The sequence below is a fragment of the Tannerella forsythia genome (assembly GCF_003860135.1).
GTDB lineage: Bacteria > Bacteroidota > Bacteroidia > Bacteroidales > Tannerellaceae > Tannerella > Tannerella forsythia_A.
This window is the reverse complement of sequence record NZ_RQYN01000002.1, coordinates 57672-115342: the sequence shown is the minus strand read 5'-3', so window position 1 is coordinate 115342 and position 57671 is coordinate 57672. Positions and strand designations below refer to the sequence as shown.

Annotated in this window: 47 protein-coding genes and 1 tRNA gene (2 of these 48 cut by a window edge); 17 read left to right on the top strand and 31 right to left on the bottom strand. The window is 49.4% G+C overall.

Annotated elements, in window-relative coordinates:
* Nucleotides 1-149, top strand: the 3' end of a protein-coding gene (gene der, locus EII41_RS01160; protein WP_124789090.1) for a ribosome biogenesis GTPase Der. 1165 nt of this gene lie to the left of the window's left edge; only the last 149 of its 1314 coding nucleotides appear in the window; its start codon lies beyond the left edge, outside the window; its stop codon occupies nt 147-149.
* A 2-nt stretch (nt 150-151) separates the two neighbouring features.
* Here der and EII41_RS01155 read toward each other — a convergent pair whose 3' ends face one another.
* Nucleotides 152-1915: a DUF4091 domain-containing protein gene (locus EII41_RS01155; RefSeq protein WP_124789089.1), complete on the bottom strand. Its 1764-nt coding sequence runs from the start codon at nt 1913-1915 to the stop codon at nt 152-154.
* Nucleotides 1916-2072: 157 nt separating this feature from the next.
* Between EII41_RS01155 and tyrS the strand changes: the two genes are divergently transcribed.
* Together tyrS and EII41_RS01145 are read left to right on the top strand one after the other, a co-directional pair.
* Nucleotides 2073-3365, top strand: a complete 1293-nt coding sequence (gene tyrS / locus EII41_RS01150) for a tyrosine--tRNA ligase (protein ID WP_124789088.1) — start codon at nt 2073-2075, stop codon at nt 3363-3365.
* 72 nt (nt 3366-3437) lie between these two features.
* Nucleotides 3438-3508: transfer RNA gene (locus EII41_RS01145), tRNA-Gln, on the top strand.
* A gap of 127 nt (nt 3509-3635) precedes the next feature.
* On the opposite strand, the gene EII41_RS01140 is transcribed toward EII41_RS01145, so the two are convergent.
* On the bottom strand, nt 3636-3959 hold the full coding sequence (locus EII41_RS01140; protein WP_124750240.1) for a hypothetical protein: 324 nt from the start codon (nt 3957-3959) through the stop codon (nt 3636-3638).
* A gap of 856 nt (nt 3960-4815) precedes the next feature.
* On the opposite strand from EII41_RS01140, the gene EII41_RS01135 reads away from it, so the two are divergent.
* On the top strand, nt 4816-5721 hold the full coding sequence (locus EII41_RS01135; RefSeq protein WP_260425424.1) for a TIGR01777 family oxidoreductase: 906 nt from the start codon (nt 4816-4818) through the stop codon (nt 5719-5721).
* Nucleotides 5722-5765: 44 nt separating this feature from the next.
* On the opposite strand, the gene cobU is transcribed toward EII41_RS01135, so the two are convergent.
* Both cobU and EII41_RS01125 read right to left on the bottom strand, forming a co-directional pair.
* A complete protein-coding gene (gene cobU, locus EII41_RS01130) occupies nt 5766-6275 on the bottom strand; it encodes a bifunctional adenosylcobinamide kinase/adenosylcobinamide-phosphate guanylyltransferase (protein ID WP_124750242.1) in 510 nt (169 codons plus the stop codon).
* Nucleotides 6276-6299: 24 nt separating this feature from the next.
* Nucleotides 6300-7421 (bottom strand): TlpA family protein disulfide reductase, encoded by a 1122-nt coding sequence (locus EII41_RS01125; RefSeq protein ID WP_124789086.1) that lies wholly within the window; start codon nt 7419-7421, stop codon nt 6300-6302.
* Between the two features lie 235 nt (nt 7422-7656).
* On the opposite strand from EII41_RS01125, the gene EII41_RS01120 reads away from it, so the two are divergent.
* Nucleotides 7657-8292: a viroplasmin family protein gene (locus EII41_RS01120; protein ID WP_185711790.1), complete on the top strand. Its 636-nt coding sequence runs from the start codon at nt 7657-7659 to the stop codon at nt 8290-8292.
* Here EII41_RS01120 and EII41_RS01115 read toward each other — a convergent pair whose 3' ends face one another.
* The 7 genes from EII41_RS01115 to pyrE form a co-directional block, all read right to left on the bottom strand.
* A complete protein-coding gene (locus tag EII41_RS01115) occupies nt 8293-9354 on the bottom strand; it encodes a CDP-glycerol glycerophosphotransferase family protein (RefSeq protein ID WP_124789126.1) in 1062 nt (353 codons plus the stop codon).
* Between the two features lie 17 nt (nt 9355-9371).
* Entirely contained in the window at nt 9372-10115 is a 744-nt protein-coding gene (locus EII41_RS01110) for an NTP transferase domain-containing protein (protein ID WP_124789084.1), read from the bottom strand.
* Nucleotides 10112-11158 (bottom strand): pyridoxal phosphate-dependent aminotransferase, encoded by a 1047-nt coding sequence (locus tag EII41_RS01105; RefSeq protein ID WP_124789083.1) that lies wholly within the window; start codon nt 11156-11158, stop codon nt 10112-10114. The genes EII41_RS01110 and EII41_RS01105 overlap by 4 nt, the downstream gene beginning before the upstream one ends.
* Nucleotides 11159-11319: 161 nt before the next feature.
* Nucleotides 11320-11787, bottom strand: a complete 468-nt coding sequence (locus tag EII41_RS01100; RefSeq protein ID WP_124789082.1) for a Rieske 2Fe-2S domain-containing protein — start codon at nt 11785-11787, stop codon at nt 11320-11322.
* Complete coding sequence (argH, locus tag EII41_RS01095) at nt 11784-13121, bottom strand: argininosuccinate lyase (RefSeq protein ID WP_124789081.1); 1338 nt, start codon at nt 13119-13121, stop codon at nt 11784-11786. Before argH ends, EII41_RS01100 begins: the two co-directional genes overlap by 4 nt.
* 5 nt (nt 13122-13126) lie before the next feature.
* Entirely contained in the window at nt 13127-13561 is a 435-nt protein-coding gene (locus EII41_RS01090) for an SRPBCC family protein (protein WP_124789080.1), read from the bottom strand.
* Between the two features lie 18 nt (nt 13562-13579).
* Complete coding sequence (gene pyrE / locus EII41_RS01085) at nt 13580-14218, bottom strand: orotate phosphoribosyltransferase (RefSeq protein WP_124750250.1); 639 nt, start codon at nt 14216-14218, stop codon at nt 13580-13582.
* Nucleotides 14219-14556: 338 nt separating this feature from the next.
* Here pyrE and EII41_RS01080 point away from each other — a divergent pair, with 338 nt between their 5' ends.
* The 4 genes from EII41_RS01080 to EII41_RS01065 all read left to right on the top strand — a co-directional run bounded on the left by EII41_RS01080 (nt 14557) and on the right by EII41_RS01065 (nt 25288).
* Nucleotides 14557-20151, top strand: coding sequence for an alpha-2-macroglobulin family protein (locus EII41_RS01080; RefSeq protein ID WP_185711789.1), 5595 nt, complete (start codon nt 14557-14559; stop codon nt 20149-20151).
* Nucleotides 20148-22460, top strand: a complete 2313-nt coding sequence (gene pbpC, locus EII41_RS01075) for a penicillin-binding protein 1C (protein WP_124789079.1) — start codon at nt 20148-20150, stop codon at nt 22458-22460. The genes EII41_RS01080 and pbpC overlap by 4 nt, the downstream gene beginning before the upstream one ends.
* A gap of 190 nt (nt 22461-22650) precedes the next feature.
* Nucleotides 22651-24504, top strand: a complete 1854-nt coding sequence (locus tag EII41_RS01070; RefSeq protein ID WP_124789078.1) for a glycoside hydrolase family 13 protein — start codon at nt 22651-22653, stop codon at nt 24502-24504.
* 169 nt (nt 24505-24673) lie between these two features.
* Nucleotides 24674-25288: a hypothetical protein gene (locus EII41_RS01065; protein ID WP_221620686.1), complete on the top strand. Its 615-nt coding sequence runs from the start codon at nt 24674-24676 to the stop codon at nt 25286-25288.
* 150 nt (nt 25289-25438) lie between these two features.
* Here EII41_RS01065 and EII41_RS01060 read toward each other — a convergent pair whose 3' ends face one another.
* From EII41_RS01060 to EII41_RS01045, 4 genes are all read right to left on the bottom strand, one after another.
* A complete protein-coding gene (locus tag EII41_RS01060; RefSeq protein WP_124789077.1) occupies nt 25439-26185 on the bottom strand; it encodes a DUF6261 family protein in 747 nt (248 codons plus the stop codon).
* A 958-nt stretch (nt 26186-27143) separates the two neighbouring features.
* Complete coding sequence (locus EII41_RS01055; RefSeq protein ID WP_124789076.1) at nt 27144-28604, bottom strand: catalase; 1461 nt, start codon at nt 28602-28604, stop codon at nt 27144-27146.
* A 23-nt stretch (nt 28605-28627) separates the two neighbouring features.
* On the bottom strand, nt 28628-29056 hold the full coding sequence (locus EII41_RS01050; protein ID WP_124789075.1) for a flavodoxin family protein: 429 nt from the start codon (nt 29054-29056) through the stop codon (nt 28628-28630).
* 84 nt (nt 29057-29140) lie between these two features.
* Nucleotides 29141-29377: a hypothetical protein gene (locus EII41_RS01045; protein WP_124789074.1), complete on the bottom strand. Its 237-nt coding sequence runs from the start codon at nt 29375-29377 to the stop codon at nt 29141-29143.
* Nucleotides 29378-29443: 66 nt separating this feature from the next.
* Here EII41_RS01045 and EII41_RS01040 point away from each other — a divergent pair, with 66 nt between their 5' ends.
* The 6 genes from EII41_RS01040 to EII41_RS01015 all read left to right on the top strand — a co-directional run bounded on the left by EII41_RS01040 (nt 29444) and on the right by EII41_RS01015 (nt 36170).
* Nucleotides 29444-30109, top strand: a complete 666-nt coding sequence (locus tag EII41_RS01040; protein WP_124789073.1) for an ion transporter — start codon at nt 29444-29446, stop codon at nt 30107-30109.
* A 341-nt stretch (nt 30110-30450) separates the two neighbouring features.
* A complete protein-coding gene (locus tag EII41_RS01035; RefSeq protein ID WP_317615862.1) occupies nt 30451-31119 on the top strand; it encodes an ABC transporter ATP-binding protein in 669 nt (222 codons plus the stop codon).
* Complete coding sequence (locus EII41_RS01030; protein ID WP_124789071.1) at nt 31113-32390, top strand: ABC transporter permease; 1278 nt, start codon at nt 31113-31115, stop codon at nt 32388-32390. Before EII41_RS01035 ends, EII41_RS01030 begins: the two co-directional genes overlap by 7 nt.
* A gap of 14 nt (nt 32391-32404) precedes the next feature.
* Nucleotides 32405-33661 carry an ABC transporter permease gene (locus EII41_RS01025; RefSeq protein ID WP_124789123.1) on the top strand — a complete coding sequence of 419 codons (1257 nt, stop codon included), beginning with the start codon at nt 32405-32407 and terminating at the stop codon, nt 33659-33661.
* 20 nt (nt 33662-33681) lie between these two features.
* Nucleotides 33682-34800 (top strand): efflux RND transporter periplasmic adaptor subunit, encoded by a 1119-nt coding sequence (locus tag EII41_RS01020; protein WP_124789070.1) that lies wholly within the window; start codon nt 33682-33684, stop codon nt 34798-34800.
* 47 nt (nt 34801-34847) lie between these two features.
* On the top strand, nt 34848-36170 hold the full coding sequence (locus EII41_RS01015; protein ID WP_411292569.1) for a TolC family protein: 1323 nt from the start codon (nt 34848-34850) through the stop codon (nt 36168-36170).
* A gap of 16 nt (nt 36171-36186) precedes the next feature.
* Here the strand turns inward: EII41_RS01015 and EII41_RS01010 are convergent, their stop codons facing one another.
* The 14 genes from EII41_RS01010 to rsmH are packed head-to-tail and all read right to left on the bottom strand — an operon-like array spanning nt 36187 to nt 52919.
* On the bottom strand, nt 36187-37620 hold the full coding sequence (locus EII41_RS01010; protein ID WP_124789068.1) for a carbon starvation protein A: 1434 nt from the start codon (nt 37618-37620) through the stop codon (nt 36187-36189).
* Complete coding sequence (locus EII41_RS01005; RefSeq protein ID WP_124789067.1) at nt 37617-38066, bottom strand: GatB/YqeY domain-containing protein; 450 nt, start codon at nt 38064-38066, stop codon at nt 37617-37619. Before EII41_RS01005 ends, EII41_RS01010 begins: the two co-directional genes overlap by 4 nt.
* A 33-nt stretch (nt 38067-38099) precedes the next feature.
* Nucleotides 38100-39461 carry a cell division protein FtsZ gene (gene ftsZ, locus EII41_RS01000; protein WP_124789066.1) on the bottom strand — a complete coding sequence of 454 codons (1362 nt, stop codon included), beginning with the start codon at nt 39459-39461 and terminating at the stop codon, nt 38100-38102.
* A 24-nt stretch (nt 39462-39485) separates the two neighbouring features.
* A complete protein-coding gene (gene ftsA, locus EII41_RS00995; protein ID WP_124789065.1) occupies nt 39486-40814 on the bottom strand; it encodes a cell division protein FtsA in 1329 nt (442 codons plus the stop codon).
* 4 nt (nt 40815-40818) lie between these two features.
* On the bottom strand, nt 40819-41547 hold the full coding sequence (locus EII41_RS00990) for a cell division protein FtsQ/DivIB (RefSeq protein WP_124789064.1): 729 nt from the start codon (nt 41545-41547) through the stop codon (nt 40819-40821).
* Entirely contained in the window at nt 41544-42923 is a 1380-nt protein-coding gene (gene murC, locus EII41_RS00985; RefSeq protein ID WP_124789063.1) for a UDP-N-acetylmuramate--L-alanine ligase, read from the bottom strand. The genes EII41_RS00990 and murC overlap by 4 nt, the downstream gene beginning before the upstream one ends.
* Nucleotides 42920-44035 carry an undecaprenyldiphospho-muramoylpentapeptide beta-N-acetylglucosaminyltransferase gene (gene murG, locus EII41_RS00980; RefSeq protein ID WP_124789062.1) on the bottom strand — a complete coding sequence of 372 codons (1116 nt, stop codon included), beginning with the start codon at nt 44033-44035 and terminating at the stop codon, nt 42920-42922. The genes murC and murG overlap by 4 nt, the downstream gene beginning before the upstream one ends.
* Nucleotides 44022-45329, bottom strand: a complete 1308-nt coding sequence (locus EII41_RS00975) for an FtsW/RodA/SpoVE family cell cycle protein (protein ID WP_124789061.1) — start codon at nt 45327-45329, stop codon at nt 44022-44024. The genes murG and EII41_RS00975 overlap by 14 nt, the downstream gene beginning before the upstream one ends.
* Nucleotides 45330-45342: 13 nt before the next feature.
* Nucleotides 45343-46680: a UDP-N-acetylmuramoyl-L-alanine--D-glutamate ligase gene (gene murD / locus EII41_RS00970; protein ID WP_124789060.1), complete on the bottom strand. Its 1338-nt coding sequence runs from the start codon at nt 46678-46680 to the stop codon at nt 45343-45345.
* Between the two features lie 2 nt (nt 46681-46682).
* On the bottom strand, nt 46683-47948 hold the full coding sequence (gene mraY / locus EII41_RS00965) for a phospho-N-acetylmuramoyl-pentapeptide-transferase (protein WP_124789059.1): 1266 nt from the start codon (nt 47946-47948) through the stop codon (nt 46683-46685).
* A 7-nt stretch (nt 47949-47955) separates the two neighbouring features.
* Complete coding sequence (locus EII41_RS00960; protein WP_124789058.1) at nt 47956-49419, bottom strand: UDP-N-acetylmuramoyl-L-alanyl-D-glutamate--2,6-diaminopimelate ligase; 1464 nt, start codon at nt 49417-49419, stop codon at nt 47956-47958.
* A gap of 12 nt (nt 49420-49431) precedes the next feature.
* Complete coding sequence (locus tag EII41_RS00955) at nt 49432-51642, bottom strand: penicillin-binding protein (protein WP_124789057.1); 2211 nt, start codon at nt 51640-51642, stop codon at nt 49432-49434.
* A 10-nt stretch (nt 51643-51652) separates the two neighbouring features.
* Nucleotides 51653-52000 carry an FtsL-like putative cell division protein gene (locus EII41_RS00950; protein ID WP_124750288.1) on the bottom strand — a complete coding sequence of 116 codons (348 nt, stop codon included), beginning with the start codon at nt 51998-52000 and terminating at the stop codon, nt 51653-51655.
* Between the two features lies 1 nt (nt 52001).
* Nucleotides 52002-52919, bottom strand: coding sequence for a 16S rRNA (cytosine(1402)-N(4))-methyltransferase RsmH (gene rsmH, locus EII41_RS00945; protein WP_124789056.1), 918 nt, complete (start codon nt 52917-52919; stop codon nt 52002-52004).
* A gap of 361 nt (nt 52920-53280) precedes the next feature.
* Between rsmH and EII41_RS00940 the strand changes: the two genes are divergently transcribed.
* Both EII41_RS00940 and EII41_RS00935 read left to right on the top strand, forming a co-directional pair.
* On the top strand, nt 53281-54108 hold the full coding sequence (locus EII41_RS00940; protein WP_124789055.1) for a 1-acyl-sn-glycerol-3-phosphate acyltransferase: 828 nt from the start codon (nt 53281-53283) through the stop codon (nt 54106-54108).
* A gap of 4 nt (nt 54109-54112) precedes the next feature.
* Entirely contained in the window at nt 54113-55087 is a 975-nt protein-coding gene (locus tag EII41_RS00935) for a GNAT family N-acetyltransferase (RefSeq protein WP_124789054.1), read from the top strand.
* A 276-nt stretch (nt 55088-55363) separates the two neighbouring features.
* Here the strand turns inward: EII41_RS00935 and rpiB are convergent, their stop codons facing one another.
* On the bottom strand, nt 55364-55807 hold the full coding sequence (gene rpiB / locus EII41_RS00930) for a ribose 5-phosphate isomerase B (RefSeq protein ID WP_124750292.1): 444 nt from the start codon (nt 55805-55807) through the stop codon (nt 55364-55366).
* 9 nt (nt 55808-55816) lie between these two features.
* Nucleotides 55817-57671, bottom strand: the 3' portion of a protein-coding gene (locus EII41_RS00925) for a transketolase family protein (protein WP_124789053.1). It continues 179 nt past the right edge of the window; the window shows 1855 of its 2034 coding nt (coding positions 180-2034); its start codon lies off the right edge, out of view; its stop codon occupies nt 55817-55819.

The window sequence follows — 57671 nt, the reverse complement described above, 5'->3', positions numbered from 1 at the left end:
TGCCGGCAGGCAGTGTTCCGTCGTTTGCGTTTTTCTGCAATCTGCCGCAGTGGGTAAAAGAGCCTTACAAGCGTTTTCTCGAAAATAAATTACGCGAGCACTGGGATTTTCTCGGTACACCGATTCAGGTATTTATCCGAGAGAAATAAGCTTAGAATCTGTTCAGCGCTTCTCGGGCATTTTTTAATCGAGTGGCCGGATCGGGGCGTAACATGCCTTCGGACGAGAACTCCGACACGATACGATTCAGCTTCCGTAGTTTTCCGTTGGCTTTCTTGCGTGTAAACTCCTCGCGCAAAAGACGTATCTTTTCCGCGTCCTGAATACCTTCGATCAGCCGTTCCATGCGGATGCTGCTACGTGCTCCCGGATAGATCAGGTAGCAATCGCCTGCGGCCCATGAGCGGAAGCGCGAATCGCGCAACGGATCGGCTGTCCAGCTGTTATAGGCCCAGCGCAGGTAGCCGTCGTAGTTTCCGGCCATGACATGCCATCCGATCCATGTCGCTTCGTAGGGTGGAGAAAACGTGAACGTATTCGGACGGGCTTCGGCACAGCAGGTGTAGACGGTGCTCACCTTACCGGCCTTTTGCCGTGCGGCTTTGACTTCGTCAGGGAAGGTGTGCGTATAGGCCAGACAAAGATCGTGCAACTCATGCTCTATTTCGCTGTGGTAATTGCCGGCCAAAGAGATTTTGTAGTCCGGATCTGCCTTGCGGATCACCTTGATGGCTTCCTGCATCGCGTCGAGGCCACGTTCGTCCATGGCGATGGTGGTCTTTTCGAACCATCCTTTGGCACGCAGGTGAGCGGCGAAATCTTTCAAAAAGGCACCCCAATATTCGTTGTAAGCCGGTTCGCCCGGTTTGGCTTCGATAAACAGGATCCGTCCGGTAGCCTGATCGAAGTAATCGAAACGGAGCGCCCACGGTATCATGGTGTAGCAATTGATCTGGCGGTCGATGCCGATTTCGTTCATCATAAATTCCACCCATTTGTCGAAAACCGTATAGTCGTACGACCATGTGCCGTCGATTCTTTTTGTCTTAGCGATCATACTGTCGAAGGCATCTTCCGTCTGTCCGTTCCAAGGCTTGTGCATGATGGAGGCCGTAATGACTTTCTGTCCGGCGTCGGCCAACAATTTCATGGCCGGGCGCATGGCATCGAAGTGTGCCTGACTCCAGAGAGGAACCTGATAATAGCGTGCTACGGCATAGGGATTCTGCCACAGATCGAGATGGAACGCCCAGTCTTTGGCCGAGGGAAGCGTACGGTCGAGTACGTTGATTTCGAACGGCAGTTCTTGTGCCGTCATATCGTCGGCGGAGACAGTCAATGTGCCTTTGTAGACGCCCGGACGTGCGTCCGAAGGAATGCTGATCGTAAGCCAGATGGGCTGTGTCGTGCAGGCATCGATGCTAAGACGTGCGGCTGGGTCGAGCACATCGGCCACGAGCGAGGAATCCCACTCGGCTTTGTTGGGACGTTGGCCGCATCCGCCTTTTCCGTCTTTGTTCAACTCGTCGGTCATCACATAACGGACGAAAGCCGATTGTACGGCTTCGGCGGGAATCACCGAGCTGCCGTTGCGTAATTCGCTTACTTCCAATCCGACGTTGTCGTGAAAGTTTCTCGTCCATAAAACGGCTTGCGCGTTGACACGTTCGCCTTTCCATGCCGTAGCTTTCCAGATCGGAAGATGTGAGATGGCAGGGACGTCGTGTTTCGTGTAACGTATATCCGTACTTCCCCAACGCAATGGAGGCGTGGCAGGCACTTTCGACCAATGGCCCTCATCGACGGGGGGACGGAGATCGGTCAGTTCGTTGTATTCGCTCAACGGATAAGGCGTTTGTGCGGAACAAAGCGCTCCGGATAGACAAAGCGCTACAAGAAGGAATGTTTGTTTCATCGTTATTTATCATGAAAAGATTAATATTCGGTAAAGATAGAAAGAGTTTTGTGGGCGACCAAGTGCCGAATCGGTTTTTCATGCGTTCACGCCAAGTATGAACCTAAAAAAATAACTACCTTTGCGCGACTAAAAAATACACAATAGCTATAAAACGATGGATTTTATTGAAGAACTGAAATGGCGGGGTATGGTGCATGACATGATGCCCGGAACGGAAGAGTGTTTGCGGCAAGGGATGACGTCCGCGTATGTAGGAATAGACCCGACAGCCGATTCGCTGCATATCGGGCATCTGGTCGGTGTAATGATGCTTCGGCATTTCCAGCGCGCGGGACATCGTCCGATTGCGTTGGTGGGCGGTGCGACGGGGATGATCGGCGATCCCTCGATGAAATCGGCCGAGCGAAACCTGCTCGACGAGGAAACGCTCCGGCACAATCAGGAATGTATCCAAAAACAGTTGGCCAAATTCCTCGATTTCGATTCCGACGCTCCGAATGCGGCTAAGCTCGTGAACAATTACGACTGGATGAAGGACTATACATTTCTGAATTTTATTCGCGACATCGGCAAGCATATCACGGTCAATTACATGATGGCGAAGGATTCGGTAAAGAAACGCCTGAGTGCCGATTCGAATGTGGGGATGTCGTTCACCGAGTTTTCCTACCAGCTTTTGCAGGGCTACGATTTTATGTATCTTTATCAGCACGAGAACTGCAAACTTCAGATGGGAGGAAGCGATCAGTGGGGCAATATCACAACGGGCACCGAGTTGATCCGTCGCGAGCTGAACGGTGAGGCGTATGCGCTTACGTGTCCGCTCATCACGAAGGCAGACGGTGGGAAGTTCGGCAAGACGGAGACGGGCAACGTATGGCTGGCACCGAATTACACTTCGCCGTATAAGTTCTATCAGTTTTGGCTCAACGTAAGCGATGCCGACGCTGCCAAATATATCAAGATTTTCACGGCGCTGAGCCGCGAAGAAATCGGAGCACTCGAACAGGAACAGGTGGCCGCTCCTCATCTGCGTCCTTTACAGAAACGTCTGGCACAGGAGATCACGACCATGGTACACTCGGCCGAAGATTACGAAATGGCAGTCGAAGCTTCTCATATTCTGTTCGGTCAAGCCACTTCCGAGACGCTTAAAAAGATCGATGAGGAGACGCTGCTCTCCGTCTTCGAAGGCGTACCGCAGTTTGAAATTTCGCGCGACGAGCTGGCTACCGGCATCAAAGCCGTCGATCTCTGCACCGAGAAAGCCGCCGTATTCCCTTCGAAAGGCGAGATGCGCAAGATGGTACAGAACGGTGGCGTAAGCATCAACAAAGAGAAACTGAACGAGTTTGATGCGACACTCGACACCGGTGCGTTGCTGAACGGAAAATATTTACTCGTGCAGCGCGGCAAGAAGAATTACTTTTTACTGATCGCAAAATAGTTTTTCGGGAAAAAAGTTGCAAATACGAGAGATTTCTTATACTTTTGCAGCGTTTTTACCGAATGTTTCGTTTGTCTCATGGTGTAATGGTAGCACAACAGGTTTTGGTTCTGTTTGTCCAAGTTCGAATCTTGGTGAGACAACAATCCTTTTAAAAAAATATTTTCCCTTTTCCGGCTTGTTGATGCTTCAGCTGTTTGGGCTAAATCATACTGCCGGAGCTGATCAACAACCCCGGCAGCCGTTCCGTTTCATTTTCCTTTCCGGAAATTACCGCTTGTCAGCCAGGCCGAACTCAACCCATTGCTCTTGCGGAAACTCAATCTTGACTAACTTTTTTGCCTCGGCATACAATTTAGCCAGCACATCCATTTCGTTCGTCAGTTCATCGGTCTTGATTTTCAGATCGGCTTTTAATTTCTCCTGTTCGGTGTTCAGGGCAACGGAACGTTCAAGCCCTTTCTGCAACCGGTCGAAAAAAACATCGTCAAGCCCTCGCTTCTGAATCGTGGCGGCATTGGCACGCAATCCATCCAGCATCACCTTCGTCCGATTCAACTGTTCGGCATACGATTTGGTCGATTTTGTTGCCATATCCATTTGCTTTTTTTGTTAATACTGTGGGATGATATCGGAAGTAGCGGCACGATGCCATCCCTGTTTGTCTCACCGCTATAATAATAACATGCGAACCGTTTGTTTTGTTGTCCGAAAATCCGTTTTTTTTTACTTGAAGGATGCTTCCTTAAGATGAAGGAACGTTTCCTTAAGATGAAGGATGCTTCCTTAAGATGAAGGAATGTTTCCTTAAGATGAAGGAATGTTTCCTTAAGGTGAAGGAACGTTTCCTTAAGGTGAAGGAACGTTTCCTTAAGGTGAAGGAACGTTTCCTTAAGATGAAGGATGCTTCCTTAAGGTGAAGGAATGTTTCCTTAAGATGAAGGAATGCTTCCTTAAGGTGAAGGAATGTTTCCTTAAGATGAAGGAGCATTTCCTTAAGGTGAAGGATTGTTTCCTTAAGATGAAGGAATGCTTCCTTAAGGTGAAGGAATGTTTCCTTATGATAGAGGGAGAAAGAATGTTTTTATTTTATTGTAGTGCGATAAAAGTTTTTCAATCATTGATCATCCTGCTTCGATTGAGTGCTTTACCTGATCATGAAATGATTCTTGTGCCAGTATCTTTTCTTGAATCAATAAAAGATGTAATTTTGGTATCCAGTTAAAATAAAACAGAAATGAAAAAATAGTATGGTCAACAGTAACATGATTATTTACCATTCTACAGATATAAACCATCTGCACGCAGCGGCAAGTATGGATTGGTGTATGCGTGCGGATAGAGCGACTCACAGGCTTTTAGGATTGCCAAAACGGGGCGACAGTATTTGTTGCTTGGAGTATCCGGCCGATTAACCTGTTGTGATTTTGTTATGCGACAAGAAATCGTTTTGATTACGGGAGCAAACGGAATGATTGCGCGCGTATTGGGAGAGAAGCTTGTACAGGAAGGTTATTCTGCTCGCTTTTTAACACGTTGTAAACGGAGCGATCATGAGTATGAATGGGATATTGCCGGCAAACGGATCGACGCCAAGGCTTTTGAAGAGGTGTCACATATCGTTCATTTGGCCGGTGCGGGTATAGCAGATAAGCCGTGGACGGATCAGTATAAGCATATCATTCGATCGAGTCGGGTCGATTCGGCAAGGCTTATATTGGATGCGTTGAAGAAGAACGATATTCGAATCAAATCTTTTATTTCGGCCTCAGCCGTCGGATTTTACGGTACGGTAACGTCTGAAAGTATCTTTTCCGAAGACGATAAAAAAGGAGCTCGCGATTTTCTGAGCGATGTATGCGAGGATTGGGAACAGGCGGCTCAGGCATTTTCCGTACAAGGGGTATCGGATCGGACGGTTGTTTTACGAATCGGAGTGGTACTGTCCGCACAAGGAGGTGCTTTAGCCAAGATGATTCGCCCGGTCAAAAATTACCTCGGTGCTTCGCTGGGAAATGGAAAACAATATATGCCGTGGATTCATGTGGATGATTTGTGCGGAATCATCTTGCACATCCTGCGTCATTCTTCGATGAAAGGCGTTTACAATGCGGTGTCTCCGGAGCATGTTAATAACGGATCATTTAACAGGGCGCTTGCCTGCGTACTTGGCCGACCTTTGTGGTTGCCTCCTGTTCCGCGATGTATGATCAACATGCTTTTCGGACAGCGGGCTTCGATCTTGTTGGAAGGCAGTAGGGTGTCTTCAGAAAAAATGATCCGTTCAGGATATCTTTTTCAATATGAAACATTAGAGAAGGCTTTGCAAAATCTCTTAAGAAAGAGTCAAATTTAGCGTCTTTCCGGGATGAATCTCCGGCTTCTCGGGCTGCCTCTCTCTTATTTTATTTTTACCGGGATGCCGCTGATCATCAGAACGACTTCGTCGGCACGGGCTGCGATGTACTGATTCGTCCATCCTTCGAGGTCGGTAAATTGGCGTTGCAGAGCATTCTCGGAAACGCCTCCCAGCCCGATTTCGTTGGTGACGAAGAGGAACGTGGCGTCTTGTGCCGTAAACCGGTCGAATTCGTCTTTGACGGCTTGCAAGGCTTGCTGTACGTCGGCATGGAGGTCGAAGAAGAAATTCGTACACCACAGCGTAACACAGTCGATCACCACGACGCGTCCTGTGACATCGTGCCGGCTCAATGTTTTTTCTTCTTCGATATTCGTCCATTGCGTGCCGCGCGAAGCCTGATGTCGTTCGACACGTTGGCGGAACTCGTCGTCCCATACACGCGCGGTGGCCATGTAAATCGGATGGTCAGACCATGACAGTGCCATCTGCTCGGCGTAGCTGCTTTTTCCCGAACGCTGACCGCCGGTGATGAGAATAATTCGTTTCATCGCTCGAAGTGCCTTGTTTTGTATTTATTTTTCGCCATTGGGAATAACTCCCAAAGTTTCGAGGCTTTGTTTCAGCTCGATGCCGTTATCCGTTTTCAGAACAATCGTTCCGTTCTTATCAAGCACGAAACAGCGGGGAAGCGAGCTGATGTTGTAAGCCTCCAACAAGTGGATGGCTTGTCCGGCCGAGTCGGTACAAATGTTCCAGCGTATGGTCTGGTTTTTGATAAAATCGCGAACCTTCTGCGGGTCTTCGTCGAGACTGATGAGCATGATATCGAGTGATTCGGGACGGGAGGCTTGGGCAATCTTGTCCAGCAGCATGTTTTCGATTTGGCACAAGTCGCACCACGTAGCGGTGAAAGCAAGCACGCAATACTTGCCGGCAAACGAATGACGCGTATAGGGAGTTCCGTAGATGTTGGTTATCTCGAAATCGGGAGCCTGTGCTCCGACGATCGTTTGTTTCGCTCTCTGACAGTAAGCCTTAAGGTTTTTGACGATATACGAATCGTTTAGTTTCGCATCGAGTATGTTAATCAGTGTCTCGGCGGGAAGCGGATTTTCGGGATCGAGGAAGTATTCCTGTATCAGAACGGCCGAAGCCTCGTCGTCGGGATGTTTGCGGATGAAATGTTCGGCTTGTGTCGTCAATTCATGATCGATATTGGCCAAACGTGATGTATGCTCTGCCTTATTATGGTCGGGCCGAATATGTGTCGCGGTATCGATGGATCCGGAGAGTTCGGTTTTTTCTTTCAACAACGGCGCGACTTTCTTCCGAAAATCGGACAACAGTTCGTTGGTGCGCGTACCTTTGATTTGCACGAGTCGCGGATAGAGCGCGTCTCCACTGACGGTAATCTTCTTATGCGGCTCGAGATAGACGGTAATCCAATCCTTATGGTTTTCGAAATAAATGGTGAGGGTCGTATACGCTCCTTCCTGCCGTATGATCGAGATGGTTTCGGACGGCCGGCAGACGATCGTATCTACGTGTTTGCTGTCGAGAGCTTCGAATACGGCATAGATATCTTGCGCTTCCAGATTGGAGAGCTTTATATCTACCTGATAAGCCGCATCTTTGGTACATGCCGCGAACAGATAGGAGATACACCCGATGAATAATAGTTTTTTCAGATTCATATTTCCTGAAAATTTCGTGTCAAAGGTAATCGTTTTTTTTGAGATTGTAAAAGAAAAACAACAAAAAATAACAGAAGCGATTTCATGGGCTTGTGTGGAATTTCTTCAAACGAGCTCGGGAAAAGCACTTAGCCACTACGAAAAAAAATGTTTACTTTTGTGCGGAAAATCCGGAAGAGATCGTGCGGTATCGGTATTCTGCCGGCCGTTCGTTGCTACAAAAACGGAAAAGCGGATGGGAAAGTCAAAACAGAAATATTATGTGGTATGGCGGGGCGTTTGTCCCGGGATTTATGAGAATTGGACGGAGTGTAAACTACAGACCGTGGGGTTTGAGGGGGCTCTTTACAAGTCGTTCGCTTCGCGTTCCGAGGCCGAAACAGCTCTGCGCCAATCGCCTTATGAGTACATCGGGAAGCAGGCTGCGTCGTCTGCCAAGTCGCTTCGTCGCGAGGGTGAAGTTCCCTACATCGTGCAGAGTCTTGCAGTCGATGCCGCTTGTAGCGGTAACCCCGGCGATATGGAATATCGGGGGGTGTACGTCGAGACGGGACAGGAGATTTTTCGCATCGGGCCTATGGCGCAGGGGACGAATAATATCGGCGAGTTTCTGGCGCTGGTGCATGGGCTGGCACTGTTCAAGAAAAGCAACTGTGCGATGCCGATTTATTCCGACAGTCGTAATGCCATGCAATGGGTACGACTTAAAAAATGCCGGACGAAGTTAGAACAGAACGCGGCTAATGCCCCGATTTTCGAACTGATTCGCCGAGCGGAGAAATGGTTGCGTGAAAATACCTACACGACGCGAATCCTGAAATGGGATACGGCAGCCTGGGGTGAAATACCCGCCGACTTCGGACGGAAATAGTTACTTGCGTACGATCTTTCCGAAGGTTTTGATGCTTTTATATTTGCGCCAGAGGTTCAGTTTGCGTTCACGCGGCACCCCGTGACGGTCGATATAGTCGTGTACGGCAAGTAACATATTGCGGCATACCTTACCGTGGTTATGCGGGTCGTAGTTATCGATCACCCACCGGCGCTTCTCCTTGAACATAGGACTGTCGAGTACTTCATCGAAAGCTTCAGGCAGCAGGTCGGCATGGTCGATGTCGAGCCAGAATTTGTCTTTCGCGACGGCTTTGTAGGTGATGACCGGCTTATCGAGTAACAGGAATTCGTATATGGTTGATGAAGTATCGCTGATCATCACGTCTGCCATCAGTTGGTATTTCGTGATGTTATGGTCGTCGATCCACACGATGTTCGTATGCTCGTCTGCCAACGACCGGTAGTTTGCTACCCATTCGGGCTTCGTCAGCGGATGGAGTTTGAGAAGGAGCAGAATGTTTCGTTGGTCTGCCAGCTGTTTTAGTCCTTCGCGCAGATGTGGCACGGAGGTCAGTGACGGCGAAAACGTAGGTGCGTAAAGCACCAGATGCTCCCGGTTATGCGTGGCTAACCATTGTTGCTTCTCTTCGTCGAAGGCATGCCGGTTCTGATGAATCCAGTCCTGCCGTGACCAGCCCGTCTCTTTGACCTCGAAGTCTTTGTATTTACGTGCCAGCGCCTCGAATCCCCGGGTGAAGAAGGGCCCCTGCGTCAGATAAATGTCGATATATCGACGAATGATCCAGTGGTCTTTTTTCTCGGCCGCGTAACCGTGAAAAATTTCGGCTTTGACTCCGGGCAAATAATAAGGCACGATGTTGCCGGGCACAAAGATAACCTCGGGTGAGAAATCGTAGACTTCCTGCATGGAATGTGTCCAGCGGGTATCGTTTTTCAGCGGGAACTCCGGGATGTGCCGTCGATCGACAAACCATAACATCTCGTATCCGCAATCATTCAGGTTGTTGCGTATTTCTGTCTCGATCGGTTGCAGGATATTGATCGCATATTGATGCTCGCAAAACAGCACGACGCGCAGTCCTTTTCGTATATCCGTCATGAAGATTGCTTTTGTTTCAGTAGCGTATAATTTTTTTCCGCCAGAAGGAAGTCGTCAACCGTATCGATTTCCATCGAAAAGATCTCCGTAGTGTCGACGATGTCGAATGTTTGGCCTTTGGCGATCAGTCGTTCGAAGGCTTGTTCGTAAAAGACATGTCCGAGGTTTTCACACACGATCATTCGGTCGAGTTCGTCGAACAGATCGTGCGCATAAGCCGATGAAATTTTTTCGATTCCGATCGATTCCCCGATAGCCGCTTCGATGCGGCATGTTTTACTGATTTCAACAACTTTGCCCTTCGCATCGGCAATGACTTTGATTTCTTCTTCGCCGAGCGGGTGGCGGTTGAGTGCCAAGCAGTCGGACGATGGGCTTTGGATCAAGGCGGTGATCAATTCCGGAGCAAAGAAGATATCGCTGTCCAGAAGGAGAAAATCGCTACCTCTCATCACGTCTCGAGCTAACCAGAGCGAGTAGATGTTATTTGTCGAGGCATAATTTTCGTTCCGGATGAATGTACATCGTAGTTGTGGAAATCGCTCATTGACGAACGTCTCGATTTGTTCGGCAAGATAGCCGGTGACGATCGTCGCGTCGTCGATTCCGTTGGCTTGCAATGCGCCGATAGTACGTTCGAGCAAACATTGTTCGCCAATTCGAAGCAGACATTTAGGGGTGTGGTCGGTCAGCGGACGTAATCGCGAAGCCATGCCGGCTGCCAGAATCAAGGCTTTCATGAAGCAGCGACTTTTTTAATGATGTCGATTACGGTGCGGTTCTGCTCGGGTCTTCCGATCGTAATGCGCACGTGTGAATCGAGCTCCGGTTCGTCCATAAATTTGATTTTGTAATCGGCTGTACCCAAAGCTTCCTGAAGGCCGGCTCTCAATGCTGGGGGATACTTGATCAGGATGAAATTGGCATTCGATCGGTAGACCTTGAAGCCGGGCAGAAGGCCGATCTCCTGTTCGTAAAGACGTCGGTCGGCATTCATCGACTCGGCGATTTTCCGGTAGTAACTTTCTGCTTTCAGTACCGCGATACCGACTTCTTCCGAGAGGCGGTTATATCCGAGGTACTTTGTGCTGTATCTGGTGAATCGTTCGAGTTCCCGGCTCATAAATCCGAAGCCCAGACGTAATCCGGGAAGTCCGTAGAATTTGGAAAGGGTGCGTGTAATAATGATGTTCGGAAAAGCTTCGATCAATGCTTTTACATAGCTGTTATCGTGGCTTACGAACGAGGCGTATGATTCGTCCACCAATACGACTGACGAGGCGGGAACAAACGAACAGATCGTTTTCAGCTCTTCCGGCGTAAGCATATTGCCTGTCGGATTATTAGGCGAAGCGAGCAGTACGATCTTCGGGTTTTCACGTTCGATGGTTTGCCTAAGCTCGTCAATGGCATAAGTAAACGTGTCGCCTTCTTCGTAGATAGGATACATGATGCTGCGACCGTTCACCTCTTCGGCAATGGATTTATAGTACCACCACGAGAAGTTCGGGATCAGGATGGTCTTCCGATCGTCTTCGGTAAGAAAAAAATGTACGACTTGCTTCAGGATGTCTTCGCCTCCATAACCGATAAGTACCTGTGCTTCATCAATGCCGTATGTCGCCGAGAGATACTCCGAAAAAATGCTTTTTTTTCCCTGGTTGAAAATACGGGTATAAAAACACAGTTTTTTTACGTCGAAGCTCTTAATGGCTTCTATTGCTTCGGGAGCCGGATCGAAATTAAATTCGTTACGGTCGAGGAAATTCGTTTTTGTGTCCATTCGCCAATTTATTTGGCGGCAAATTTACATGATATTTTTAAAAACGCCACATCCCTGCCGTTCGTCTCGTTACAAGTTTTGCACCACTCGACGCGTAAATGTTGCTTTAGGAAAGGATAAACCAACGATTTTACAATCGGCCGAATCCCGCGGCATATCGATTAGTAGTTTCGTATGATGATTTTGCTGCCGTTTTCGTGAACGGAGTATTTTTTTAACTGAGATTTACTGACTCCTTTGATGGGAATACCCGGAACAGTTGCGGCACTGATATCATAAACGGTCTTGCATTTCGGACAAGTGGCCGTGGTACGATCCTGATCTACGGAGATAAGAGTTGCGCGGTCATTTTCGTGCGGACAGGCCAAGTCGAAGGCGTAACATTCTCCATCCAATGCGCGTACGACCAATACGCCACCATAACCGGTCGCCCTTATTTCGAAAGGTCTTTCCCGCATATCTTCGATTGTATAAGTCTGGTATCCGAGAATATTCCCTCTGCGGATATTTTTGTCGCTATACTGGGTGTCTAAAAATAGATCTACCGGATAATTGAGTATGGGATGTTCTTCCGTACAAGCCAACCATCCGAACACTACGAATAAGATTAAATAGAACTTCTTTCTCATGCCAGCAATGCTTTTTCGGCCCGGTCGACGTTCTCGAACTGAAAGCCCTCGATCGTCTGTTGCATCAGCCGTTCAATCTTCTCATTACAGAGATGCCCCATACTTCCTTCGTGCGTATGACGGATGGTCGGGGCGGCTGTAAACGTTCCGGCCTCGATGTCCATACCTACTTTTTTATACGCGTCCCGAAAAGGCATTCCTTCCATAACCAGGCGATTTACTTCTTCAACGCTGAAAAGCAGCGAATATTTTGGGTCGTCCAAGATCTGTTCGTTGATTTTTATTTCGCGCATCATCAGAGTGACCATCCGGAGACAATCTTTCAATTCATCGAACGACGGAAGAAAAAGTTCTTTGATAATTTGCAGGTCGCGGAAATATCCGGAAGGCAGGTTGCTACAGATGAATGCGATTTGTTGGGGCATCCCTTGAAGCTTATTGCATTTGGCGCGCGTCAGCTCGAACACGTCCGGATTCTTTTTGTGAGGCATGATGCTGGAACCGGTTGTAAACGAGTCGGTTAATCGGATGAATCCGAAGTTTTGACTGTTAAAGAGACAGGCATCCATCGCCAACTTCGAGAGTGTTGCCGCTATCCCCGCCATGGCATAGGCGACGGTCCGTTCCATTTTTCCTCGTCCCATTTGGGCGTAAACGACGTTGTAGTTCATCGAGTCGAAGCCCAACAGTTCCGTCGTCATGGAGCGGTTCAACGGGAATGAAGAGCCGTATCCTGCCGCAGAACCTAACGGGTTGCGGTTACATATCTTATATGCTGCCTGCATCAGCAAAAGATCGTCGGCCAAGCTCTCGGCATAGGCTGCGAACCAAAGTCCGAAAGAGGAAGGCATCGCGATTTGCAGATGGGTATAGCCCGGCATCAGGATGTCTTTGTGGCGATTGCTCTGGTCGATCAACACTTCGAATAAATCGCCGGTCAACTTGACCAGTTCACGGATTCGAGCGCGTGTAAACAGTTTCAGATCGAGCAATACCTGATCGTTGCGGGAACGTCCGCTGTGGATTTTTTTCCCGATGTCGCCCAACTTGCGTGTGAGCATAAGCTCTACTTGCGAATGCACATCTTCCACACCGTCCTCGATCACGAAATGACCACGCTCGGCTTCGGCATACATGCTTTTTAGTTCCGTATGGAGACTTTTCAGTTCGTCCTTCGTTAGCAGTCCGATCGATTCAAGCATGGTGATGTGTGCTATCGACCCAAGCATGTCGTAAGGTGCCAGATAAAGATCCAGTTCACGATCTCTCCCGACCGTGAACTGTTCTACTTCCTTATCGACCTGTATGTTTTTCTCCCAAAGTTTCTGCGACATAAGCGTTAGGCGTTTTCGTTCTCGGCCGATTCGTACGGCAGAGAAGCAATGACTTCCGATATCTTATCGACCGCCTCCTGCATCACCTTTGAAACCATGGCTTTGATAAACGGATTCAATTCGGCGCGTACGGTCATCTTCATTTTCGTATCTTTTTCTGCCACTTGTTTGAGTTGAATCCACATGGACAAAGGCACCGGAGATTGAACGGTTTCGAATTTGATCGTTTTGTTCGGTTCGCGGTCGACGATTTGGAACTCGACCTTACCTACCGGATCTATTTCGATACAACAACGGTCGTTCGAGAAAGAGAAACGTTTGATTTTGTCTTCCGGAATCCGGGCTTTAACGCGCTCCAGATTGGAGAGGTCCGATAACATCGAGAAGATAGGCTCGTCGTTATGCGGGATCGTTCTGACTTGACTGGTAAATTCTGTCATTCGTTTATGTGCATGATGTTAAGCGTCCGGGTCCCAGTTCGCAGGGTCCTTGCGCCATTCTTGAAGGATGGCTACTTCCGTTTCGTCAATATAATTGATTTTAACCGCTTCTTCGATGACGGCGTCATAGTTCGAGAGTGTCGTCAGCGATACTTTTGCCTCTTTAAACTGCTGTTCGGCTATCGGGAAACCATGGGTGAAGATCGCGACCATACCGATGACCTGACATCCGAAATTGCGCACGGCATTCACGGCTTTCAGACTGCTTCCGCCGGTAGAGACGAGGTCTTCGACAACGATAACCTTCGAGCCCGGTTTCAATTCGCCTTCGATTAAATTTTCCAGTCCGTGATCCTTCGGTGCCGAACGGATGTATACGAATGGCAGGCCGAGGAGGTCAGCCACCAAAGCTCCTTGGGCAATAGCCCCCGTGGCTACGCCTGCAATGGCATCGACGTGTTCGTATTTCTCGCAGATGATACGTGCCAGTTCCAGTTTGATGAAGGTGCGTATAGCCGGATAAGAGAGGGTTTTCCTGTTATCGCAATAAATGGGTGATTTCCATCCGGAAGCCCATGTGAACGGATTAGCCGGTTGTAATTTTACGGCCTTGATCTTTAGTAATTTTTCTGCTACGATTCGTTCTAATGCTTTCATAATATTTATGTCCAAATTCGAAGGGGCAAAAGTAAAAAAAGAGAATGAATGTACATAATTTATGGAGAATTTATTTTGAATAGATTACTTAACGATTTCGACTACATAGTCGAATGCACCGTATTGCCAGATATTCTCATGACGGAAAAATCTTTTTTTTCTTGCATGTGTACGAGGAATAGTATATATTTGCAATTTTAAAAACTTTAATGATTATTATAGAAAATAGAAGTGGGTCAATCCGTGTCTTTATCCGGAATTTTGTTTGCTTCTGCCTCTTAATGAGTGAAACTAAACTGAACATAATAAGAATAAACGATTTTAAATAGAAAGAACCCATGAAACAAATTCTTACACTTGCCATTGTTGCAATCGTCGCAGGCTTGTCCTGCATATCCTGCAAAAGAAATCGGGATATTGTGCCTTCATCCGAATATGCTCCTTATGTAAGTGCATATACCGGAGGAGTAGTCTCGTCCGATGCGTCTGTTTTCATTGAGTTGACTGAAGAACAGCAAATCGTGGAGATAGGTGCCGAAGTGAAAGAGAAACTCTTTCGTTTCTCTCCGTCGCTGAAGGGAAAAACTTTTTGGGCCAACAACAAAACGCTCCAGTTTATTCCCGATTCCGGCGCATTGAAACCCGGAGAGCTCTACAACGCCACCTTTGCACTGGGTAAAGTGATGAAGGTGGAGAAGAAACTGGAAGAGTTTGAATTTTCGTTCCGTGTGGAAGAGCGAAGCTTTATGATGGAATTTACTTCGCTCGATGTGGTAGAATCAGCGATGAATCAAGTCGCTGTTCAGGGGGAGATCCGTTTCAGCGAAGCTCCCTCCGCCACGATTGTACAAGAGATGATAACGGCTATGAGAGAAAACGAATCGTTCTCTCCGGTCGTAACACCTACCGGCAATCCGCGCACGTTCCATTTCGTTGTTTCGAACATCGCTAAGAAAGAATCTGAAACGATGCTTGAGGTTACAGTCGACGGAAAGGCTTTTAATTCTGATAAAAGAATCAAGCGGGAGATGGGCATACCGGCACTGACACCGCCGTTTAAGTTACTATCGGCCGAGGTCATTGAAGCACCCGAACATGGCGTGTGCCTGACTTTTTCTTCGCCTGTCTCCAACACGCAGGATTTGAATGGATTGATTACGCTTGAACCGATCTCTTCCTATACGTTTCAGGTGGAGGACAATAAAGTCAAAATCTTTTTCGAGCGAAAGAGTGAAAATACGTCCCTTTATATTAATGTTGATCAGGGATTGAAAAATGTATCCGACGAATCGTTGCCTACGTCTTCGTCCGTGACTCTGCAAATGAATTCACTAAGTCCGCAGGTGGAGTTCTTGTCGTCGGGAACGATTATGCCTGACTCTAAAGAACTGGTTTTGCCGTTCCGGGCGGTTAATCTGTACGCTGTCGACCTGAAAGTGATTCGGATTTTTGAAAGCAACGTGCTGATGTTCTTACAGGACAACTCGTTGTCCGCATCGTCTTCTTCGGAATTGAGACGTTCCGGACGACTGATATACAAGAAGATGCTTCGTCTCGATAGTGATCCGACCAAGAACATACACGATTGGGACAACTATTTTATCGACCTCAGTGGGGTGATGAAGCAGGAGCCGGGAGCCATTTATCGGGTAGAACTCTCGTTTAAGCAGGATTATTCGGCTTATCCGTGCGGAAACGAACCTGCTGCGCGTAATCTGCAAGCATCAAATGCTTTGACACGTGTTGAGGCCGGTGAGATGACGGAAGAGGACGAGGCCGTATGGGACCAGCCCCAAACGTATTATTATGATAATTCGAACATAGACTGGGGGGTATACGAATGGGACGAACGGGATAACCCGTGCCATCCGAGTTATTATATGGTTTCGGAGCGTAAGGCAACGACGAATGTCATGGCCTCTAACATGGGGGTGATTGTGAAGGGCAATACGAACAATACGTTATGGGTTGCGGTTTCGAATCTGCTGGATGCAAAACCGATGTCGAATGTGGAAGTAACGGCTTATAATTTCCAGTTGCAATCGATAGGGAAGGCTCGGACGGACGGAGACGGATTTGCGCTGATCAAAGCTAAAAACAAACCGTTCGTGCTCGTAGCGTCGTCGGAAGATAAGCAAAAGACCTATCTCCGTCTCGTCGATGGAGAGGATAATCTGCTAAGTCGTTTCGATGTAGGCGGTAAGGAGATTCAAAAAGGTCTGAGAGGCTTTGTGTACGGTGAGCGTGGCGTGTGGCGTCCGGGAGATACCTTGCATGTTTCGTTTATACTGGAAGACCGTGAAAAGCGTATTCCGGCTAATCATCCGGTGTCGATCGAAGTGTATAATCCTCGTGGACAGTTTTATCAGAAGCAAGTATCTGCAAAAGGATTGAACGGATTGTATACGTTTACAATCCCGACTAAAGCCGATGATCCGACGGGACTTTGGAATGCCTATGTGAAAGTGGGCGGAACGTCGTTTCATAAGTCATTACGTATTGAGACCGTGAAGCCTAATCGTTTGAAAATTAACTTGACCATACCCGGGAAGCAGTTGAAGGCTTCGACGTCGCCCGTTCAGGCAACTCTCGAATCGGCATGGCTGACCGGTGCGGTGGCGCAGAATCTTAAAACGAAGGTGGAGTTGATGCTGTCTGAAACGACGACCCGGTTTAAAGGATATGAAAAATACATCTTTCATAATCCGGCTACAGATTTTACATCGAGTACGGTCGATCTTTATTCCGGAACACTGAATGGCGACGGAAAATCGGTCTTTCGCATGTCGTTGCCGGCTGCCAAAGATGCGCCGGGTATGTTGCGTGCCAACATTACATGCAGGGTGTTTGAACCGGGGGGGGATGCGAGTATCTATACCCAGACGATTCCTTTCTCTCCTTTCGAATCGTATGTAGGGATTCATTTCGGAGAGAAGGGAAAAACAGATTACCTCGAGACGGATGTGGATCATCAGTTCGAAGTCGTGACGCTCAGTCCGGACGGTCAACCGACGAATCGTTCCGGTCTGGAATATAAGATTTACAAGGTCGGTTGGAGTTGGTGGTGGGAGCATGATGACGAATCGTTCGTCTCGTACCTGAATAACTCTTCGATCTCGCCCGTGGCATCAGGCACGTTGAGTACTTCGGGCGGTAAGGCACGGATCGGTTTCCGGGTGGATTATCCCGAATGGGGACGTTATCTCGTCTATGTCAAGGATCGAGAAAGCGGTCATGCGACAGGCGGGCTCATTTATATCGACTGGCCTTCGTGGCGCGGACGATCGAATAAATCCGATCCGAACGGGATTAAGATGTTAGCTTTTTCGCTGGATAAATCTTCGTACGAAGCCGGTCAGGAGGCGACGGTGATTATTCCTTCATCGGCAGGTGGCCGGGCGTTGGTCTCTATTGAGAACGGATCGGAAGTCATAAGCCGTGAGTGGGTCGACATGGCTTCGTCAGGCGATACGAAATATACGTTTAAAATTACGGAGCAGATGGCGCCGAACGTCTATGTGCACGTCAGTCTGTTGCAACCTCATGCACAAGCCGCCAATGATTTGCCTATCCGAATGTACGGAGTGATACCGGTTTTCGTGACGAATAAAGGTTCTGAACTTACGCCGCAAATTACGATGCCCGACGTGTTACGTCCCGAGACGGAGTTCACCGTCAAAGTGAAAGAAACATCGGGAAAAGCCATGACGTACACGCTGGCTGTGGTCGACGACGGATTACTTGATCTGACGAATTTCAAAACGCCTGATCCGTGGAATGTCTTTTATGCGCGCGAGGCGTTGGGGATACGTACCTGGGATATGTATGACTTTGTGATGGGCGCCTATGCAGGAAAGTATGGTTCACTGTTCAGTATTGGAGGGGATGAAGATATGAAGCCTGCCAACTCGAAAGCCAACCGCTTCAAACCGGTCGTGAAGTTTATCGGTCCGTTCGCGTTGAAAAAAGGAGAGGAGCAGAGCCATAAGTTGAAGCTTCCGCCGTATATCGGATCGGTACGGGTGATGGTCGTTGCCGGGCAGGATGGTGCTTACGGCAAGGCGGAGAAGACTGTGCCGGTGCGTACGCCGTTGATGATCTTATCGTCATTGCCTCGTGTAGTCAGCACGGACGAAGAAATTTATTTGCCGGTCAATGTGTTTGCAATGGAGAATACGGTGAAGAACGTCTCGATCAAGGTGGAGACGACGGGTAAGTTAAAAATCGCGAACGGAGGCAGTCAATCCCTGAATTTTGCCACTCCCGGCGATAAGATGGTATACTTCGCCCTGAAATCGGGCTCTTCGACGGGAATAGAACGAGTGACGGTAACCGCCACAGGCAATGGGCATACTTCGAAAGAGACGATTGAGATTGATGTCCGGAATCCTAATCCACCGATTGTCCGTATGGACAATAAACTCCTCAATGCCGGAGAATCGGCTGACTTTACCTACACGTTGGATGGGGATTTTGACGGGAACTGGGTGAAGCTCGAAGTGTCCCGTATCCCTTCGGTCGATATCAGTCGACGGTTCGATTATCTGTATGACTATCCGCATTATTGTTCCGAGCAGCTTACTTCGAGGGCTTTGCCCCTGTTGTTTATCGCTCAGTTTAAGGACATGGAGGAGAAAGAGACCGAATCCGTGAAAAAGAATGTGCGTGAAGCGATTCTGAATCTGTACGGTCGTCAGTTGTCGAATGGCGGGATTACTTACTGGCCGGGCGACGGGTACGAGAATGAATGGGTAACATCGTACGCCGGCAGCTTCCTTGTTTTGGCAAAAGAAAAAGGGTATGACGTCAATTCGGGTGTGCTGAGTCGATGGAAAAACTACCAGCGCGGTGCCGCGCAGAACTGGCGGGCGAATGCACGGGGAAGTCGTCGGTATGGATATTATCAGTCGGACTTTTCGCAGGCTTACCGTCTTTATACGTTGGCGTTGGCCGGTGCTCCCGAGCTCGGGGCGATGAACCGGATGAAAGAATTGAAAGATCTGTCGATGCAGGCGCGCTGGTGTCTCGCGGCGGCCTATGCTTTATCCGGTAAGACGAAGGCAGCGAACGAACTTGTCTTTAACATTTCGACAGAAGTAGCCCCGTATGCGTTAAACAATTCGACGTTTGGTTCGTCCGAACGCGATATGGCAATGATTCTTGAGACGATGGTCCTGATGGGCAAGGAAAAGGAAGCCTTCGAGCAGGCCCGGAAAGTCTCGGCCATCCTTTCACGTGAACAATCGTTTACTACGCAGTCTACCGCTTATTCGTTGGTGGCTATGGGACGTCTGGCGGAGAAGGTGTCCGGTTCGTTACAGTTCGACTGGACGTTGAACGGCAAGGCCCAATCCAAGGTGAATTCGGCGCGTGCCATTTTCCAGAAAGATCTCCCGACACGTCCGACAACCGGTGCCGCAGCCGTCAAAAACAATGGAAACGGATTGCTGTACGTGAGTCTTGTCTCGAAGACGAAGCCTCTCCGCGACTCACTGCCGGCCATGGAGCAGAATTTGCGCATGACAGTCACGTATACCGATCTGAAAGGGTCGCCGGTCGATGTGCAACGGCTGAAGCAAGGTGCGGACTTTATGGCGGTGATTCGGGTGTCGAATATCAGTGGAGTCAATGATTATACCGATGTTGCCTTGACACAGCTTATTCCGTCGGGATGGGAAGTGTATAACGAGCGCATGATCAATCCGGAAGATCAGGATATGGAAAGAGCGGCGTCTTACATCTATCGTGATATTCGCGACGATGGAGTACTGACGTATTTCGATTTGAGGCAAGGTGAAACGAAAGTGTTTAAGGTACGGTTGCAAGCGTCTTATGCCGGTACGTTCGTATTGCCTGCCGTACATTGCGGAGCGATGTACGATGCGGGAGCACAGGCACGCACACGTGCTGGACGTGTCACGGTAGAACGATGATCAACCGGAGCATAAAAGATCCGTTATTTAGCAAAAGGGCTGTCCGATACGGGATAGCTCTTTTGCTTGTTTGCTATTTCTTCTGCCTCCCCCGTACCTTGTTTCATACTCCCTACGCCACAGTGGTGACCGATCGCCACGGCGAATTGCTGGGGGCCCGGATCGCGGCTGACGGACAATGGCGTTTCCCGGTAAACGATACCGTGCCGGAGAAGTTCGCGAAGTGCTTGATTGCTTTTGAAGATCGTTATTATTACCGGCATTGGGGCGTTAATCCGCTGGCGACGGGGAGAGCGCTGTTGCAGAACATCAAGGCCGGAAGGGTAGTGAGTGGAGGCAGTACGCTGACGATGCAGACGATTCGTCTCTCGCGTGGTGAACGCAGAACGATCGGAGAGAAGTTGATTGAGATGATACTGGCAACGCGTCTCGAATGTCGATATTCGAAGGCGAAAATCCTTGCCCTTTATGCCTCGTATGCCCCTTTCGGGGGCAATGTCGTAGGGCTTGATGCCGCATCCTGGCGTTATTTCGGGCATTCGTCCGCGCAGCTCTCCTGGGCTGAGGCCGCGACGTTGGCTGTGTTGCCCAATGCTCCTTCGATGATTCATCTGGCCAAAAACCGTCCGGCGTTGATCAAAAAGCGAAACAAGTTATTGGAGCAACTCTATCGGCAAGGGATGATCGATGAAATCGATTATGAGCTGGCCTTGAGCGAAGCGCTTCCTCCGGAACCGTTGCCGTTGCCTCAGATTGCCCCGCATCTGGTATCGTATGTTTATGGAAGCCGTCAAGGGCAGCAGGTGACTTCGACGATCGACAAAGGGATGCAACTGCAGCTCGAAAGGCTATTGACTCGTTGGCATGCCGAGTTCGTCCGGCACGATATCCGCAATATGGCTGCGATGGTGATCGATGTACATTCCAATCGGGTGCTGGCTTATTGCGGCAATGTTAATTTTCAAGACACGAAGTCCGGTAATCAGGTCGACGTGATCCGTGCGCCTCGTAGTACGGGAAGTATCCTCAAGCCTTTGCTCTATTATGCGGCTTTGCAGGATGGCGAGATTCTCCCGCATACGTTGCTACCCGATGTGCCGATGAATGTAAACGGTTTTGCTCCGCAGAATTTTAACATGCAGTTCGATGGCGCTGTGCCGGCGTCCGAAGTCATTGCCCGGTCGTTGAATATTCCTTCCGTGCTGCTGCTGCGTCGTTATGGTGTACCCAAGTTTTACGATTTTCTGAAAAAGGCCGGCTTGACTACCTTGACCCGTCCGTCGTCGCATTACGGTCTTTCGCTTATTCTGGGCGGTGCCGAAGCTACGCTTTGGGATGTCACTACGGTCTATGCCGATATGGCACGGGCGCTGCAAGGGAAAGAACGGACAGCGTGCCTCCTGCTGGACGACGATGCCCCCTCGTCCCTGCCTGAAATCTTTCAGCCCGGCGCCGTATGGCAGACGTTCGATGCCATCAAAGAGGTGAATCGTCCCGAAGATATCGACTGGCGGACGATCCCCTCGATGCAGGCTATCGCCTGGAAGACGGGTACGAGTTACGGCTTTCGCGACGCGTGGGCTGTTGGCGTGACGCCACGCTATGCCGTGGGCGTATGGGTGGGCAATGCTTCGGGCGAGGGTAAACCCGAGCTGGTCGGAGCGCGTACGGCCGGGCCGGTGATGTTCGATATTTTCAATATTTTGCCTTCGTCCGAGTGGTTCGCTCGTCCCGAAGGCGTATTAGTGGAGGCCGAAGTGTGCCGTCTGTCGGGACATTTGAAAGGACGTTTTTGCGACGAGACGGAAACGGTTCCGATTTGTCCGAACGGACAGCGAACCGTGGCGTGTCCTTATCATATCCGTGTAAATCTGAGTGCCGACAGGCGTTATCGCGTCTACGAGCATTGTCTGAATAACGGGACGACGATTCCGGAGAACTGGTTTGTCTTGCCGCCTGCCTGGGAATGGTATTACAGGCGTCGTCATCCCGAATATAAGCCGCTCCCGCCTTTTCTGGCCGGATGCGGAGCCGATTCCGAGCAGCCGATGCAGTTTATCTATCCGCAAAATTATCATACCCGTGTGACGTTGCCGAAGCAGCTCGACGGAACTCGGGGAGTCCTCACGTTCGAATTGGCGCACAGCAACAGCGAAGCAACCGTTTTCTGGCATCTGAACGGCGAATACCTCACGGCCACTCGCGATTTTCATAAAGTCTCCGTCTCTCCCCAGCCCGGACAACATACGATGACCGTCGTCGATGAGCAGGGACACACCCTCTCCGCAAGCATTTGGGTCGAAGAGTAAGGGGGAGGTTTTATCATAATCTTCTTTTGGGTTTGAGAAAAACATATTCATTCTATGTTATATTTTTTGTACGCTGAGAAGTCTTAGTGGTTTCCTTGACAGTTAATTATTATTTATCCGCTTTATATTTTATCTCATAGAAGGTAGAAAAAGACGGATTGTAGCTTTCTTTTGTTCAAAAAAACACACAATGAAAACATTACTCTTTTTATTTGCTTTTGTTTTTCTTTCATTCGGCGCCGGAGCGCAGAAGATTGTACGCGTTGAGCCGCTGAGTTGGTGGGTGGGGATGCGTACGCCACTTACCCTGATGTTTTATGGGGAGGATTTGCGTGACTGCTTGGTCGAAGTCGATCAGAGAGGGATGTCCGTGCGCAAGGTGCGTAACGCGGAAAGCCCGAATTATCTGTTTGTCGATATGGATATTGCTCCCGATGCACGGCCGGGCGAGTATACTTTGCTACTGCGTAAGGGCAAGAAGAAGTTTACCTATACCTATAAATTGGAGAGTCGGCGGGAGAAATCGGCCGAGCGAGCGGGCTTCTCATCGGCCGATATGATTTATCTGCTCATGCCCGACCGCTTTGCGAACGGTGATCCGAACAACGATGCGACGCATGACACGGCCGAGAAGCCTGACCGGAATGATTATTTCGGGCGTCATGGCGGTGATTTGCAAGGCATGATCGATCGGCTTGACTACATTGCCTCTGTCGGGGCTACGGCTGTATGGTCTACTCCGCTGCTGCTCGATAACGAGCCGAAGTCGTCGTATCACGGTTACGCCTGTGCCGATTACTACCGTATCGATCCGCGTTTTGGCGATAATGCGCTTTACCGGACGTTTGTCAAGGAGTGTCACCGGAGGGGCTTGAAGGTGATTATGGATGTGGTGACGAACCACTGCGGGGCCGCACATGGGTGGATGCGTGACTTGCCTTATCAAGACTGGGTGCATCAGTTTGATCGTTATACTTCGTCTAACCATCTATCTTCCGTGAATATGGATCCGAATGCGTCGACGCGTGACCGGATGGTGCACGAAAGCGGATGGTTCGATACAAGCATGCCGGACATGAATCTGAATCATCCCGACTTGCTTCAATATTTCAAGCAATGGGCTGTCTGGTGGATGGAATATGCCGATTTGGACGGTCTGCGTGTCGATACGTATTTCTACAACGAGAAAGAGCCGATGGCCGAGTGGTGTAAAGCGGTTCGTGCCGAATATCCGGCTGTGAATATTGTCGGGGAGTGCTGGACAAGCTCGCCGGCTCAACTTGCTTACTGGGAAGGAGGAGCGAAGAGTAAGAATAAAGACGGTTTCTGTTCTTATCTTCCTTCGGTAATGGATTTCCCGCTTCAAAGCGTGTTGTGCAAGGCGTTGACAGACGACTATACGGGTTGGGACAGCGGGATGAAGCTGATTTATCGTTCGCTTTCGCACGATTTCCTGTTCGATGATCCGCGCGGCCTGTTGATTATGGCGGCTAATCATGACACCGAGCGTGTGGCCGATGAAGTGGGGAAGAATCCTGAAAAGGCCAAGCTCGTGGCTACCTTACTGGCCACTTTACGCGGTGTCCCGCAGATTTTCAGCGGTGATGAGTTGATGTTTGCGTCGAAAGATCTTACGCAGGGGCACGGTGGTCTGCGGGTCGATTTCCCCGGAGGATGGCCGGGCGATACGTTGAATCTTTTCGATGCTTCGCAACGTTCGGCCGTGCAGCGGGAGGTGTTCGAGCATTACAGCCGGCTTTTTAACTGGCGCAAGACGGAGAGCGTTATCCATCATGGACGAACGATGCACTTCGCTGTCGAGGGAAATATGTACGCCTATTTCCGCTACGATGACGACGGGGCGGTGTTCGTGTGCGTAAATGCTTCGAACGAGCCGCATGCCCTTGACTGGCCGCGCTATGATGAAGTGCTGAGGCATTATCGGCCGGAGGGAAAAGATATCTTGTCGGGGCGCTCTATCCTTGTCGGACATCCGTTGCGTGTTGCTCCGCTAAGTTCTCTGGTTGTGAAGTTCTCGCGGTAAAAACGCCTCTGAATCTTTGACTTTTCTTCGAAATGTTGCTTTTATTCGGATAAAAATCGTATTTTTGATGCCTTGAAGCAACGGGTTAGCTTTCGTGCTTGAGAAAAGAGAGGAGTTTCCCGAAAATCCTAGAAAGAGTAGGGGATTTTTTGATTAGAAAACTATGCAAATGAAAAAGATTAAAATGAAAATGAGTGGGGCTGTGCTGGCAGTCGTTTGTGCGTTTATATTCTCGTCGGGAATGACTTCCTGCAAAGAGAAAGTGCAGCAAGAAAACCATGCGGTTGCGCAGGCCGAAGCAACGCCGGTAATTACCGAACAAGAGGTGCTCGATGCCCAGAAAGGATGGGGTGAGGGCATTGTGAAAATCGGCAAAGTATATCAGGAAAAAGGAGATTATAAAGCGGCCGCTACGGAGCATATCAACCGTTTCTATAACTATCAGGAAGGTGTTGTGCTGTTTAAGCCGACGTTGGTGTCAGACAAGCAGTTCCGTACCGATTTCGAAGGGGCGTTGTCTTACTTCGTGGCCGGAAACGACGGCTATCCCGAAGATCACGGGTTTGCCATTAAGCCTTGGAGCAGTGTGCGTTGGGAAAACGTCGGAACCAAGATTGACGGAAACATGGCTGTTGCCATGGGAAATTATTATTTCACACCGGCCGAGGGTGGCGACGAAGTGAAAGTAGAGTATTCATTCGCCTATACGAAAGATAAAGAAGGCGTACTCAAGATTATTCTGCACGATTCGCATGTACCCTATCATCCGGCTGAAAAACATTAATCCATAAGATACGACAAAGCAGCACGAAGCGCTAACCCTGCTTTGTCGTTATTTCCCGAGCTGTTCGGTTGCTTGCGCTCCGTGCTGCTAAACATCATCCGCATTGTCCGCCGCTTATCGCGGCCCGTATTGCCCTTCGGGCTGTCTTCGTTAATTCTTCTTTTCCCTTGTTTTCTGAGCCTGACTTTGTTTATAGGCTATTTTTTGCTCTTCGATGAACTGATTAAGCGCGTCTATCAGCCGGCCGATTTCTTCTTTGCGAGTAATATCGGTTTCAAGCAGGTAAGAAGCATAAATCAGATCCGTTACTTGCTCGTAGCAGGTGTTTGTACGCCGGCGTACATCGTCCGGCGACTCTTCCGGCTTCGCAGCTTTTTTTCGGGTGAGGCTGTTTTTCAGTTCCTGATACGCTTTGTTGACCCCTTCCAGCATGTCGACCGTCGATCGTAGCGCCAGCGTATCCATGTGTGCACTGTTTTCGTCTTTGCGCATGTCGATAATCAATCCTTCGATTTGCGCCGTCTTCCGGTCGCGCGCTTGCCCTTGCAAGTCTTTATACGGATAAAGAAGGCTTGTCAATGCCTCCGATGCCGACTTGAATTTCGCTTCGGGCGAACGCAATCCGTTACGAATGGTACCGAAGAAGAAGTAGAGCAACTCGTCTCGCTTGTGATCGTACTCGTTCAACTGCGATGTCTCGGTATGAGCGAACGACTGATTGTTGAGGTCCGCTTCGATGTCGATGTTACGCTTCCATTCGATCGATAGCTCGATCGGAACATGCACTTTGTCAAATCCATACTCTGCGATCATACCATATACCTGAGTGTGAAAATGAGCATGTCTCGCGCTGGTAAACTGACTGCTTGAACTTTTTTTGATTCTTCTGTTTTTCATTTTGTTTTTGAGTTTAAGGGAGTTCGTTTTTCAACTAAGCTCCGGGTGAATCGGTTTGTTTCATTTCTTCTTTGTCTCCGCCCGCTCGACGGCGGGCAGCCTGTTTTTCAGCATTGTATCAGCCGATAGATCCTTTTGGCACCATCTGTGCCTCTCCTTCCGAGCCGTATAAAATACGCGATGCATAAAACGGCCTGTTTTATCTGCTCTCTTCGCATGTAGGCTCATTCCGTCCGACATTTTGTCGGGTTCTCTTTAAGAAAGCTCTCTCCGTGTCTCATTTTTCGGGCTTTCTTCACATGTCAACCTATTCCGTCCGGCATTTTGCCGGCCTTTCTTCAAGAAAGCTCTCTCCGTGTCTCATTTTTCGGGCTTTCTTCACGTGCCGGTTCATTCCGTCCGACATTTTACCAACCTTTTTTCAAGAAAGCTCTCTCCGTGTCTCATTTTTCGAGCTTTCTTCATGTGTTAGCCCATTTCGTTCGACATTTTGCCGACCTTTTTTCAAAAAAGTCCCCTCCGTGTCTCATTTTACGGGCATTCTTTACGTACCGGCTCATTCCGTCCGACATTTTGCCGACTTTTTTTCAAGAAAGCTCCTTCCGTGTCTGATTTTACGAGCTTTCTTTACGTGCCGGCTTATTCCCCGCTGCGTTTTATCGACGCATACATATCGAGAGTAGTCCCTTGGTCTCTTTATCGCGGCTCGCTTGCCACATTCAAAATATGCTTCGGATAATTTGTTTACAAAGATAACGAAAGAAAATTAATTACACGCAAATTTTTTTATTCTTTTTTTTCTGTCGCTCATTTTTTTTTCTTTCGTATACGAAGGCAGCCGTAGAATACGCCTGACGAAGGGACGAATATTGCATCGGCGAGCCGGTTAGGTATAACGTAAAAACAAAAAAGGGATACGGACAAAAGCCCATATCCCTGTTATACGAAAAGAGAGAGATCAGAATGTCATTCCGTCGATGTTGATACCCAACGCACGCGCTACTCCTTTACCATATTCCTCGTCCGCCTTCATACAGTTGCCGATGTGGCGCAGTTTGATGGTTTCGGGAATATCGCCCATAGCCCGCGCCGTATTGTCGAACAATACTTGTTGTTGTTCGGGAGTCATAAGTCTGAACAAGGCTCCGGGTTGGGAATAATAGTCGGCATCGTCTTCACGAAAATCCCATTGATAAGCTGCTCCGTCAAGTTCCAGAGGCGGTTCTTTATATTCGGGTTGCTGTTGCCATTGGCCATAGCCGTTTGGCTCATATCCGAGTGTAGAGCCGTAATTGCCGTCTACTCTCATCTGTCCGTCGCGATGATACATGTTCAGGAAAGGACAGCGACTACGATTCACCGGGATCTGGTGATGGTTTACTCCCAAGCGATAGCGCTGTGTGTCTCCATAGGAGAAGAGGCGTCCTTGCAGCATTCTGTCGGGTGAGAAACTGATGCCCGGTACCACATTGGCGGGGTTGAAAGCGGCCTGCTCGACATCGGCAAAATAATTCTCCGGATTGCGATTCAGTTCAAGTACGCCGACTTCGATCAGCGGATATTCCTTCTGGCTCCAGACCTTGGTCAGGTCGAACGGATTGAAGGGGCAGGCGGCAGCCTGTTCTTCGGTCATCAGCTGTATCTTCATCGTCCATTTGGGGAAGTCGCCTTTTTCGATGCTCTCGTAGAGGTCTCTCTGATGGCTTTCGCGGTCTTTCCCGACGATGGCTTCGGCTTCCTGATCCGTCAGGTTCTTAATGCCCTGTTGCGTATGCAGATGGAACTTGACCCAGATACGTTTGCCGTCGGCATTGATCAATGAGAAGGTATGGCTGCCATATCCGTGCATGTGCCGATAGGAATAGGGGATACCTCTGTCGCTCATCGTGATGGTTACCTGATGCAGCGCTTCGGGCAAGAGGGTCCAGAAGTCCCAATTGTTTTGCGCGCTGCGCATGTTGGTACGTGGATCGCGTTTTACGGCATGATTCAGGTCGGGGAATTTGAGCGGATCGCGAAGGAAGAACACGGGCGTGTTGTTTCCTACGAGGTCCCAGTTGCCTTCTTCGGTATAGAACTTCATGGCAAAGCCTCGGATGTCCCGTTCGGCGTCTGCCGCGCCGCGTTCGCCGGCTACGGTCGAGAATCGAACAAAGACATCGGTCTTTTTTCCGATGGTAGAGAATAAAGCCGCTTTGGTGTACGATGTAATATCGTTCGTTACGGTGAATGTGCCGAAGGCTCCGGAGCCTTTGGCGTGCATGCGTCGTTCGGGGATTACTTCCCGGTCGAAATGTGCCAACTTTTCAATAAACCAAACATCCTGCAAAAGCATCGGACCGCGTTTGCCGGCCGTCGCTACGTTCTGATTGTCGGCTACCGGAGCTCCGGAAGCACTTGTTAATTTCTTCGTTTCCATATTTTTGTTATTAAATGAGGGTCTTATTGTTTCCTTGTTTCTGTGAAGCGATTCAAAATGATTTTATCCTGCTCGCTTAGCTTTCCCGTACGGCTTTTAAGGCGCATCGCCTTCGCGGAAGGCACGAGGCCGGCCGCCCGTTGCATGCGTCGGAACATACTTCCCGTACGGATCTTATAGGTTGTAAAAAACAGCACCTTTTCCGGCAGTTGATCTTGAACCGAACGAACAAACGTGGTCCATTTCCGGTGCGGGTGCTGACCGATCACGAACCATCCGCAGGTCCAGCATCCCAAGAAAAGAAAGTCGGTTTGCTGTAACTTGGTTCTGTCAAAATCGGAGATCGCGCAAAGGCTCACGTTAAACCCTTTCGACCAGAGATACATGGCTATCTCGCGTGCATAGCCGGCTGTTTTCCCCTTGTGACTATAGTATAAAACGGTTGCGTTCATTTTTTTCTGCAAAGTTACAATGTAATTCTGCAAATAAAAAAGAAAAAAAAGATATTTTTTATAGCCGAGACACAATTGTACTTGTTACAATTTTATGGAGGCGGTTTTGAAGACATGAGGATCTCGAACATGGAACATGGCATGCGTAGCTTTATCTTGCCGATTATATAGATTGATGCGTTTGGAGGCCTTATCTTGCCGTTGGTTCAAACTGTGTGGAAGCGTATGGGGCCGACAGTCTACGTGAAGAGCTGTTTCATATAGTCGGATGCCTTTGAGGCAGCGACCGGCCGGCAAGTTCCACAAAGTTATGCCTGCCATTGCTTATAAAGAGAAAACATTGTATCTTGCGGCTTTTTCTAACCTGTTCCAATTTTTGATATAACGATGGAAAACAATCCTGCCGAAAAATTCGGTTTCTTAAACCTGATGGTTTTCGTACTGTCGATCTATGTACTCGGAGCCTTGATCGTCGATACGGCTTTTGACCTCTCGCCCGAAACATCCCGGTTACTGAACTATATCGACATGGCCATTTGCGCGTTCTTTTTCATTGAGTTTTGCATCCGGTTTCATCAGGCAGACGATAAACTGAAGTTCATGCGCTGGGGCGTGATCGATTTGGTTTCCTGCATCCCCATGATCAACTACCTGCGGCTGGGACGCATCTTCCGGTTAGTACGGCTTGTCCGTATCCTCCGAGCGTTTCATACTACACAGCAATTTCTGACCTATGTTTTTCAGAATAAGGTTCAAGGTTCGTTTCATTCCGCGTCTGTTTTAGCCGTCCTGCTCATCGTTTTTTCGTCCGTTGCGATCCTTCAGGTAGAAACAGCCCCGAATAGCAACATACAGACGGCCGAAGACGCTGTTTGGTGGGCATTTGTTACGATTACTACGGTAGGGTACGGCGATAAATATCCGGTCACCACCGAAGGACGAGTGATCGCCTTGTTTCTAATGGTTTCGGGAGTCGGGCTTTTCGGTACATTTACGGCTTATATTGCTTCGATCTTTGTTTCCGATAATCAGAAAAACAAATCGGCGGAATAAAATTTGATGTCATCTTACTTTTTTCTGAAAAACATTTGTATATTGCCCCCGTTTTTCCGGCAGATTAAAAGGATGATAGCGAATCAATACTCATCGATCAATCCGAATCGATCCGATGGAAACAACTTGGTAGAGCCGAGGTGCTCCTGCAAGCAGGTGCAGCCCACAACAGCATGGGCAGCGAGTGGATAAAGAGTATTGAAAAACAGATTGAAGCGTGTGCCTTGTGCTGCATGTACGAGGCTTATAACAGAAAAAAACGGACGCTCTCTTGTAACAAAAAGAAAAGAGTTGCGTCTAACAGAAAAGAGACAGAATCTAAAATAGACTGAAAAACGATGATAATTCGACTGAAAGGGATTCATAAGACTTATTATAACGGTGCCCCGTTGCATGTGCTCAAGGGGATTGATTTGGACATCGAACGCGGCGAGATGGTCTCCATCATGGGAGCATCGGGTTCGGGAAAAAGTACGTTGTTGAATATTCTCGGCATACTGGATACGTATGATGAAGGCGAATATTATCTCGATAACCAGCTGATCCGCAACCTCAGCGAGAGCCGCGCGGCCGAGCTGCGCAACCGGATGATCGGCTTCGTGTTTCAGTCGTTTAATCTGATCTCGTTCAAGAATGCCATGGAGAATGTGGCATTGCCGCTGTACTATCAGGGCGTCTCACGAAAGAAGAGAAACGCTTTGGCACTTGAATATTTAGACCGTGTCGGGCTGAAAGATTGGGCGGAACACATGCCCAATGAGATGTCGGGCGGGCAGAAGCAGCGGGTAGCCATTGCCCGCGCCTTGATTGCGCAGCCGCAAGTGATTCTTGCCGACGAACCGACGGGGGCGCTCGATAGCAAGACCACGGTAGAGGTCATGGAGTTGTTGCGCGAAGTCAACCGAACCGGGATGACCATGATCATCGTGACGCATGAGCGCTCCGTTTCCGAAGCGACCGATCGGATTGTGCATGTAAAGGACGGACTGATAGAACAGAGGCCATGTTAGACTTCGATAACTTGCGAGAAATCTGGAGCACGATGCGGAAGAACAAACTCCGCACCTTCCTGACCGGTTTCTCGGTCGCGTGGGGGATTTTTATGCTGGTCATCCTGTTGGGAGCCGGCAACGGACTCCACAATGGCGTAATGTACAACTTTCGCGATCTCTCGGCTAACCGTATCGAGGTCTGGCCGCGCTATACCACCAAGCCGTGGAAAGGCAACCGTGAGAACCGGAGACTGCGATTGAGGAATGACGATCTTGTTCATCTGAAAACCGACTTTCCGGAGGTCGACCTTTACACGGGAGTTATCTTTCACGACGATACGCTGGCTTACGGCAAAGAGTTCCAGACAGGCGAGGTGAGAGGGGTGTCTCCTGATTTCGCCAAGATCGATTTCGTGCGTATTGATTCGGGAAAAGGACGCTTTATCAATGAGATCGATATGCGTGAGCGTCGCAAAGTGATTGTGCTTAGCCCGCGCATGGCCGAAGTGCTCTTTCATGAGGCCAATCCTTTGGGGCAATATGTCCGCATCGGGCAGATGATGTTTCAGGTTATCGGGGTATATTACGATAAGGGTATGAGCAATAACATGCCCGCCTATCTCCCGTTCACCACGGCTCAACAGTTATACAGGGGTGGGGAAGGATTAAGTTCACTGCTCTTTACGGTGAAGGGGGTTACGACACAGGCCGAGAATGAAGCCTTTGAAGAGCGCTTTCGCGGAAGGATGGCACGCCGTCATCAGTTCGACCCGACGGACAAAGGGGCTTTGGGGATATGGAATATGGGAGAGAACATCCGGATGTTCACGATGATGACCAACGGAATTCTTCTCTTCATCTGGATTGTGGGCATCGGTACGTTGATGGCCGGGATTGTCGGAGTAAGTAACATCATGCTGGTGACGGTGCGTGAGCGCACGCGCGAATTTGGCATCCGCAAAGCGATTGGCGCCAAGCCCTCGTCGATCCTTTGGCTTATCATCATCGAATCGATTCTCATCACGGCCGCTTTTGGCTATGTCGGGATGGTGATGGGTATCGGAGTGACGGAGGGAGTCGATTATATCATGACGATGACAGGTGCCAACAGCGGGTCGGCAGATGGGGCTCAGGGTGAAGGTGTTACGCTTTTCCGCCATCCGACCGTGAACTTAGGTATCGCTGTTTCGGCAACGGTTTTACTGATTATCGCAGGGGTGATAGCCGGTTATTTTCCGGCGCGAAAGGCCGTCAAGATCCCTGCGGTCGAAGCGATGAGGGTAGAATGATGAAAAGATGGATGATGTTTGATACGGATCGATGGGTTGAGATATGGGTAACCATTACCCGCAACAAAACCCGCAGTTTGCTGACGTGCTTCGGGGTGTTCTGGGGGATTCTGATGCTTGTCATCTTGTTAGGCTCCGGAACGGGTCTGAAGAATGCGATGTTCGAAGGTACCAAAGGTTTCGCGACCAACTCTGTATTCTTCATGGCCGAACGAACGGGCGAGCCGTATCGCGGCTTCAACAAGGGACGACAATGGAACATGCGTAATCGCGATCTGGAAACGATACTGCGTGAGGTGGACGGCCTCGAAGCCATATCGCCGGTGCTTTGGGGCTCCCGTCAGGAGAAAAACGTGGTCTACGGCCAGCTTACCGGCACGTACAACGTCAAAGGAGTTCATCCTTCTTATTTTAAAATCGAGAGGCAACAGTTGCACTTCGGCCGTTTGTTGAACGAGATCGACTTCCGCGAGAAGCGCAAGGTCTGCCTGATCGGTACACGAATCAATGAGGTGCTGTTCAAGAACGAAAATCCTTGCGGAAAATATGTGCGCGTCAATGGAATCTATTATCAAGTAGTCGGTGTGGTGAAGGCGCGCTCTGCAAATATCAACATTGGTGGCCGGTCGGAAGAAACGGTTTTTCTCCCGTACACCACGATGCAGCAAACGCTGAACCAGGGAGACATCATGCATTTCCTTTGCGTAAGTGCTTATCCCAGGCAACCGATTCAGAAAGTCATCGACGACATTACCGGAATCTTGAAACGTCAGAACGGTATCGCGCCGGACGATAAACAGGCGGTACTCGTCATCAATCTGGCCGCGCAGTTCCGGATGTTCGACATGTTGTTTGGAGGTATCGACGCGTTAGTTTGGCTGGTTGGGATGGGTACGTTACTGGCCGGAGTCATCGGGATCAGCAATATCATGATGGTGACCGTGAAAGAGCGTACGCGCGAGATCGGCGTGCGTCGCGCCATCGGGGCAAAACCGTGGCACATAGTTTCGCAGGTGATGAGTGAGAGCCTTGTGTTGACGGCTCTTGCCGGACTGCTGGGGTTGAGCTTCGGCGTATTCCTGCTCGATCTGGTCGATCGCATCCTCTCGGCTCAACCGGGCGACAATCCGGCGATCCTGCATCCCGGCGTACATATCGGGACGGCTGTTGCTGCGACGATCGTGCTGCTCGTATGCGGTATGTTGGCTGGATTGATTCCTGCCTGGCGGGCGATGCAGATCAAAGCCATCGATGCGATTAGAGACGAATAAATAAAGCAAAGATAAAAAAAATGAGAAACAGATTGGTAAAGAAGATTATGAGGATCGTCCTGCTTTCGTTTGTGGGGCTACTGGTGTTGAGTACATTTATTTTCCTGTGGAAGAAGGCGCAACCGGTGGTAACGGTGTATGAGATCGTCACGCCCGAAATGGGGACTGTGGAGACTAAGACCGTGGCAACAGGCCATGTGGAACCTCGTTACGAGGTACTGATTAAACCCCAGATATCGGGTATCATCTCCGAGCTGATGAAGGAAGCAGGCCAAAAAGTGACGGCCGGAGAGATGATAGCCCGTGTCAAGGTGATACCGGAGATGGTGCAATTGAACAGTGCCGAGTCGCGTGTCAATGTGGCGGATATCAACCTGAAGCAGATCGAGAGCACGTTTAAACGCGATGAGCAACTCTTCAACCAAGGGATTATGACGGCCGAGGAGTACGATGTCTCGAAAGCGAACTATATGAAGGCGAAAGAAGAATACACGAATGCGCAGAACGCGCTCGAGATCGTGCGCGACGGGATCGCGAAGAACTCGAAAGTGAGCAGTACGACGCAGATCCGCAGCACCATTACGGGAATGATCCTCCATGTACCGGTGAAGGTCGGCAATTCCGTGATCCAAAGTAATAACTTCAACGAAGGTACGACGATCGCATCTGTCGCCAATATGAACGATATGATCTTCAGAGGCAATGTAGATGAGACGGAGATTGGGAAAATCAACGAAGGCATGCCGATCAAACTGACGATCGGTGCGCTGGAGAGTCAGACGTTCAATGCCGTGCTGGAATATGTTTCGCCGAAGGGAGAGGAGAAGAATGGCGCGATTCAGTTTGAGATTAAGGCGGCCGTTTCCTTACCTGACACAGCTTTTGTGCGTGCCGGCTACAGCGCGAATGCGGAGATTGTGCTGCAACGTGCCGAGAACGTCCTCACGGTTCCCGAAAGCACCGTCGAGTTTCATGGTGACTCGGCCTTTGTGCAACTGGTGAAGCAGGAGGAGCCGACGCAGGTTTTTGAAAGGCATCTGATCAAAACCGGACTGAGCGACGGAATCAAGATCGAGGTAAAAGAAGGGCTGACATCTTCGGATAAGATACGTGGTGCGGCAGTCAATAAAGAAAACTGATCCGAAAAGGAGCCAGAATGAGAATCGGAAAAAACAGAACGAAAAAAATGATGAAACGAACGATAAGGATAGGGCTTTCGGCCTTTTTATTGGCCGGTATGTTATCGGCACAGGAGCAGGAGAAGAAGTGGTCGTTGCAGGAGTGTATCGACTATGCGAAAGAGCATAACCTTGAAGTGCGTATGCAACAAATCAATGTGCAACAGCAGGAGGTGACATTAAGCACGGCCAAGAGCAAACGTCTGCCGGATCTCTCGGCGAGCGCTTCGCAGGGGTGGAACTTCGGTCGCTCTCCTTCGGGCTATGATAATACGTATAAGAACCAGAACGCTCGCTCGACGAGCTGGTCTCTGTCGACGAACGTTCCTGTTTTCACAGGTTTCCGGATCACGAATGAGGTGGCGGTGGCCAAGTTGAATTTGCAGGCGATGGCCGCCGAGCTGGAAAAAGTAAAGGAGAATATGGAGATATCCATCACTTCGGCTTATTTGCAGGTGCTCTACCAGAAGGAACTGCTGGGCGTTTCGAACGAACAGCTTGCGCTCAGCCGTGAACAGCTTGAGCGCATCAGGAGCATGTACGCGGCAGGGCGTGCCTCGGAAGCGCAGATTTATGAAGTCGAAGCGCAGGTGGCCAATGATGAGTTATCGGTCGTACAGGCAGAATCTGATTTGCAAATCGCGTTGCTAGGGTTGACCCAACTGCTCGAACTGCCCAGCCCCGAAGGATTTGCCGTTGAAGAGCCGGCGGGAGAGGTGGAATTTCTTTTGGCACGCAAGCCGGAGGATATCTATCGTACGGCATTGACGACACGGGCTTCGGTACGTGCGGAAGCATTGCGTCTGCAAAGCAGCGAAAAGAATATCGGGATTGCCCGGAGCGCTTATTATCCGACTCTTTCGTTCGGAGCCGGATATGGCAATAATTACTATTTCGCCGATGGTTTTGATAATCTTTCGTTCTCCGAACAATTGAAGAAGAACCGGAATCAGTATTTGGGCTTCAATTTAAGTGTGCCTATCTTCAGCCGTTGGGCTACGCGTAACGGGGTACGTAGTGCCAAGCTCGGTAAGCGTATGCAGGAATTGCAGCTTGAGAATACGAAGAAAGCCTTGTATAAAGATATTCAACAGGCTTACTACAATGCTGTCGCCGCCGGAGAGAAATACAAGGCTTCGGAGGCGGCTTACGTCTCGGCACGCAAATCGTTCGGCTATATGAATGAGAAGTTTGCCAACGGCCGCGCCACGGTCTATGAGTATAATCAATCCAAAACAAGCATGACGAAGGCCATGTCAAACCGCACGCAGGCCAAGTACGAATATCTGCTGCGTAAAAAGATCATGGAGTTTTACGAAGGAGCCAACTGATCGGCTGCCAGCCTCCTTAATTGCTTGTTCCGGAAGACATATTTCTCGATCTGCCAACAAAAAACAGCAACAGAGCGAGCAATGCCACGCCAGTACCGATGGCCTGAGACAGTCCGATGGGCAAGCCGAAGCATTCGGGCGCCACAAGCAGGTAGGTGGTGCAGACGGCCGTCATGAAAAGCGCAGGAATCAGCGCAACGAAGTATGCCTTACCTTTCTTGGCAAGATAAACCGTCACTGCCCAGAGCGTAAAAACGGCCAATGTCTGATTCGTCCATGCAAAATAGCGCCAAATCATATTGAACCCTCCCGCATCTTTCTGGCTGTAAAGGAGTATGCCGAATGTAACAAGAAAAACCGGAACAGAAATCAGAAGTCGTTTCGCAATAGGCTTCTGGCTGATGTGCGTAAAGTCGGCAATGATCAGTCGAGCCGAACGAAGGGCTGTATCGCCCGATGTGATCGGAGCGGCAATAACCCCAAGCAGCGCGAGTAATCCCCCGAAGGTTCCGAGCCATTCTTTTGTGATCGCATCCACCACAATGGCGGCGTTACTCTCTCCCATACCATTCTCCTGAAAGAAGTACGTCGCTGCGGCCGCCCAAATCAGAGCAATGATCCCTTCGGTAATCATGGCACCGAAGAAGACGGGACGCGCATGTCGCTCGGTACGTATGCAGCGCGCCATCAGCGGACTTTGCGTAGCATGGAAACCGGAAATCGCTCCACAGGCAATGCTGACAAACATGATCGGGAAGATAGGCAACACATCGGCCTGCGGGTTGGTATTGACTAACCCGTCTGTTAGTTCAGGCAAGGCCGGGAAACGTATCAACAAGGCGACGAGAATACCGATCGCCATAAAAATCAACGCAAACGCAAAAAGAGGATAGACTTTTCCGATGATTTTATCGACCGGCAACAACGTAGCCAGAATATAATATACGAAGATAATGCCGATCCAGAAAGTTACGTTCAGATGTTCGGGAGTGAGCTTGGCCAACAGTCCGGCCGGGCCGGCCACAAAAGTGACACCGACAAGAATCATCAGCAGCACCGTAAATCCGCGTGTAAACTGCTTACAACCTTTTCCGAGGTAACGGCCGATGATTTCGGGCAAGCTCTCCCCATCGTGACGGAGCGAGAGCATGGCAGCCATAAAGTCGTGAACCGCTCCGGCAAAGATACTCCCCAGAACGATCCACAGAAAAGAAGCGGTGCCGAACTTCGCTCCCATGATGGCACCGAAGATCGGTCCCAATCCGGCAATATTCAGGAACTGAATCATAAAGATACGCCATGTCGGCATCGGGATATAATCGACACCATCCTCCCTCGTATAAGCCGGTGTGAGACGTTGCGGATCGATCCCGAAGATACGTTCTATTACGGTTCCGTAAATAAAGTACCCGGCAATCAGTGCGGCCAGGCAGCAAAGAAAAGTAATCATGCGAGCAGCCTTTTCACGACCTCGGAGATGGCTCCGCCTTCGGCTTTACCCGATAAGGCTTTCGAAGCAATCCCCATCACCTTACCCATTTCTTTCAATGAAGTCGCACCGACCTCAGCAATGATTTTTTTCACCTCCGCCTCAAGCGCCTCGGGCGACAATTGACTGGGCAGATAACCTTCGAGCGCTTTCACCTGCTCCAACTCTGCTTCTGCAAGGTCGGCACGGTTCTGCTCGGTATAAATGCGAGCGGATTCACGGCCTTGTTTAACTAACTTCTGAAGAATTTTCAACGCCGACTTATCCGTAAGCGTATCATCAGCTCCCGGGGCGGTCTTGGCTTCCAGAAAGTATTTCTTCGCGTTACGAAGGGCTTCCAGTTTGACTTTGTCTTTCGCCAGCATGGCGGCTTTGATATCGTTACTAACCTGATCGAATATACTCATATTGTTTGTTTTAAATTGTTTGTACGTCAATGATTATCCTATTCTAAAGCTGATTTTAGGCTTGCCTGACTGCGGGGCCTGTGTTTCAGGCGTGTGTCCCTGATGTTCTCCGGCATTTTTGTTGCGGGCACGGAGCAATAGCTTCGGGTCGCGACTGTATGTCGGATTCTCTTCCAACAGGGTAATGATCGCATCGTCATCGAGCTCGTTGGCTGTCAGCACGGCAATGCTCGCATGCATGACCTTGTGCGGAACGCGCTTGCTTCCTTGTTTCTTGCCGTAATATTTCTCGATCAGCTCTTTATCACGCTCTTTCGTCCGGAGACGCTCTTCCTCTTCCATGATTTCGGCTTCGGTCATACGTTTGCGCTGACTGTCGTGAATATCTTTGATTTCGGGGATGGATTCCAGATCGAAACCGGTGGCCAGCACCGTGAATTTAACCTTTCCTTTCAGCGACTCGTCAATGGCCGTTCCCCAGATCACTTCGATGTCTTCGCCGAACTGCTTCATAAATTCCGTCATATAGCGAACCTCATCCATCCGCAGCTCGTTGCCGTCCGCCTCCTGAGTGTTGCTGCTGAACGAAATATTAAAGAGGATCTTCTTGGCATTCGAGATATCGTTGTTGTTGAGCAGCGGGGAACGGAGCGCATCCTGAATGGCCTGCTCCAGCCGGCCTTCGCCTTCGCCGTATCCATTGCTGATAAGGGCTACGCCGCCATTCTGCAACGTCGTTTTGACATCGGCAAAGTCGAGGTTGATGACTCCGTCGAGCGTGATGATTTCGGCAATACTCTTGGCCGCGATAGTCAACGTATCGTCCGCTTTTTTAAAAGCGTTCAACATAGTCAGATCGGGGTAGATTTCGTTCAGTCGCTCGTTGTTCACGACGAGCAGTGCATCCACGTTCCGACTGATGGCTTCGACGCCGTTCAAGGCCTGAATGATTTTGGGCGGGCCTTCGAAAAGAAACGGAATCGTGACGATACCGACCGTCAGAATCCCCATATCTTTGGCTATTTGGGCAATCACCGGTGCCGCCCCCGTACCGGTTCCGCCTCCCATTCCGGCGGTGATGAAGACCATTTTCGTGCCGTCGTTCAGCATCGCGTAGATTTCTTCTTCGCTTTCTTTAGCCGCCAGCTCGGCACGCTCCGGATTATTTCCCGCACCAAGCCCTTCGGTCACCGTGCGTCCCAACGCAATCTTAACCGGCACCTCCGAACGCGACAAGGCCTGACTGTCCGTATTGCAAAGCACGAAAGAAACATCATGGATACCCTCCTTATACATGTGCGTGACGGCATTTCCACCGCCACCACCGACGCCGACCACTTTGATGATCTTGCGCGTATCTGTCGGGAGATTGAATTGTAATATCGTATTACTCATAATCGTATGCGTTTATTCTAGTGTTTAATCTTCGTCGAAAAGCCCTTTGGCAAATTTTCCGAATCCGCCCAAAAGGCTGCCTTTCTTTTGTTTTGAAGGTTTCTGCGGAGCCGGTTTCTCTACCACCTCCTCCTCTTCCTGATCCGAGTCGTGATCATCTTCCGTCGCGGGATCGGAGTCAGCCGTTCGTTGTTGGTGAAGGAGTTCGACACAATTTTCCGTCCCCTGTAACAGAACGGCAATCGCACTCATGTAGCGCGGATTGCCTACCATATCGTTTTCGTTTTCGAGCAGTCCTTTTCGAATCGCCGAATAACGAACATCCTGTCTGAAGCGTTCATGTACCATCTCCTGTAAATTCTTCAATGACGAAGCACCGCCGGTAAGTACAATTCCTGCCCCTAATGCGTCCTTCAGACCGTTTTCTTCCAGACGGGCATAGACGTTCTCGACAATCTCTTTGGCACGCGCTTCAACCACGGTATTGATCTCGCTCATATCGATCTCCCGCATGCCGGCTCCTTCTACAGCTCCCAAGGAGACCGTTCCATCCTGTGTCTTATCGGGCATGGCATCGCCATACGTGATTTTCAGCCGCTCCGCTTCGGAGGCTACGAGATGGAGGCTCGTCAGGTCGCGCGTAATGAGATTGCCACCCAACGGAATGACGGACAAATGTTTCAGCGTCCCGTTCTTGTAAACGACCAGAGAAGTAACACCAGCACCGAAGTCGATCACCGCACATCCCAATTCTTTCTCGTCGGGACTTAGCATGGCATCGGCCAGAGCGAGGGGCGATACGATGATGCCGGCCACCGTAATGTGTGCCTGATTCTCGATGCTGTTGATGACAGACTTGCGGATGATGGGCTGTCCGACAATCAGTTTGTATCGCGCTTCAATACGCTTGCAGGGGATACCCACCGGATTGGTTGTACGCTTGTCGTCGAGATAGTATACCGGAGGAGCGATAGCCAGCACATCAAGCATGTCCGGATGATAGCTCCTGCACTGATTGTTCAGGATTCGGATATCTTCTTCCGTCACGAAAGCATCGGCATTGATCGTACGCACTTCGGAATGGTCGATCGAACGAAGAGATTGCCCTCCGATTCCGATATACACCTTCTCAATACGGGAATTGGGGAGTTTATTTTGCAGCTCCAGAATAAGTCGTTTGATCCGAATCGCCGTCTCCGCCACATTGTGGATGCACCCGCGTTGAATGCAGAACGTCGACTCTTTCACCTCATCGGCTACCAGCGTAAAGGTTCCTCCGGCATTTTTCTTCCCGATTATTCCAACCAGATGAGAAGTTCCCAAGTAAATCGCTACAATATAATCTGTCACCATAAGTTTATTTTTTTGTACAAACAATCTGGTTTTTGTATTTCAAATTAATAATCCTGTATTTCTCCCAGCCCACTTTCGGGATGGCCTGCTCATAAAAGAGCTGCAAATGATCCATTTTCTCCCTGAAGTCATCAAAGCTGCCCAGAAATATACGATGATCTCCTACCCGCGGGATCAGCTCTACTTCCTTATTGGGATAAACATAAATCTGCTCGATTTGGTTGTTCCAAAAATCATGTTTCTGCAAAAATAGTGCAAATTTATATAAATCCGTTGTCGCGAACGATTTTTCTATGTTTCCGCTGGCAATCGGGAGGTAAGTTGCATAACGCGGACTGACAGGCATGATGTGTCCGTGTTCATCGATATAATAACTCCCCTGTGTGCTGAAAACGCGTAAAACAGGCGTCTTTTGCGTAACTTCAATGTTGATGTTCCCCGACGGTGTTTTATAGACACTCACTCGGTCGATCAGTTCATTATCGGCTACTTTTCGTTCGATCTTCTCAGTATTGATGTCTCGAAGACGCTGATTGATCGGATAAAGCGAAGTGTTTTTAAGGATGGAAAGCACATCCTTTCTGTCGATAAAATGCCTGTCCGCACTATCTTTAACGACTACCGTGATTTGACGGCACACCCCGTCCTCTTCTTTGCCGTTCATAAGGATAACGGAAAAGACAAGATAGCAAAAGAGCACCACGGCTACGATAACGGACAGGATTTTTTTCATCGGCTTTCCAATATTTGACAGACAGGTTCTACCAGCCGGTCGATATCGCCGGCACCGAGCATCAGAAGTACCTCATACGTACCGTTGGCGATAATGCCCGGCAATTCTTCTTTCGTACAGCATCGTTTGTCGGTAATCGTCACCTTGTCGAGAATCATTTGCGAATTAACCCCCGGAATCGGTTCCTCACGTGCCGGATAAATGTCCAACAAGATCAGTTCGTCGAGGAGCGAAAGACTTGATGCAAACTCGTCGGCGAAATCGCGTGTACGCGTGTACAGGTGAGGCTGAAAAACACCTGTCACTTTGCGCCCGGCATACAGTTCCTTGACAGACGCGATACTGTTCTGTAATTCCTGCGGGTGATGCGCATAGTCATCGATCACCACGATATGTTCTTTTTTCAGACGAATATCGAAACGCCGTTCGACTCCCGCGAAAGATTGCATCGCCGCGCGAATTTCGTCGGGACGAACTCCGTTTAACCAAGCCAGCGCAATGGACAAAAGACTGTTTTCGATATTGACACGCGCCGGAACGCCTAACGAAATATCCGGTATGCGAATGTTCGGCCCTACAAAGTCGAACACGATTTCTCCGTTTCCGATACGGATATGTTCGGCATGAAAATCAGCCGTTTCATCCGATGCGGAATAAGTATAAAGAGTGACGTCGTTTTGGAGACGAGGTGTCAGATCGATTCCCTTTTTTAAGATGAGCGTACCTCCGGGACGGATCAACGAAGTAAATTTCTCAAAACTTTCGCGATAGGCTTCCGGTGTACCGTAAATGTCAAGGTGATCGGGATCGGCCGAAGTGATTCCGGCCATGTAGGGTGTCAGATGATGAAATGAGCGGTCGAACTCATCGGCCTCGATGACCGTCAGGTCACTGTGTTCCGATAGCAGTAGGTTGCTATCGGAATTCTTCAGAATGCCTCCCAAGAAAGCATTGCCGTCGACATGCGACTGCTTCAGCAGATGTGCCGTCATGGACGATACGGTTGTTTTCCCATGTGTGCCGGCGATGCAAATTCCGCGCGCCGAACGAGTAATCAGTCCGAGCAGCTGCGAACGTTTCAAGACTTCGAAGCCGTGCGACCGGAAATATGCAAGCTCACTATGTGTGTCCGGGACAGCAGGAGTATAGACGACGAGAGTTTGCTCGGGCATCCTGAAAGCCTCGGGGATTTGCTCTACATCATCCGTATAATGAATCTCCGCGCCTTCGTCGCAGAGATGTTTCGTCAGTTTTGAAGGAGTGCGGTCATACCCTGCCACCCGGATACCTCTCGCAAGGAAGTAACGAATGAGGGAACTCATGCCGATACCGCCTGCACCGACAAAATAAATGGATTGTATCTGGTCTATCTTCATGATGAATGCTTTTGAATAAGTTTTTCAATTTCGTCGACGATACGTTCCGCGCTGCCGTGCTGTGCGAGTTGCCCGATATGTTCACCGAACGACTGAAGACGTTGCGTATCGGTCATCAGTTCCTTGATGGTGTCGGCCAAGCGAGTACCCGCATCTTTGTCAGGAAGGAGAACAGCGCCTTGTCGATTGACTACGGCTAACGCATTTTTCGTCTGATGGTCTTCCGCGACGTTGGGAGAAGGGATGAGAATGGCCGGCTTCTTGAGCAGACACAACTCCGAGATGGTACCGGCACCGGCCCGTGATACGACGAGATCGGCAGCGGCATAAGCATAGTCCATCCGCGATATAAAGTCGGAATACCAAAGCAGTCCCCGCGTATCTTTCCCGACTAATTGCCGCTTAATATCTTCGTAGTAATATCGTCCGGTTTGCCAAATGAGTTGAATACCGGAAGCGATCAGATCATCCAGACCGTGCAACATGCCGGTATTCATCGTACGTGCTCCAAGGCTTCCACCGATCACCAAGACAGTTGGTTTGGCAGGATCCAACCGGAAAAAGTCAAATGCTTCTTCTCTTTTTTCAAGACCGTGTTCAAGGTCTTTCCGTACCGGGTTACCGGTCAAAACCATCTTTTCCTTGGGGAAGAAACGTTCCATACCTTCATAGGCGACGCATATTTTGGAGGCGCGTTTGCTTAACAGCTTATTCGTGACACCAGCATACGAGTTCTGTTCTTGGATAAGGGTGGGTATGCCTGCAGAAGCTGCCGCCCAAAGCACCGGTCCGCTGGCGTAACCACCGACGCCGATCGCGATGTCGGGACGGAACTCATGAACGATTTTCTTAGCCATCCGAAGGCTTTTAAACAGTTGGCGTACCACTTCGATATTCTTCCACAGATGCGTTCTGTCAAAGCCGCAAATCGGTAACCCGACAATGGGATACCCGGCAGCCGGCACACGCTCCATCTCCATCCGGTTGTCCGCTCCGACAAAGCGTATTTCCGCGTCCGGGTAACGTTGCTTCAACGTGTTGGCAATCGATATGGCCGGGAAAATATGGCCCCCCGTGCCACCTCCGCTGATGATAATTTTATATTTGTTCATGCTCTCTTTGTCCCCCTGTTTGTTCTATCGTTTCGACAGCGAATATAGGATTTTCTCCCGAACTTTCTACATACTCCTCCATGTCCGTTTTTTCTTCGCTCTCTTCCTCCTCCTCTTCTTCCGGTCCCATGCCTGCTCCAAAATGACTTACACTAAGAATAATTCCGATGTAGATACACGTCAGCATGGTCGATGTTCCTCCTCGACTGATCAACGGCAGTGGTTGACCGGTAACGGGAATCAGATTAACGGCAACCGCCATGTTCGTCAAGGCCTGCATAACGATCAGCAACCCGCAACCGATCACCAAATATTTGGGGAACAGCTTTTCGCATCGTCGGGCAATGATTCCGACACGGATCAGCAGCATAATGTACAGCAGTAATACGAAGATCCCGCCGACAACCCCCAATTCCTCGATGATGATGGCAAAGATAAAGTCGGAATAAGCCTGCGGCAGAAAATCCCGCTGCACGCTGCGTCCGGGCATCTTACCGAAGAGACCGCCCCGTGCAATCGCGATCTTGGCATGCGTAACCTGATAATTTTCGTCGGTGATTACATACGTTTTATCCGTCTGTGCTTTCTCAGCCTCTTCCCTATCATCGGCATGTTTAATCAGACGATTGCTCCACGTTTCCAAGCGTGGTAAGAATCTTTCGACCGTTTTCGGTGCGATGGTTGCAACCGCGATAAGCACTACGCCTCCCAGAAGTAAATATAACAATAATTTCCCGATTCTAACAAGCGAGATCTGTCCGATAAACATCAGCAGCAGACACACCATACCCAGCAGAAAAGCGGTTGAGAAATTGTAGAGAAGAATCAGAAAGCAAACGATGCCTACTCCGGCAACAATCCATTGGAAGATCGCCTTCTCGGAAAATTTACCGCGCTTGCTAAGCAGAAAAGCCACATAAACGATGCAGGCGAGCTTCCCGAATTCGGACGGCTGAAACTGAACGCCAAAGATCTCCAGCCACCGTGAAGCGTCGTTGGCGCTGACCCCGATGATGGGAGTAACCGCCAGCATCAGGATGGAAAGGGGCATTAGCAGAATCGCAAGAGAAAAGTACTTGTAATGAATACGTACCATGCCCAGAATCATCAAGAAGCCTGCCAGGAGAAAAGAGGCGTGCCTCACGATCGGAATCCAAATGTTCGACGTTTTATATGCGAGTGTACTCGTCGCGCTGAACACTTCGACGAGCGAGAAGCAACAGAGCAGCAGGAAAATAATCCATACCGATGTGTCGCCCTGAAACACTTTTTTAGTCAAATTCGTTTGCGCCATCCTGCTTGACGAATTACAAGTTACGTACACACTTCTTGAACTGATCGCCGCGATCCTCGTAATTATCGAACAAATCGAAGCTGGCACAGCACGGCGAGAGCAGTACGGTATCACCTTTCTCGGCTAAGCGGTAAGCCTTGTTAACAGCCTCTTCCATCGATCCGGCATCCTCGATCCGGGCGATTTTCCCATCGAAAAAGGCGTGCAGCTTCTGATTGTCTACTCCCAGAAAAATCAATGCACGTACCTTCTTTAATACGAGCGATTCAATCTCGGAATAATCGTTGCCTTTATCCGTACCTCCCAGAATAAGCACCATCTTGGTATTGATACTCTGTAAGGCATACCAGCACGAGTTGACGTTCGTCGCTTTCGAGTCGTTGATGTAATCGACGCCCCGTATACGTGCAACCATCTCCAGACGATGCGCCACTCCGGGAAAACCACTGAGGGATGCTCTGATCTTCTCGTCGCGGATGTCCAGAATCTTCGCGGCTATGCCGGCAGCCATCGTATTATAAAGATTGTGCGTGCCTCTGAGGGCAATTGCTTCTTGATCCATTGTGAATGTTCCGTTTAACGTTTGGATTATCATTTGTTTTTCTTTGATATAGCCTTTCAGCTCCGGATGAAACGTATCGGAGAACGGATACGTTGTCGCCTTCGGACGATGCCGCTCCATTTCCTTTCGGATGATGGGGTCATCATTCCAATAAATAAACGCATCTTTCTCTGTCTGATTGCGGAGAATACGAAATTTAGCATCGACATAGTTCTGCATACAATGCCGATAGCGATCCAGATGGTCGGGCGTGATGTTCAGCAATACCGCAATATCGGCCTTGAACTCGTACATATTATCCAACTGGAAACTGCTCAGTTCTATGACATAATACGCATGTGGCGATTCAGCTACCTGAAACGCCAGACTGTTCCCCACATTCCCTGCTAATCCTACGTCCAGCCCCGCTTCTTTGAGGATATGGTACGTAAGTAAGGTCGTTGTCGTTTTGCCGTTACTTCCGGTGATACAGATCATCGTCGCATCGGTATAACGCCCGGCAAATTCGATTTCGGAAATGATCGGAATACCTTTCTCTATCGCTTTTCTCACGATCGGTGCCTCATCCGGAATGCCGGGACTCTTAATGATCTCGTCTGCGTCCAGAATTGCCGATTCGGTATGTCCGCTCTCTTCCCAGAGAATCCCACGTTCATCCATGATTTGCTTATATTTCGGCAGGATGCTTCCGTGGTCCGAGACGAACACATCAAAGCCTTTCGCTTTGGCCAGCACCGAAGCGCCCGCTCCACTCTCTCCCGCTCCCAATATTACCATTCGCTTTTTCATAATCACCTTAATTTTAAAGTGATGATAGCGACAGCAGCCAAAATAATTCCGATGAGCCAGAACCGGACGACGATTTTGGACTCGGGAATGACATTATACGGCTTTTGTATCAGCGCTTGTATACCGCTTTTCCCCGGTTTCTGGAAATGATGATGCAACGGAGTCATCTTAAACACTCGCCGCCCTTCGCTGTATCGCTTTTTCGTATACTTAAAATAGGCAACCTGAATCATGACCGAAAGCGTTTCGGCGAAGAACACGCCGCAAAGAATCGGGATAAGCAACTCCTTATGAATGATGATCGCAAAGACCGCGATGATCCCCCCCAAAGTTAAGCTTCCCGTATCTCCCATAAATACCTGAGCCGGGAAAGCATTGTACCAAAGAAAGCCGATCGTCGCTCCGATAAAGGCCGAAGCAAAGATTACCAATTCCTCTGCTCCGGGGATAAACATGATATTCAGGAACGAGGCAAACTCGAAATGTGAAGACGTATACGCCAATATACCAAGCGCCACCCCGATGATGGCGGAACTACCGGCAGCTAGGCCATCGAGACCGTCGGTCAGGTTCGTACCGTTCGAAACAGCCGTCACGACAAAGATGGTAATCAGGATAAAAATGATCCATGTCACTTCCGTTTTGTAATCTCCGGCCCACTCTGCCAAAACCGCATAATCGAAATTGTTGTTTTTAACAAATGGAATGGTCGTCTGGGTCGATTTGATCATATCGGGGTGAAACCGTACTTCTTCGAGGGTGTTTTCCGAAGCACTGCGTATCTCCATATTCTCACGGATCACCGCGTCAGGACTGAAATAGAGCGTCAGTCCGACGATCAGCCCCAGACCGACTTGCGCAACGATCTTGAACCGCCCGTGCAGTCCTTCCTTATCTTTTTTGAAGACTTTGATGTAATCGTCGGCGAAGCCTAAGGCCCCCAGCCACACCGTCGTGATCAGCATAATAATGAGATAGATATTATTAAGCCGTGCAAACAGCAGGATCGGAATAATGATGGCAATGATGATGATAATCCCTCCCATCGTCGGGGTACCTTTTTTGCTCATCTGCCCTTCAAGACCGAGGTCGCGAACAACCTCTCCGATTTGCAGTTTTTGTAATTTGTCGATGATTCGGCGTCCGATAGTTGTCGAGATGAACAAGGCCAGAATAAATGCCATCACGGAGCGGAACGAAACATATTTGAATACGCCGGCTCCGGGGATATCAAGTTGATCGAGATAGTTAAACAGTTCGTAAAGCATGGTGATATTATGGATGTTGAGTTGCAAAAATCGTTCGTAAAATCTCGCGATCGTCGAAGTGATGTTTTATTCCGTTGATTTCCTGATAGTCCTCATGACCTTTGCCGGCTACCAGAATCACATCGCCTTTCTTCGCTAAACAAGTGGCGGTTTTGATTGCCTGCTTGCGATCGGTAATGCAAAGCGTACGTTCCGTATCGCCGGGAGATAGTCCTGCCAGCATCTCTTCGATGATGGCTTCCGGATCTTCAAAACGCGGATTATCGGAGGTCAGAATCAGTTGGTCGCTAAGTTTCGCAGCTTCTTTGGCCATCAGCGGGCGTTTGCCTTTGTCCCGGTTTCCTCCGGCGCCAACGACCGTAATGACGCGTCCGTTACCGCGTAGTACATCATGGATACTGTTCAATACATTGGTCAAAGCATCCGGCGTGTGCGCATAGTCGACAATCGCCGTATATTCGAGGGGGGAAGGGATCGTCTCGAAACGTCCAGTGACGGAGCGCAGATCACTCAGCACAACGAGCACCGTCTCCGGGTCTTGTCCCAAACTGACGGCTGTACCGTAAACGGCCAGCAGATTCGAGGCATTGAAACGGCCGACAAAATGAACGGAGATCTCCTTACCGTTAATCAAAAGTTCTGTCCCTTCGAAATGCGTCTCCAGTATTTTCCCTTTGAAATCGGCGACGGTTTGCAACGAGTAAGTCCGTTTCGTTGCGGCCGTATTTTGCAGCATCACCATCCCCGATTTCTCGTCGGCATTCGTTAAGGCGAAGGCGGTGGCCGGCAGGTCATCGAAAAATCTTTTTTTCGCTTTCAGATAATGCTCAACCGTTTTATGATAATCCAAATGATCGCGGGAGAGGTTTGTAAAAATACCACCTCGATATGTCAGTCCACTGATACGTTGCTGATCGATAGCATGTGAACTCACCTCCATGAACACATAGGTACATCCGGCCTTGGCCATCTGTGCGACGAGTGCATGCAGTGTCACGGCATCGGGAGTGGTGTGATCTGTCGGTATCGCTTTGTCGCCGATATAGTTGCATACCGTAGAGATCAGTCCACATTTATATCCTAAGCGGCCGAATAAATGATAAAGCAACGTGGCAACAGTTGTTTTTCCGTTTGTTCCGGTTATCCCGATCAATGTCAGCTTCGACGACGGATGATCATACCATGTATCCAGCATTTGCCCCAAAGCAGCCGCCGTATCGGAAACAACAACAAACGGGAGGTTATACCCCTCCACGCTATCCGGGATTTTCTCGCAGACAACCGCCGCCGCTCCTTTTTCAATAGCCTTTCCGATATAATCGTGCCCGTCAACGGTCGTTCCGCTGACAGCGACAAAGAGCATGCCTTCGCTTATTTGGCGCGAGTCGGAATGAATGCCCGATACTTCGCAAGCGTCATCGCCGTGAACGCGCTTTATCGGTAAATTCTTTATTAATGTGTTTAATTTCATTGTTCTGTTTCTTTAATCTTTTAACACGATTTCGACGGTTTGTCCTTTCACGATCCGCTGACCGGGTGCGACAGACTGCGAAACCACTTGGCCTCTGCCCGAAAGACTGACGCGAAGTCCCGATTTCTCCAATGCATATACGGCATCTCTGGCTCCCATGCCTACGACGTAGGGTACCAATCCCTTGCGATGCGTCAGTTCTCTCACCCGAAGCGTATCTTTTCCTGTACTACGCGCGTAAACAGCATATTCGGAAGCGATTCGCTTCGACGAGGCATTGATATCCAGTTCTTCTATCACATACTTCGCGGCTCGTGCATCACCGTTCTTCACGGCGGGTATCGCCACACTGCCTGCCTCTTTTGCGATGGTACGGAGGTTCAATGTAATCTGATGCGAATACGTTTTCTCCGCAATTTCTTTGAAGACCGTGCCGGCCATCAACCCGCCCGAAGGCGATCCGTTACGCGGTCGCGAGACGACGACAATACACGAATATTTCGGGTTTTCGTAAGGAAAATATCCACAGAACGACACATTATGCGCCGCACTCGACGCGGCAATCTGTGCCGTACCTGTTTTTCCTGCAATGGTTACTACATCTGACTTGGCGGGTTTGCCTGTACCGTCACGACGTCCGTCAGGATCTTTGTAGTTCACCACGTTATAAAGCATCTCCTGTATTATTTTCAGGGTACGGGAAGAGCAGACAGACGAACGAATGACTTCGGTCGAGAAAGATTGGACTTCTTTGCCGTTATGGGTAATGCTCTTCACAAACATGGGGCGCACCATCTTACCGTCGTTCGCAATGGCGTTGAAAAAAGTCAAGGTGTTGATCGGCGGGATTTGAACTTCGTAACCGAACGACATCCATGGCAAAGTCAGTCTCGACCAGTTCCGGCTTTCCGGTGTACGTATCTTGGCACGTCCCGCTCCCGGTATCTCTAAACGGAGATCGGCATCTACTCCGGTTCGTTTAAGGCCATCCGTGAATTTTTTCGGATGACTGCCGTAGCCTTTCAATACGATTTTAGCGACCCCCACATTGGAAGAGTACCAGATGCTTTGAGCCGCCGTAATCGTTCCGTATCCTCCTCGATGGGCATTATGATCCCTGATGGTACGTCCGCTGACGGTGTAAGTCCCGTTTCCGACATCAATCGGCGTTTCGGGAGTGCATATCTCGTCTTCGATGGCGACCATCATGGCAGCCACCTTGAAAGTCGATCCGGGTTCGATTTCATCGGCCACGGCATGGTTTTTCGTCTCGGTATAGACACCGGGACGTACACGTTCCATATTCGATATGGCCTTGATCTCACCGGTCTGCACCTCCATAACCACAGCGATTCCGGAGGCGGCATCAAGCTCTTTCAGTTTATTCACCAAGGCTTTTTCGGTCAAATCTTGTATATGCGTGTCGATGGTTGTTTGGATATCAAACCCATCGACGGGTTCCTCCGCAATCACGTTTGTCCACCGGCCACCTACCCGCATCACGGAGTTATAGCCTGCCTGACCGTGCAGCAACGTATCGTATTCCAACTCCAACCCATTTTTACCTTTCGAGAGTCCGCCTGTCTCAATTTCGTTGTAAATGTCGCCGATGGTGCGCGAAGCTAAAGTACCGAACAGTTTCTGTCGTTGTACCATTTCTTTTTCGTAGAGTCCGCTCACGTTCCGGCCAAAGCGGAAAAACGGATACTGACGGATTTCTTTCAAATCAATGTATGAAATGCGCCCTTCGTACACGGGATATTGTCGGCTTTTCGACTTGAGTCCACGTAGCAAATGTGCCTTATATCCTGCGGCCGAACGATTCTTAAGCTTTCGGGAAAGATAATAGGAAAGCGAATCGATACCGTTTCGACGGGAGTGCATGAAAGTGTCGAGATTGGCTTTGGACTTTGTTGAACCTTTCTGAAATCCGCTGGCCTGAAAGTCCATGTATAGATAGTACCGGGGTACACTGGTTGCTAACAACTTGCCGTCGGCCGAATAGATATTTCCACGGTTAGGGTTCACTAACCGGTTAGGTTTTTTCTGGCTCTCGGCCACTTTGTTCCATTTGTCTTTTTCGACAAAAGCGACTTTGAAAGTAAAGAAAAGAATCCCGATTACTACCGGCAAAAGCAGCAATACGACAATCAGGTAACGTGTCAGAACATGTCCGTCGCCCGACTCTTTTTCTTCCATTTCTTCTTTTTCAGACCTCGCCATACTATAACTTTTATTTCTGTATGATGTAAGGAGGTGTCTGAGGACTTTCCAGATCCAGCCCCCTTTCTTTTACCAACAATTCAATCTGCGACAGACGATTGTTTCCTGTCAACTGTCCCGAAATAGCCAACGATTCGTATTTCACATCTTTCAGCTCCTGCTGCAACTTATCGATTTCGCGCAGTTTCAGCAAACACGTATAGCGATTGCTGATAAATACAAACATCAAACCGACGATTAGTACGATCAGTTTCGTATGCCTGACAATGAAATCTTCTTTCAGAATACCTCCTCCCAGAATATAGAGCGGAGATAACTGCCGTTTTTTTTTCGGATTTATTTTGTTTGTTTCACTCATGTCATGTTATTTTTTCTGCGATCCGTAATTTCGCGCTCCGAGCACGAGGATTCCTGTCGATTTCCGCCTCCGAAGGTGTGATCACTTTATTATTTATCAAACGGAAAGGACTTAGCCGGTTGCCGAAAAAATCCTGTTTGTTCTCCCCCTCGAAATTGCCACTCCGCATAAAATGCTTCACCAGCCGATCTTCGAGCGAATGGTACGTGATAACAACCAGTCGCCCGCCCGGCTTCAGAACTTTCAAGGCCTGCTGCAACATCTCCCGCAAAGCATTCATTTCATCGTTCACCTCGATACGTAGGGCTTGAAAGACCTGTGCCAAAAACTTTTTCTCTTTTTCTTTACGAACGAATGGCTGTAACCGCTCGAGCAATGTCTGGCTTGACACGATCGGTTGCTCGCTACGTGATCGAACCAAAAGTGAGGCTATTTTTCGCGCCTCCTTCAACTCCCCGTAATGATACAGCAGATCGCTTAGTTTTTCTTCCGGATACGTATTGAGAACATCAAAAGCCGTTTGTCCCGCACGATTGTTCATCCGCATGTCCAAAGCCTGATCGAAGCGAAAAGAAAACCCCCGCGCCTCGTTGTCGAAGTGATGGGACGATACGCCGAGGTCAGCCAAAAGTCCATCGATCTGTGATACGCCGTGATAACGAAGGAAGTTGGACAAATAACGGAAATTACTGCGAACAAAAACAAAACGACGGTCGTCCGGAATATTCGCTTCCGCATCGGCATCCTGATCAAACCCGTAAAGTCTTCCTTCCTCACCCAGACGGCTCAGAATACCACGACTGTGCCCGCCGCCTCCGAAAGTGACATCGACATAAACACCCGAAGGCCGAACGGCTAAGCCGTCCAGACTTTCATCGAACAAAGCCGGGATATGATAAATGCTTTCTTTTTTGTTCATTCTCAATGTCTTTTCGCAAGCGATCAATTTGCAAACACTCTTAACAAGCCGTAAAAGTACACATTCTCAAGAATTTGCTAACCGTTTGAGAAGGAAAGTTTTCAACAACCCCATTTTTCTCCGGTAAGTAGTTTCGCAGAATGACGTCGTCGTACCGATTTCAAGGCTTTTTCCGCGGAAACGACACACGTTGCCGCCGCAGAACATATACTCCCAGATACTTTCGGAAGTTTCACATAACCATTCAACCCATAACGACACGCCTGCAACGTCGACATCTTACTTCCTCATCAGAAGAAGAACACAAAAAAACAGCGAAAAAGTGCTTTTATAAGCGGCATCTGCTTATCTTTGTCGGTCGATGGAAGCACAAACACCAATCATCGATGTGCGCCGCGTCTTACGTGAGAAAGCGCCCCGAACTTCGAAAAAAATTCCTGCATGTGTCGTGAATTATCTGATTCGCACGATTCATCAGGACGAATTGAACTGTATCCTCAAACGCTACGCCGCCCTCGACGGTGTGGCTTTCATGGATGCGCTGATCCGCGAATTCGATCTGACCATGCGCCTCATCGGCGAAGAGCATCTGCCGTCACCGGAAGGACGATACCTCTTCGTGTCGAACCATCCGTTAGGCGGGCTGGACGGCATTTGTCTGACAGCGCTGCTGGGCAAACGATATGGAGAGCAGATCCGTTGCCTCGTCAACGACCTGCTCCTGTTTATCCCGAACCTGCGCTCTATTTTTATCCCGATCAACAAGCACGGCGCCCAAACGAAAGAAGCCGCTTTACGACTCGATGAGGCTTTCACCTCCGACCGTCAGATACTCACTTTCCCGGCCGGCCTCTGTTCACGCAAACAAAACGGACGTATCGAAGACACGGAATGGAAAAAATCCTTCGTGCGAAACGCCGTTAAATACCATCGAGACGTAGTCCCCGTTTTCTTCGAAGGGCGTAACTCCGACTTCTTCTATCGTCTGGCACGTATCCGCAAGCGACTGGGCATGAAAATGAATCTTGAAATGCTTTATTTGCCCGACGAAATGTTTCGGAACAAACATCAAACATTTCATGTTTATATAGGAAAACCAATCCCCTGGCAAACGTTCGACGGGAGTAAGAAACCCGCTGAATGGGCTGAATGGGTCAAACAGAAAGTCTATCAGTTGAGCGAAAAATAAACGTATGCAGAAAATTATCCGGCCGGTCGAAACGGCCTTGCTGAAAAAAGAATTGACTCCGGAGAAACGATTGCGGCGGACGAATAAATCGGACAACGAAATCTATATCGTGACGGCACATGACTCTCCGAACATCATGCGCGAAATCGGACGTCAACGCGAAATCGCTTTTCGTCATTACGGCGGAGGTACGGGAAAATCGGCTGATATCGACGAGTTTGACACCATGGAACATGGCTACCGCCAACTGATTGTTTGGAGCCCGGAAGACGAGCAAATACTGGGGGGCTATCGTTTTCTCTTCGGGTCGGATGTACAATACGATACGGCGGGAAAACCCATTCTGGCTACGGCACATCTGTTTCATTTTTCGAAACGTTTTTTGGCCGATTACCTGCCTTATACGGTTGAACTGGGACGCTCGTTCGTTTCGCTCGATTATCAGGCAACGCTCGGACGAACCAAAGGGATTTTTGTTCTCGATAACTTGTGGGACGGATTAGGCGCATTGACCGTCATCGATCCGGCCATGAAATATTTCTATGGAAAAGTCACGATGTACACGACCTACAACGTCGAAGCGCGAGATATGATTCTATACTTTCTCCGCCTGCATTTCCCTGACCCCGACCAATTGGTTGAGCCGATCTCCCCCCTACAGACGGGAATGGACGAAGAAAAAATGAAGCAACTTTTCTGCCACGATCATTTCAAAGACAACCTCAGAGTGTTAAATCACGAAGTGAGGAAATACGGTATCAATGTCCCTCCCTTAGTCAGTGCGTATATGAGCCTTTCGCCTAAGATGCGCACGTTCGGCACAGCCATCAACCGCGAGTTCGGCAATGTCGAAGAAACAGGCATCCTGATTGCCACCGACGAGATTCTGGAAGAAAAGAAAAAGCGTCATATCGAAACATATCTGAACGAAATGACAAGCCGTAATACTCAACAAAATTCGATTTCGGATACGGATTGAGGGCCATTTCGTCCTCCATTGATAAGAAAATATCTTAAGGAAGCGATCCTTCATCTTAAGGAAACGATCCTTAACCTTAAGGAAGCGTTCCTTCATCTTAAGGAAGCCATCCTTAACCTTAAGGAGATGTTCCTTCATCTTAAGGAAACGATCCTTAACCTTAAGGAAGTGTTCCTTCATCTTAAGGAGACGATCCTTAACCTTAAGGAAGCGTTCCTTTATCTTAAGGGCGTGTAAAAACGAAATGTTCTTACACACCGTCCTCAAGAATACGTTTTAAAACGGCTCCGGAATTTTATCGATACGCCGCTGATGGCGTCCGCCGTCGAATGAAGTCGAGAAAAAGATATCGGCCATGGCTTTGGCTTCGTCGGGAGTGATGAAGCGTGCCGGCAACACCAGAATATTGGCATCGTTGTGCGCGCGCGTCAGCCGTGCCATCTCGTTGTTCCAGCTAATGGCCGCCCGAATCCCCTGATGCTTGTTCAATGCCATGGCAATTCCGTTGCCCGTACCACAGAGTGCTATCCCACGATCTACCTGCGCCGCTTCGACCGCTCTGGCCAGCAAATGCGCAAAGTCGGGATAGTCGCAACTCTCTTCCGAATGAGTTCCAAAGTCGTGACACGTATATCCTTTAGCTTCCATGTAATCCAACAATGTGTTTTTAAGGACAAACCCCGCATGGTCGCTTGCAAATCCGATCGTTTTTGTCTCCATCTTACGACTTTACTTGTTCAGCATCTTTTTCACCAACCGACACACGTTTTCACCCGTATAGCCCAGTTTTTTGTCGAGCACCTTATACGGTGCCGAGTAACCGAATTCGGGTAATCCGTGAATAACTCCGTTATCGCCTACCAATCCTTGTAATGTAACGGGCAATCCCGAAGTAAGACCGAATCGTCTAACTCCTTTGGGTAGGACATGCTCTTGGTAATCGGCCTTCTGTTCGCGAAACAGTCCTTCGGACGGCACCGACACAACCCGCGTTTTAACACCCGCTTTCGTTAGTTTAGCCGCCCCCTCGACAAGGGTAGCGACTTCCGATCCGCTGGCCAGCATCACCACGTCGGGCTTACCTTCGCAGTCGCTGACAATATATCCGCCTTTCACTATCTGGCGGGCTTCTTTACGACGATTACCGCTTGCGGCCGGCAGGTTGACGATATCCTGACGAGAGAGCACGAGCGCGGTCGGACGATTTTCTTCGAGAGCGATCTTCCACGCGTAGATTGTTTCTTCCGCATCGGCCGGACGCAAAACAACCATCGAGCGTTTGCCCTTGTGATTGTGCAGATGCTCCAATAGGCGCAGTTGGGCTTCGTGCTCAACCGGTTGATGAGTCGGTCCGTCTTCGCCGACACGGAACGAGTCGTGCGTCCATACATAAATGACATGCAGTCGCATCAACGCCGCCAACCGAACGGCAGGCTTCATATAATCCGAGAAGACAAAGAACGTACCGCAAACGGGGATGATGCCGCCATGCAGCGCCATGCCGTTCATGATGCAGGCCATGGTCAATTCACTGACTCCCATCTGCAAAAATTGTCCGGAGAAATCTCCTTTCCGGAAAGCATGCGTATGCTTCAGAAATCCGTCGGTCTTGTCCGAATTACTCAGGTCGGCCGATGCCACAACCATATTTTCAACTTGCTGCGCATAGAGCCCCAGCATCGTAGATGATGCGGCACGCGTCGCAATATGTTCTTTCATCTTAATCGATGAATAGTTGATCTTCGCGAGCTTTCCGCTAAGGAAAAGGTCTAATTTAGCCGATAATTCCGGATGGCCTTTGCGGAATTTTTCTTCGTTCTTTTGCTGTGCCAAAAACCATGTGCGAAGCGCTTTCTTCCGATCGGCATACATTTTTTGCACTTCGGGAAAGATCGCGAACGGCTTCTTGGGGTCACCGCCAAGATTTCTGATCGTCGCATCGATGTCGGCGCCGGCAGCCGAGAGTGGCTGACCGTGAGTCGATACTTTGTCTTCATAGCTTGCTCCCTTAGCATCGACTGCCCCTTTACCCATTACCGTACGACCGATAATCAGCGTCGGACGTTCCTTCTCCTTATTCGCCGCTTGCAATGCTTCGCGAATTTCTTCGACCGAACATCCGTCGATAGAGAGGACATTCCAATTCCATGCCCGATATTTGGCGGCAATATCTTCCGAAGTCACTTCGTCGACTTTGGTCGAGAGCTGGATATTGTTTGCGTCATAATACATGATAAAGTTATGCAGTCCGAGATGCCCGGCTACTCGCCCTACCCCCTGCGAGACTTCTTCCTGAATACCGCCGTCGGAAATATAGACGTACGTTTTGTGAGCCATCCACTCACCGAAGCGCGCCGTCATAAAACGTTCGGCAATCGCTGCACCGAGCGCCATCGCATGGCCTTGACCGAGTGGGCCGGAGGTGTTCTCAATGCCGTGAAGCACATCTACTTCGGGATGACCGGGAGTCTGGCTCCCCCATTGGCGAAAATTTTCCAGTTCTGCGGCAGGCATCAATCCCGCCAACGCCAGAACCCCATACAGCATGGGCGACATGTGTCCGGGATCGAGGAAAAACCGGTCA

Excerpts from the sequence above, each read along its gene's own strand:
- EII41_RS01155 (WP_124789089.1), bottom strand. The coding sequence starts at position 1,915 with ATGAAACAAACATTCCTTCTTGTAGCGCTTTGTCTATCCGGAGCGCTT.
- tyrS (WP_124789088.1), top strand. The coding sequence starts at position 2,073 with ATGGATTTTATTGAAGAACTGAAATGGCGGGGTATGGTGCATGACATG.
- EII41_RS01140 (WP_124750240.1), bottom strand. The coding sequence starts at position 3,959 with ATGGCAACAAAATCGACCAAATCGTATGCCGAACAGTTGAATCGGACG.
- cobU (WP_124750242.1), bottom strand. The coding sequence starts at position 6,275 with ATGAAACGAATTATTCTCATCACCGGCGGTCAGCGTTCGGGAAAAAGC.
- EII41_RS01125 (WP_124789086.1), bottom strand. The coding sequence starts at position 7,421 with ATGAATCTGAAAAAACTATTATTCATCGGGTGTATCTCCTATCTGTTC.
- EII41_RS01120 (WP_185711790.1), top strand. The coding sequence starts at position 7,657 with ATGGGAAAGTCAAAACAGAAATATTATGTGGTATGGCGGGGCGTTTGT.
- EII41_RS01110 (WP_124789084.1), bottom strand. The coding sequence starts at position 10,115 with ATGAAAGCCTTGATTCTGGCAGCCGGCATGGCTTCGCGATTACGTCCG.
- EII41_RS01105 (WP_124789083.1), bottom strand. The coding sequence starts at position 11,158 with ATGGACACAAAAACGAATTTCCTCGACCGTAACGAATTTAATTTCGAT.
- EII41_RS01100 (WP_124789082.1), bottom strand. The coding sequence starts at position 11,787 with ATGAGAAAGAAGTTCTATTTAATCTTATTCGTAGTGTTCGGATGGTTG.
- argH (WP_124789081.1), bottom strand. The coding sequence starts at position 13,121 with ATGTCGCAGAAACTTTGGGAGAAAAACATACAGGTCGATAAGGAAGTA.
- EII41_RS01090 (WP_124789080.1), bottom strand. The coding sequence starts at position 13,561 with ATGACAGAATTTACCAGTCAAGTCAGAACGATCCCGCATAACGACGAG.
- pyrE (WP_124750250.1), bottom strand. The coding sequence starts at position 14,218 with ATGAAAGCATTAGAACGAATCGTAGCAGAAAAATTACTAAAGATCAAG.
- EII41_RS01080 (WP_185711789.1), top strand. The coding sequence starts at position 14,557 with ATGAAACAAATTCTTACACTTGCCATTGTTGCAATCGTCGCAGGCTTG.
- pbpC (WP_124789079.1), top strand. The coding sequence starts at position 20,148 with ATGATCAACCGGAGCATAAAAGATCCGTTATTTAGCAAAAGGGCTGTC.
- EII41_RS01070 (WP_124789078.1), top strand. The coding sequence starts at position 22,651 with ATGAAAACATTACTCTTTTTATTTGCTTTTGTTTTTCTTTCATTCGGC.
- EII41_RS01065 (WP_221620686.1), top strand. The coding sequence starts at position 24,674 with ATGAAAAAGATTAAAATGAAAATGAGTGGGGCTGTGCTGGCAGTCGTT.
- EII41_RS01060 (WP_124789077.1), bottom strand. The coding sequence starts at position 26,185 with ATGAAAAACAGAAGAATCAAAAAAAGTTCAAGCAGTCAGTTTACCAGC.
- EII41_RS01055 (WP_124789076.1), bottom strand. The coding sequence starts at position 28,604 with ATGGAAACGAAGAAATTAACAAGTGCTTCCGGAGCTCCGGTAGCCGAC.
- EII41_RS01050 (WP_124789075.1), bottom strand. The coding sequence starts at position 29,056 with ATGAACGCAACCGTTTTATACTATAGTCACAAGGGGAAAACAGCCGGC.
- EII41_RS01045 (WP_124789074.1), bottom strand. The coding sequence starts at position 29,377 with ATGGCAGGCATAACTTTGTGGAACTTGCCGGCCGGTCGCTGCCTCAAA.
- EII41_RS01040 (WP_124789073.1), top strand. The coding sequence starts at position 29,444 with ATGGAAAACAATCCTGCCGAAAAATTCGGTTTCTTAAACCTGATGGTT.
- EII41_RS01030 (WP_124789071.1), top strand. The coding sequence starts at position 31,113 with ATGTTAGACTTCGATAACTTGCGAGAAATCTGGAGCACGATGCGGAAG.
- EII41_RS01025 (WP_124789123.1), top strand. The coding sequence starts at position 32,405 with ATGTTTGATACGGATCGATGGGTTGAGATATGGGTAACCATTACCCGC.
- EII41_RS01020 (WP_124789070.1), top strand. The coding sequence starts at position 33,682 with ATGAGAAACAGATTGGTAAAGAAGATTATGAGGATCGTCCTGCTTTCG.
- EII41_RS01015 (WP_411292569.1), top strand. The coding sequence starts at position 34,848 with ATGATGAAACGAACGATAAGGATAGGGCTTTCGGCCTTTTTATTGGCC.
- EII41_RS01010 (WP_124789068.1), bottom strand. The coding sequence starts at position 37,620 with ATGATTACTTTTCTTTGCTGCCTGGCCGCACTGATTGCCGGGTACTTT.
- EII41_RS01005 (WP_124789067.1), bottom strand. The coding sequence starts at position 38,066 with ATGAGTATATTCGATCAGGTTAGTAACGATATCAAAGCCGCCATGCTG.
- ftsZ (WP_124789066.1), bottom strand. The coding sequence starts at position 39,461 with ATGAGTAATACGATATTACAATTCAATCTCCCGACAGATACGCGCAAG.
- ftsA (WP_124789065.1), bottom strand. The coding sequence starts at position 40,814 with ATGGTGACAGATTATATTGTAGCGATTTACTTGGGAACTTCTCATCTG.
- EII41_RS00990 (WP_124789064.1), bottom strand. The coding sequence starts at position 41,547 with ATGAAAAAAATCCTGTCCGTTATCGTAGCCGTGGTGCTCTTTTGCTAT.
- murC (WP_124789063.1), bottom strand. The coding sequence starts at position 42,923 with ATGAAGATAGACCAGATACAATCCATTTATTTTGTCGGTGCAGGCGGT.
- murG (WP_124789062.1), bottom strand. The coding sequence starts at position 44,035 with ATGAACAAATATAAAATTATCATCAGCGGAGGTGGCACGGGGGGCCAT.
- EII41_RS00975 (WP_124789061.1), bottom strand. The coding sequence starts at position 45,329 with ATGGCGCAAACGAATTTGACTAAAAAAGTGTTTCAGGGCGACACATCG.
- murD (WP_124789060.1), bottom strand. The coding sequence starts at position 46,680 with ATGAAAAAGCGAATGGTAATATTGGGAGCGGGAGAGAGTGGAGCGGGC.
- mraY (WP_124789059.1), bottom strand. The coding sequence starts at position 47,948 with ATGCTTTACGAACTGTTTAACTATCTCGATCAACTTGATATCCCCGGA.
- EII41_RS00960 (WP_124789058.1), bottom strand. The coding sequence starts at position 49,419 with ATGAAATTAAACACATTAATAAAGAATTTACCGATAAAGCGCGTTCAC.
- EII41_RS00955 (WP_124789057.1), bottom strand. The coding sequence starts at position 51,642 with ATGGCGAGGTCTGAAAAAGAAGAAATGGAAGAAAAAGAGTCGGGCGAC.
- EII41_RS00950 (WP_124750288.1), bottom strand. The coding sequence starts at position 52,000 with ATGAGTGAAACAAACAAAATAAATCCGAAAAAAAAACGGCAGTTATCT.
- rsmH (WP_124789056.1), bottom strand. The coding sequence starts at position 52,919 with ATGAACAAAAAAGAAAGCATTTATCATATCCCGGCTTTGTTCGATGAA.
- EII41_RS00940 (WP_124789055.1), top strand. The coding sequence starts at position 53,281 with ATGGAAGCACAAACACCAATCATCGATGTGCGCCGCGTCTTACGTGAG.
- EII41_RS00935 (WP_124789054.1), top strand. The coding sequence starts at position 54,113 with ATGCAGAAAATTATCCGGCCGGTCGAAACGGCCTTGCTGAAAAAAGAA.
- rpiB (WP_124750292.1), bottom strand. The coding sequence starts at position 55,807 with ATGGAGACAAAAACGATCGGATTTGCAAGCGACCATGCGGGGTTTGTC.